The 56,761-nt window shown below is 38.5% G+C and carries 62 protein-coding genes, 1 pseudogene and 1 other annotated feature (2 of these 64 only partly in view); of the genes and pseudogenes, 21 read left to right on the forward strand and 42 right to left on the reverse strand.

Annotation, left to right across the window (positions count from 1 at the left end; genetic code table 11):
* From AC3WR0_RS11525 to shc, 4 genes are all read right to left on the reverse strand, one after another.
* On the reverse strand, positions 1-103 hold the 5' portion of the coding sequence (locus AC3WR0_RS11525) for a long-chain-fatty-acid--CoA ligase (RefSeq protein WP_492552453.1). The gene continues 1,511 nt to the left of window position 1, outside the view; only the first 103 of its 1,614 coding nucleotides appear in the window; the start codon lies at positions 101-103; its stop codon lies off the left edge, out of view.
* A 22-nt stretch (positions 104-125) separates the two neighbouring features.
* On the reverse strand, positions 126-878 hold the full coding sequence (locus AC3WR0_RS11530; RefSeq protein WP_492552454.1) for an SDR family NAD(P)-dependent oxidoreductase: 753 nt from the start codon (positions 876-878) through the stop codon (positions 126-128).
* 295 nt (positions 879-1,173) lie between these two features.
* Complete coding sequence (locus AC3WR0_RS11535; protein ID WP_492552455.1) at positions 1,174-1,668, reverse strand: GNAT family N-acetyltransferase; 495 nt, start codon at positions 1,666-1,668, stop codon at positions 1,174-1,176.
* 36 nt (positions 1,669-1,704) lie between these two features.
* On the reverse strand, positions 1,705-3,588 hold the full coding sequence (gene shc / locus AC3WR0_RS11540) for a squalene--hopene cyclase (protein WP_492552456.1): 1,884 nt from the start codon (positions 3,586-3,588) through the stop codon (positions 1,705-1,707).
* Positions 3,589-3,712: 124 nt separating this feature from the next.
* On the opposite strand from shc, the gene AC3WR0_RS11545 reads away from it, so the two are divergent.
* Complete coding sequence (locus AC3WR0_RS11545) at positions 3,713-3,895, forward strand: H-type small acid-soluble spore protein (RefSeq protein ID WP_492552457.1); 183 nt, start codon at positions 3,713-3,715, stop codon at positions 3,893-3,895.
* 194 nt (positions 3,896-4,089) lie between these two features.
* On the opposite strand, the gene AC3WR0_RS11550 is transcribed toward AC3WR0_RS11545, so the two are convergent.
* The 7 genes from AC3WR0_RS11550 to desA all read right to left on the reverse strand — a co-directional run bounded on the left by AC3WR0_RS11550 (position 4,090) and on the right by desA (position 10,569).
* Entirely contained in the window at positions 4,090-4,611 is a 522-nt protein-coding gene (locus AC3WR0_RS11550; RefSeq protein WP_492552458.1) for an SH3 domain-containing protein, read from the reverse strand.
* A 542-nt stretch (positions 4,612-5,153) separates the two neighbouring features.
* Positions 5,154-5,876: a 7-carboxy-7-deazaguanine synthase QueE gene (queE, locus tag AC3WR0_RS11555; protein WP_492552459.1), complete on the reverse strand. Its 723-nt coding sequence runs from the start codon at positions 5,874-5,876 to the stop codon at positions 5,154-5,156.
* The gene (gene queD, locus AC3WR0_RS11560; protein ID WP_027321371.1) at positions 5,869-6,345 is read right to left on the reverse strand and encodes a 6-carboxytetrahydropterin synthase QueD; all 477 of its coding nucleotides are present in this window, start codon (positions 6,343-6,345) and stop codon (positions 5,869-5,871) included. Before queD ends, queE begins: the two co-directional genes overlap by 8 nt.
* A 2-nt stretch (positions 6,346-6,347) precedes the next feature.
* On the reverse strand, positions 6,348-7,010 hold the full coding sequence (gene queC / locus AC3WR0_RS11565; protein WP_492552460.1) for a 7-cyano-7-deazaguanine synthase QueC: 663 nt from the start codon (positions 7,008-7,010) through the stop codon (positions 6,348-6,350).
* A gap of 670 nt (positions 7,011-7,680) precedes the next feature.
* On the reverse strand, positions 7,681-8,280 hold the full coding sequence (locus tag AC3WR0_RS11570) for a response regulator (protein WP_492552461.1): 600 nt from the start codon (positions 8,278-8,280) through the stop codon (positions 7,681-7,683).
* A complete protein-coding gene (locus AC3WR0_RS11575) occupies positions 8,277-9,410 on the reverse strand; it encodes a sensor histidine kinase (protein ID WP_492552462.1) in 1,134 nt (377 codons plus the stop codon). The genes AC3WR0_RS11570 and AC3WR0_RS11575 overlap by 4 nt, the downstream gene beginning before the upstream one ends.
* A 127-nt stretch (positions 9,411-9,537) precedes the next feature.
* Positions 9,538-10,569: a Delta(5) desaturase DesA gene (desA, locus tag AC3WR0_RS11580; protein WP_492552463.1), complete on the reverse strand. Its 1,032-nt coding sequence runs from the start codon at positions 10,567-10,569 to the stop codon at positions 9,538-9,540.
* A 244-nt stretch (positions 10,570-10,813) separates the two neighbouring features.
* On the opposite strand from desA, the gene AC3WR0_RS11585 reads away from it, so the two are divergent.
* Complete coding sequence (locus AC3WR0_RS11585; protein ID WP_492552464.1) at positions 10,814-11,086, forward strand: DUF2243 domain-containing protein; 273 nt, start codon at positions 10,814-10,816, stop codon at positions 11,084-11,086.
* A gap of 291 nt (positions 11,087-11,377) precedes the next feature.
* Positions 11,378-12,298: a DMT family transporter gene (locus AC3WR0_RS11590; protein ID WP_492552465.1), complete on the forward strand. Its 921-nt coding sequence runs from the start codon at positions 11,378-11,380 to the stop codon at positions 12,296-12,298.
* Between the two features lie 189 nt (positions 12,299-12,487).
* Here AC3WR0_RS11590 and AC3WR0_RS11595 read toward each other — a convergent pair whose 3' ends face one another.
* The 4 genes from AC3WR0_RS11595 to AC3WR0_RS11610 all read right to left on the reverse strand — a co-directional run bounded on the left by AC3WR0_RS11595 (position 12,488) and on the right by AC3WR0_RS11610 (position 15,091).
* The gene (locus tag AC3WR0_RS11595; RefSeq protein WP_492552466.1) at positions 12,488-12,880 is read right to left on the reverse strand and encodes a DoxX family protein; all 393 of its coding nucleotides are present in this window, start codon (positions 12,878-12,880) and stop codon (positions 12,488-12,490) included.
* A 152-nt stretch (positions 12,881-13,032) separates the two neighbouring features.
* Positions 13,033-13,524, reverse strand: coding sequence for a DUF421 domain-containing protein (locus AC3WR0_RS11600; RefSeq protein WP_492552467.1), 492 nt, complete (start codon positions 13,522-13,524; stop codon positions 13,033-13,035).
* A 165-nt stretch (positions 13,525-13,689) separates the two neighbouring features.
* A complete protein-coding gene (locus AC3WR0_RS11605) occupies positions 13,690-14,259 on the reverse strand; it encodes a GNAT family N-acetyltransferase (protein ID WP_492552468.1) in 570 nt (189 codons plus the stop codon).
* 334 nt (positions 14,260-14,593) lie between these two features.
* On the reverse strand, positions 14,594-15,091 hold the full coding sequence (locus tag AC3WR0_RS11610) for a GNAT family N-acetyltransferase (protein ID WP_492552469.1): 498 nt from the start codon (positions 15,089-15,091) through the stop codon (positions 14,594-14,596).
* 249 nt (positions 15,092-15,340) lie between these two features.
* Between AC3WR0_RS11610 and AC3WR0_RS11615 the strand changes: the two genes are divergently transcribed.
* Positions 15,341-15,577 (forward strand): hypothetical protein, encoded by a 237-nt coding sequence (locus AC3WR0_RS11615; RefSeq protein WP_492552470.1) that lies wholly within the window; start codon positions 15,341-15,343, stop codon positions 15,575-15,577.
* 79 nt (positions 15,578-15,656) lie between these two features.
* Here AC3WR0_RS11615 and AC3WR0_RS11620 read toward each other — a convergent pair whose 3' ends face one another.
* Positions 15,657-16,907 (reverse strand): Nramp family divalent metal transporter, encoded by a 1,251-nt coding sequence (locus AC3WR0_RS11620; protein WP_492552471.1) that lies wholly within the window; start codon positions 16,905-16,907, stop codon positions 15,657-15,659.
* A 647-nt stretch (positions 16,908-17,554) separates the two neighbouring features.
* On the opposite strand from AC3WR0_RS11620, the gene AC3WR0_RS11625 reads away from it, so the two are divergent.
* The gene (locus tag AC3WR0_RS11625) at positions 17,555-17,755 is read left to right on the forward strand and encodes a ChaB family protein (RefSeq protein WP_027321359.1); all 201 of its coding nucleotides are present in this window, start codon (positions 17,555-17,557) and stop codon (positions 17,753-17,755) included.
* Positions 17,756-17,776: 21 nt separating this feature from the next.
* Here AC3WR0_RS11625 and AC3WR0_RS11630 read toward each other — a convergent pair whose 3' ends face one another.
* Positions 17,777-18,148: a VOC family protein gene (locus AC3WR0_RS11630; RefSeq protein WP_492552472.1), complete on the reverse strand. Its 372-nt coding sequence runs from the start codon at positions 18,146-18,148 to the stop codon at positions 17,777-17,779.
* Positions 18,149-18,306: 158 nt separating this feature from the next.
* Between AC3WR0_RS11630 and AC3WR0_RS11635 the strand changes: the two genes are divergently transcribed.
* Positions 18,307-19,698 (forward strand): cadherin-like beta sandwich domain-containing protein, encoded by a 1,392-nt coding sequence (locus AC3WR0_RS11635; RefSeq protein WP_492552473.1) that lies wholly within the window; start codon positions 18,307-18,309, stop codon positions 19,696-19,698.
* A 220-nt stretch (positions 19,699-19,918) separates the two neighbouring features.
* On the opposite strand, the gene AC3WR0_RS11640 is transcribed toward AC3WR0_RS11635, so the two are convergent.
* Both AC3WR0_RS11640 and AC3WR0_RS11645 read right to left on the reverse strand, forming a co-directional pair.
* Complete coding sequence (locus AC3WR0_RS11640; protein WP_492552474.1) at positions 19,919-20,539, reverse strand: histidine phosphatase family protein; 621 nt, start codon at positions 20,537-20,539, stop codon at positions 19,919-19,921.
* 558 nt (positions 20,540-21,097) lie between these two features.
* Positions 21,098-21,976 carry an SMP-30/gluconolactonase/LRE family protein gene (locus AC3WR0_RS11645; protein WP_492552475.1) on the reverse strand — a complete coding sequence of 293 codons (879 nt, stop codon included), beginning with the start codon at positions 21,974-21,976 and terminating at the stop codon, positions 21,098-21,100.
* Between the two features lie 153 nt (positions 21,977-22,129).
* Between AC3WR0_RS11645 and AC3WR0_RS11650 the strand changes: the two genes are divergently transcribed.
* Positions 22,130-22,951, forward strand: coding sequence for a GDSL-type esterase/lipase family protein (locus AC3WR0_RS11650; RefSeq protein ID WP_492552476.1), 822 nt, complete (start codon positions 22,130-22,132; stop codon positions 22,949-22,951).
* Between the two features lie 947 nt (positions 22,952-23,898).
* On the opposite strand, the gene AC3WR0_RS11655 is transcribed toward AC3WR0_RS11650, so the two are convergent.
* Together AC3WR0_RS11655 and AC3WR0_RS11660 are read right to left on the reverse strand one after the other, a co-directional pair.
* The gene (locus AC3WR0_RS11655) at positions 23,899-24,387 is read right to left on the reverse strand and encodes a DinB family protein (protein ID WP_492552477.1); all 489 of its coding nucleotides are present in this window, start codon (positions 24,385-24,387) and stop codon (positions 23,899-23,901) included.
* 223 nt (positions 24,388-24,610) lie between these two features.
* Positions 24,611-25,366, reverse strand: a complete 756-nt coding sequence (locus tag AC3WR0_RS11660; protein ID WP_492552478.1) for an AAA family ATPase — start codon at positions 25,364-25,366, stop codon at positions 24,611-24,613.
* A gap of 88 nt (positions 25,367-25,454) precedes the next feature.
* On the opposite strand from AC3WR0_RS11660, the gene AC3WR0_RS11665 reads away from it, so the two are divergent.
* The 3 genes from AC3WR0_RS11665 to AC3WR0_RS11675 are packed head-to-tail and all read left to right on the forward strand — an operon-like array spanning position 25,455 to position 26,198.
* The gene (locus AC3WR0_RS11665; RefSeq protein ID WP_492552479.1) at positions 25,455-25,685 is read left to right on the forward strand and encodes a hypothetical protein; all 231 of its coding nucleotides are present in this window, start codon (positions 25,455-25,457) and stop codon (positions 25,683-25,685) included.
* A 27-nt stretch (positions 25,686-25,712) separates the two neighbouring features.
* Positions 25,713-25,949 carry a hypothetical protein gene (locus tag AC3WR0_RS11670; protein ID WP_051270671.1) on the forward strand — a complete coding sequence of 79 codons (237 nt, stop codon included), beginning with the start codon at positions 25,713-25,715 and terminating at the stop codon, positions 25,947-25,949.
* 12 nt (positions 25,950-25,961) lie between these two features.
* Complete coding sequence (locus AC3WR0_RS11675) at positions 25,962-26,198, forward strand: hypothetical protein (protein WP_492552480.1); 237 nt, start codon at positions 25,962-25,964, stop codon at positions 26,196-26,198.
* 109 nt (positions 26,199-26,307) lie between these two features.
* Here the strand turns inward: AC3WR0_RS11675 and AC3WR0_RS11680 are convergent, their stop codons facing one another.
* The gene (locus AC3WR0_RS11680; RefSeq protein ID WP_492552481.1) at positions 26,308-27,537 is read right to left on the reverse strand and encodes an ATP-binding protein; all 1,230 of its coding nucleotides are present in this window, start codon (positions 27,535-27,537) and stop codon (positions 26,308-26,310) included.
* A 172-nt stretch (positions 27,538-27,709) separates the two neighbouring features.
* On the opposite strand from AC3WR0_RS11680, the gene AC3WR0_RS11685 reads away from it, so the two are divergent.
* Positions 27,710-28,414 carry a class I SAM-dependent methyltransferase gene (locus tag AC3WR0_RS11685; RefSeq protein WP_492552482.1) on the forward strand — a complete coding sequence of 235 codons (705 nt, stop codon included), beginning with the start codon at positions 27,710-27,712 and terminating at the stop codon, positions 28,412-28,414.
* Between the two features lie 53 nt (positions 28,415-28,467).
* On the opposite strand, the gene AC3WR0_RS11690 is transcribed toward AC3WR0_RS11685, so the two are convergent.
* The 5 genes and pseudogenes from AC3WR0_RS11690 to AC3WR0_RS11710 form a co-directional block, all read right to left on the reverse strand.
* A complete protein-coding gene (locus AC3WR0_RS11690; protein ID WP_492552483.1) occupies positions 28,468-29,034 on the reverse strand; it encodes a DUF421 domain-containing protein in 567 nt (188 codons plus the stop codon).
* A 197-nt stretch (positions 29,035-29,231) separates the two neighbouring features.
* Entirely contained in the window at positions 29,232-29,621 is a 390-nt protein-coding gene (locus tag AC3WR0_RS11695) for a hypothetical protein (protein WP_492552484.1), read from the reverse strand.
* Positions 29,621-30,663 (reverse strand): annotated as a pseudogene (locus AC3WR0_RS11700) (molybdopterin oxidoreductase family protein). The gene AC3WR0_RS11695 and the pseudogene AC3WR0_RS11700 overlap by 1 nt, the downstream one beginning before the upstream one ends.
* Positions 30,664-30,671: 8 nt before the next feature.
* Entirely contained in the window at positions 30,672-31,661 is a 990-nt protein-coding gene (locus tag AC3WR0_RS11705; RefSeq protein ID WP_492552485.1) for a molybdopterin-dependent oxidoreductase, read from the reverse strand.
* A 39-nt stretch (positions 31,662-31,700) separates the two neighbouring features.
* A complete protein-coding gene (locus AC3WR0_RS11710) occupies positions 31,701-31,799 on the reverse strand; it encodes a hypothetical protein (protein WP_492552520.1) in 99 nt (32 codons plus the stop codon).
* Between the two features lie 487 nt (positions 31,800-32,286).
* On the opposite strand from AC3WR0_RS11710, the gene AC3WR0_RS11715 reads away from it, so the two are divergent.
* Positions 32,287-32,550, forward strand: coding sequence for a hypothetical protein (locus AC3WR0_RS11715; protein ID WP_492552486.1), 264 nt, complete (start codon positions 32,287-32,289; stop codon positions 32,548-32,550).
* A 214-nt stretch (positions 32,551-32,764) separates the two neighbouring features.
* Here the strand turns inward: AC3WR0_RS11715 and AC3WR0_RS11720 are convergent, their stop codons facing one another.
* From AC3WR0_RS11720 to AC3WR0_RS11755, 8 genes are all read right to left on the reverse strand, one after another.
* Complete coding sequence (locus tag AC3WR0_RS11720) at positions 32,765-33,859, reverse strand: Ger(x)C family spore germination protein (protein ID WP_492552487.1); 1,095 nt, start codon at positions 33,857-33,859, stop codon at positions 32,765-32,767.
* 31 nt (positions 33,860-33,890) lie between these two features.
* Complete coding sequence (locus AC3WR0_RS11725; protein WP_492552488.1) at positions 33,891-34,097, reverse strand: hypothetical protein; 207 nt, start codon at positions 34,095-34,097, stop codon at positions 33,891-33,893.
* Between the two features lie 15 nt (positions 34,098-34,112).
* Positions 34,113-35,018, reverse strand: coding sequence for a GerAB/ArcD/ProY family transporter (locus AC3WR0_RS11730; RefSeq protein WP_492552489.1), 906 nt, complete (start codon positions 35,016-35,018; stop codon positions 34,113-34,115).
* Positions 35,019-36,383 carry a spore germination protein gene (locus tag AC3WR0_RS11735; protein WP_492552490.1) on the reverse strand — a complete coding sequence of 455 codons (1,365 nt, stop codon included), beginning with the start codon at positions 36,381-36,383 and terminating at the stop codon, positions 35,019-35,021. It abuts the gene before it with no gap.
* Positions 36,384-36,586: 203 nt separating this feature from the next.
* Positions 36,587-37,333: an MBL fold metallo-hydrolase gene (locus AC3WR0_RS11740; RefSeq protein WP_492552491.1), complete on the reverse strand. Its 747-nt coding sequence runs from the start codon at positions 37,331-37,333 to the stop codon at positions 36,587-36,589.
* A gap of 50 nt (positions 37,334-37,383) precedes the next feature.
* Positions 37,384-37,530, reverse strand: coding sequence for a hypothetical protein (locus AC3WR0_RS11745; RefSeq protein ID WP_492552492.1), 147 nt, complete (start codon positions 37,528-37,530; stop codon positions 37,384-37,386).
* Between the two features lie 52 nt (positions 37,531-37,582).
* The gene (locus tag AC3WR0_RS11750; protein ID WP_492552493.1) at positions 37,583-37,759 is read right to left on the reverse strand and encodes a hypothetical protein; all 177 of its coding nucleotides are present in this window, start codon (positions 37,757-37,759) and stop codon (positions 37,583-37,585) included.
* 116 nt (positions 37,760-37,875) lie between these two features.
* Positions 37,876-38,475 carry a class I SAM-dependent methyltransferase gene (locus AC3WR0_RS11755; RefSeq protein WP_492552494.1) on the reverse strand — a complete coding sequence of 200 codons (600 nt, stop codon included), beginning with the start codon at positions 38,473-38,475 and terminating at the stop codon, positions 37,876-37,878.
* 790 nt (positions 38,476-39,265) lie between these two features.
* On the opposite strand from AC3WR0_RS11755, the gene AC3WR0_RS11760 reads away from it, so the two are divergent.
* The 3 genes from AC3WR0_RS11760 to AC3WR0_RS11770 all read left to right on the forward strand — a co-directional run bounded on the left by AC3WR0_RS11760 (position 39,266) and on the right by AC3WR0_RS11770 (position 42,671).
* A complete protein-coding gene (locus AC3WR0_RS11760) occupies positions 39,266-41,341 on the forward strand; it encodes a carbon starvation CstA family protein (RefSeq protein ID WP_492552495.1) in 2,076 nt (691 codons plus the stop codon).
* Positions 41,334-41,537 (forward strand): YbdD/YjiX family protein, encoded by a 204-nt coding sequence (locus tag AC3WR0_RS11765; RefSeq protein WP_492552496.1) that lies wholly within the window; start codon positions 41,334-41,336, stop codon positions 41,535-41,537. The genes AC3WR0_RS11760 and AC3WR0_RS11765 overlap by 8 nt, the downstream gene beginning before the upstream one ends.
* A 288-nt stretch (positions 41,538-41,825) precedes the next feature.
* Positions 41,826-42,671 carry a phosphotransferase gene (locus AC3WR0_RS11770; protein ID WP_492552497.1) on the forward strand — a complete coding sequence of 282 codons (846 nt, stop codon included), beginning with the start codon at positions 41,826-41,828 and terminating at the stop codon, positions 42,669-42,671.
* A 345-nt stretch (positions 42,672-43,016) separates the two neighbouring features.
* Here the strand turns inward: AC3WR0_RS11770 and AC3WR0_RS11775 are convergent, their stop codons facing one another.
* Together AC3WR0_RS11775 and AC3WR0_RS11780 are read right to left on the reverse strand one after the other, a co-directional pair.
* Positions 43,017-43,514: a YbaK/EbsC family protein gene (locus tag AC3WR0_RS11775; protein WP_492552498.1), complete on the reverse strand. Its 498-nt coding sequence runs from the start codon at positions 43,512-43,514 to the stop codon at positions 43,017-43,019.
* Between the two features lie 341 nt (positions 43,515-43,855).
* Positions 43,856-43,939: a putative holin-like toxin gene (locus AC3WR0_RS11780; RefSeq protein WP_420800284.1), complete on the reverse strand. Its 84-nt coding sequence runs from the start codon at positions 43,937-43,939 to the stop codon at positions 43,856-43,858.
* Between the two features lie 295 nt (positions 43,940-44,234).
* Here AC3WR0_RS11780 and AC3WR0_RS11785 point away from each other — a divergent pair, with 295 nt between their 5' ends.
* Both AC3WR0_RS11785 and AC3WR0_RS11790 read left to right on the forward strand, forming a co-directional pair.
* A complete protein-coding gene (locus AC3WR0_RS11785) occupies positions 44,235-45,551 on the forward strand; it encodes an alkaline phosphatase family protein (protein WP_492552499.1) in 1,317 nt (438 codons plus the stop codon).
* A 13-nt stretch (positions 45,552-45,564) separates the two neighbouring features.
* Entirely contained in the window at positions 45,565-46,839 is a 1,275-nt protein-coding gene (locus AC3WR0_RS11790) for an MFS transporter (protein WP_492552500.1), read from the forward strand.
* Positions 46,840-47,022: 183 nt separating this feature from the next.
* Here AC3WR0_RS11790 and AC3WR0_RS11795 read toward each other — a convergent pair whose 3' ends face one another.
* Positions 47,023-47,793: a class I SAM-dependent methyltransferase gene (locus tag AC3WR0_RS11795; RefSeq protein ID WP_492552501.1), complete on the reverse strand. Its 771-nt coding sequence runs from the start codon at positions 47,791-47,793 to the stop codon at positions 47,023-47,025.
* A gap of 276 nt (positions 47,794-48,069) precedes the next feature.
* Here AC3WR0_RS11795 and AC3WR0_RS11800 point away from each other — a divergent pair, with 276 nt between their 5' ends.
* Positions 48,070-49,239 (forward strand): glucose-1-phosphate adenylyltransferase, encoded by a 1,170-nt coding sequence (locus AC3WR0_RS11800; protein ID WP_492552502.1) that lies wholly within the window; start codon positions 48,070-48,072, stop codon positions 49,237-49,239.
* Positions 49,240-49,278: 39 nt separating this feature from the next.
* On the opposite strand, the gene AC3WR0_RS11805 is transcribed toward AC3WR0_RS11800, so the two are convergent.
* Positions 49,279-50,526: an NAD(P)/FAD-dependent oxidoreductase gene (locus AC3WR0_RS11805; protein ID WP_492552503.1), complete on the reverse strand. Its 1,248-nt coding sequence runs from the start codon at positions 50,524-50,526 to the stop codon at positions 49,279-49,281.
* 349 nt (positions 50,527-50,875) lie between these two features.
* On the opposite strand from AC3WR0_RS11805, the gene AC3WR0_RS11810 reads away from it, so the two are divergent.
* The 3 genes from AC3WR0_RS11810 to serA all read left to right on the forward strand — a co-directional run bounded on the left by AC3WR0_RS11810 (position 50,876) and on the right by serA (position 54,262).
* Complete coding sequence (locus AC3WR0_RS11810) at positions 50,876-51,124, forward strand: transcriptional regulator SplA domain-containing protein (protein WP_492552504.1); 249 nt, start codon at positions 50,876-50,878, stop codon at positions 51,122-51,124.
* A 104-nt stretch (positions 51,125-51,228) separates the two neighbouring features.
* Positions 51,229-51,433: a binding site (T-box leader), on the forward strand.
* A 68-nt stretch (positions 51,434-51,501) separates the two neighbouring features.
* The gene (locus AC3WR0_RS11815) at positions 51,502-52,659 is read left to right on the forward strand and encodes a pyridoxal-phosphate-dependent aminotransferase family protein (protein ID WP_492552505.1); all 1,158 of its coding nucleotides are present in this window, start codon (positions 51,502-51,504) and stop codon (positions 52,657-52,659) included.
* Positions 52,652-54,262 carry a phosphoglycerate dehydrogenase gene (gene serA / locus AC3WR0_RS11820; RefSeq protein WP_492552506.1) on the forward strand — a complete coding sequence of 537 codons (1,611 nt, stop codon included), beginning with the start codon at positions 52,652-52,654 and terminating at the stop codon, positions 54,260-54,262. Before AC3WR0_RS11815 ends, serA begins: the two co-directional genes overlap by 8 nt.
* Before the next feature lie 86 nt (positions 54,263-54,348).
* Here serA and AC3WR0_RS11825 read toward each other — a convergent pair whose 3' ends face one another.
* The 3 genes from AC3WR0_RS11825 to ssuC form a co-directional block, all read right to left on the reverse strand.
* On the reverse strand, positions 54,349-55,158 hold the full coding sequence (locus tag AC3WR0_RS11825) for an Fpg/Nei family DNA glycosylase (RefSeq protein WP_492552507.1): 810 nt from the start codon (positions 55,156-55,158) through the stop codon (positions 54,349-54,351).
* Positions 55,159-55,271: 113 nt separating this feature from the next.
* Complete coding sequence (locus AC3WR0_RS11830) at positions 55,272-56,042, reverse strand: ATP-binding cassette domain-containing protein (RefSeq protein WP_492552508.1); 771 nt, start codon at positions 56,040-56,042, stop codon at positions 55,272-55,274.
* A 19-nt stretch (positions 56,043-56,061) separates the two neighbouring features.
* On the reverse strand, positions 56,062-56,761 hold the 3' portion of the coding sequence (ssuC, locus tag AC3WR0_RS11835; protein ID WP_492552509.1) for an aliphatic sulfonate ABC transporter permease SsuC. Its footprint extends 65 nt past the window's final position; 700 of the gene's 765 nt are visible here — the last part of the coding sequence; its start codon lies off the right edge, out of view; the stop codon is at positions 56,062-56,064.

Below are 56,761 nucleotides of genomic sequence, written 5' to 3' on the forward strand. Positions count from 1 at the left end.
TAGCTGTTTCTAATAGAATTTGTGGTAATGATTTTTCTGGAATGGTAATGGTCGATTCAATGGAGTCAGGATATTGGGCCAGCCAGTTTTTTTTCTCACTCATAGAAATTCCTCCAGCTTATTTTTTAAAAAGTAAGTCCGCCTCCATCGACAGAAAGGGTAGCTCCTGTTATAAAGGATGCTTCATCCGAGGCCAGGAATAATACTGCGTTTGCTACTTCCTCTGGGGTCCCAATTCTTGCAAGGGCGTTAGCACGTGAAATGATTGGCCATTTCCGCTCATCGTTTTTCCATCCATCGATGATTTTCGTATCAATTACTCCAGGGGCAATCGCATTTACGCGAATATTATGCTTTCCGTATTCAACCGCGGCATTTTTGGTTAAAAGAATAACTCCTGCCTTTGAAGCATTATACGCAGCCAAATACTTCTGACCTTTTATTCCTAGCAAGCTAGAAGTATTGACGATGGCTCCGCCGCCGGCTTTAGCCAGATGCGGTATAGCATATTTGATTCCAAGATAAACGCTTTTTAAGTTGATGTTTATTACCCGGTCCCAATCCTCTTCTTCAAGTTCAGTACTCTTGACGGCGGGATGTCCAATTCCAGCATTATTAAAAAGAATATTAAGTTCCCCAAAGTTTTCAACTGCTGTTTCTATCATCTGTTGGATCTCATCGGCTTTGGAAACATCTGTTTTAACAAATAATGCTGTTCCTCCATTCTGGGATACCAGCTTTACTGTTTCTTCCCCGCCCTCCTGATTAACATCTGCCACAACCACATTGGCACCTTCACTGGCAAATCGTAATGCTGCCGCGCGTCCAATGCCGCTTGATCCTCCAGTAACAATAGCTGTCTTTTCTGAAAGTCTCATCCTTCCCCTCCTCAATGTGAATTCCCTCTACTAACCGGTTGGTATGTATTTAATTTTAATTATACAATCTTTAAAAGATAATTCAACTTTTATTCAAAATATTCTAAATTTACAACAAAATCATTCACTTAATCTTAAAAAAGATAGACATGGCTGGACCTAGTAATAATCTTGAATCCGTGAATAAGAATTGTATATACCGATAGGAAATCACAATATAAATCAAAAAAGGGGGTTCAGAATAAAGCATCCGAACCTCCTTTTGTCGACAAGTAAGAATGCCCTTAGACACTCTCTATAAAAGCTTATATAAATAGTACTCGTTAACAGGTTCCCCGTTAATGATTAATGAATTCACTTTTTCGCCTTCCAAAACAAATCCCATGTTTCGATATAAATTGAATGCTTTAAAATTGTGTTTTATTACGGTTAATTCGAGTCGGGAAATTTCCGTTTCCTTCGCCCATTTAAACAACTCCTCAAATAGCTGGGTGCCTATTCCCTTTCCTCGATATTGCTCCACTACACCCAGTGCTAAATGGGCAGAATGCCTTATCCGCTTAATATTGCTTCCCATTGCCTGCAAATAACCAATAAGCGTGTTTTCTTCTTCCGCTACAAGGATAGTGGACTTTTTATCTGGTATAATTCTTTCAATAATTCTTCTCTGTTCATCCACTGTTCTTGTTTTTTCACCTGGCTCAAAAAGCATAAAACCTGAATCTTCTACTCTTTTCCCCAGCTCAAGAAAGGTTTCTGCATCTCTTACTTCTATTGGTCTAATAATCATTTCTCTCACCCCTGCCAACATATTACCATATATTTCTTATTCCACATTAAATTTATTACGGTAATGTGCAAGAGCAAGTAATGGAAAAATATATCTGTAGCTGTGATAGTGGATATACAGTCCGCCAGCCATTCCCTGACCCTTAGGATAATCGGTAGTCCAGTCCTTTTTATTTAAATTAACTATCAGGAACTCCACTGCTTTCTTCATTTTGGCTGAGGGCCTATCGGCAACTGATATGAGTGCATCCAATGCCCACGCTGTATGGGTTAACGTACTGGTTCCAAGTGGGACATAGGTCTTAGCGATATCACTTCGGCAGGATTCCCCCCATCCGCCGTCCTCATTTTGGATGGCGTGCAGCCATGCTGTCGCTTTTTTTATCGATAGATGGCTGGAATCTGCTCCTGTCGCTTTCAGACCTGTCAGCGCACCCCAGGTGCCATAAATATAACAAATTCCCCATCTGCCATACCAGGAGCCGTTTTTTTCCTGTTGCTTGAATATCCATTGCATTCCCGACCAAACAGATGAAGAGTTTTTAGATAGATTCGTATAGGATCCAAGAAATTGTAGTGTCCTGCCCGTCAAATCTACAGAGCTTGGATCGGCCAGTAAATACTCTCCCTTTTCTATTGGAAGAAGCTGCAAAAGCTTGCTATTTGTATTTTTTTCAAAAGCCGGCCAGCCACCATCATTGTTTTGCATGGAAAAAAGCCAATGTATTCCCCTTTCCCAGGCCTGAAGATAGCGTGTACTATTTGGCACTCTTACTGCAATAGATCGAAGGCTTGCCGTAGTGTCATCTACATCAGGATTAATGGTATTTACATCAGAGAATCCCCATCCGCCGGGCAAGGTGTTTGGATTATGGACAGCCCAGTCTCCATATTTAAATTGCTGCCGTTTGAGTAAATATTGATTAGCTTTTTTAATCATAGAATCGGAAGAAGAGACCCCAGCCTCCTGTAAGGCCGTCCCGATTAAGGATGTATTCCAGACATTTGCTGTGGTATATTGCATATGAGCAAAACCATTGATTTCACATTTCATTAACATTAGTCCTCTGACAGCACGAAGGATGAGCGGATCACTTTTTTGATGCCCAAGAGATAAGAGTGCAAAAATCATGAGAAACGTGCAGCTAAAATAGCTATAAAAAGTGCCATCTGGTTCAATTCTTTCAAGCATGTATTGTTTTGCCCTCTCAACAGCCTTCTTATGGAGGTTTTCAGGCATTCCTGCAAGACTCTTTATTCCCTGTTCCAATATGGAAAAAAGTGAGCGCCATTCCTCCATGCGAAAAGAAAATCTTTGCTGAGCATTATTATCTATAAACAAATCACTTAGATCAGGGCTTTTTGCTGTTTTTATTCGAAACCTTCGTTCGGCCAATATCATAATGGGAGTCAGATTGGCTCTGCCAAATACCGAAAAACTATAAAAATTAACCGGGAACGAAATTGGCAGCAGGATAATCTCAATTGGAATAGGAAATAACGCTGGCCATTTCATTTGTCCTGTTAAAGTCAGAAGAACTTGTGTAAACATCCCTGTTTTTTCTAAGCCGCCTTTTGATAAAATGAAATTTTTAGCGGCCATTAGCCTGGTATCGCTTTTTTTATAAAGACCGGCATACAAAAGTGCATAGTAAGCTTCAAGGGTAGCCGAAACATTTCCATCTTCTTCATCATGAAAAAGCTTCCATGCCCCGTTTTCTTCCTGTTTGCTTAATAGCCTTTCACTAAGTTCCTGAATGAGGACTTCATCATTTATTTCTAAAGTACGCAATAAGATAATCATATAGGCATCCGTAGCAATCCCTGTTTCAAAGGGATAGCTCCATGATCCATCGGGAGACTGATCCTTGCGTAATTTTTCAATCAGAATGTCAATACTGTTTGCTATTTGACTTCCCAATGCACTCTCTCCCTTGAAAAAGTCTTTATAAATACTTATTCAGGAGGATTAAAGAGAATACATAAATGAAGAATCTTATAAAAGACAGCTATACGGGGAAGCTACTACTGGAGGTGCAGCAGAAATGGAACTAAACCGCGTCAAAGAAATTATCAATTCAATTGATGAAATCAATGTGCACTATCACGGCATTCCTGTGTGGATCGAAAACATTGATGGTACCTCGAGTATGGCAATGGTTTCTGAGCGGGGAAGCCACGATGAACGGCGTATGGTTTCTATTGATGAGCTTCAGGAGAAGCAGTAAAAAGAGCTAAAGGACCACTGTTGGTCCTTTCAGACTGTAGACAAATTCGATGAAAATCTCGCTTGCCTACAGTCTTTTTATTATTGCAGAAGGGCCTGTTGATTTCCGTTCCAGACACTCGCTTTCCTTTAAAAATCGCAAATGAAAGTAGCATAGAAAAATCCCGGACAATTAGGTCCGGGATTTTCGATGTTTTATTTTACAGGCTGAAGGAGATTGGTTGGTAAATATCCTTCTTCACCTGATTCTTTCACTTTTACTTTGGTACGGCGAATGTCTCTTTCAAGAACCTCTACTTCACTATCCTTTTTTATTTCCTTTACTTTACTTTCTTTTTCGATATTTTTTATGCCATCGAAATCGTTTACTTTAATCAGCTGATATAATTCATCATATGCCTCTGGAGTTTGAGCCAGATAAGCATCCTTCTCGATTTTTGCCTTATCGCCTTTTTGAAGAGTGTTATCCTTAACCTCTTTTTCCCCTTTTTTATAAGTATCCTTCATGTTTTGAACTATTCCAGGAGTTTCTTTCTTTACTTCTGCGGCGGCTTCTTTAGATTTTTCCTTTATCTTGCTCGCAGCTTCTTTTGTTTGCTGTTCTGTTTTTTTCATGCCCTCTTCCGTTTTACTGGACGCTTCTTCATTGCTGCAACCTGTAAAAATCATCAAGCTTAAGGCTAGGGGCACAGATAGTAATTTTATTTTATTAGCCATCGGGTCATCCTCCTTTTAATATACGATACCCGCGCTATCCTATATAAAACTTATAAGTATTTTTTAGCTAAAAAATCTTTCATTTTGGACATAACAAAAACCACCATTCTGTTTCAACAGTGGTTTTAAATTTATATCCAATAGTATCGGCTCCACCTACGCCCAATACCGTGATAGCCACACATGCTATCCCCGCTGAAGTATATTACCATGGTTGTTATATATTATATGTACCCGGTTTAGAGAGGGTTAAACATCCTAAGTATCCATGTTTCTATTGAGTACTTTTACATATACTTTGAAGTATTTCTCTTCATAATAAAACACTTTATCTACAATCTTTACATACAGAATGATTTCTCCTCACACTTTTGGGGCTTCTCTTCATATATTTTTTCTCTACGCAGCGTTTTGTCTGCAAAACAGGTTTTTTTCACTACATACTGGAAGTTTTCGATACAAATTTTGGATTTGATGCTTGAATTTAACCCAAGTAAAAAGCTTGCAGAAATACTCCTTTCGGACAATTTCTGCAAGCTTATTTATACCCCTCGCTTATTGCCCCATACAAACGTATGCAGCTGGGGAAGAACCTTTACATCGTTGAGATTGGTGTCTTCACAAACTTTATTGATTAGCCAGTCATATTTACCGAGCAAATTTTGAAAAAGAAGATTGTTATCAGCTGTTATGATATCATCATTTCCGACCTGAAGATAAAATGGAACCCCTGGGTACCTTTTATATAGTTTTTTCGCATAATCAAAGTCAGCGTCATCAAAAATGACCACTTTTAAACTAAAGTTTCGGTCTGATTCTCTCAGCTTGAAAACTATAGTATCTAAAATTTCATAATTAGTGACCATTTTAGAGCTCGGGGGTTTTGGAGAAAGCGTCAGTTCATCAATATCCAAAAACCAATCCTGCCAGCGGCTTCCCTGTGTTTCAAGGCAAGTCTTAATATCATTTTCCTTTAGGATAGCAATTAAACTGTCCAGATTTTTTAAAAGAGCTGGATTGCCCCCGGAAATCGTTACATAGGAAAAGCGATCTCCGCCAATAGCTTTTAAATCTTCCCAAATTTCCCTTGCTTCCATTTGCCTAATTAATTCTTTCCCTGTACCATCCCAGGTAAAAGAAGAATCACACCAGGCACAGGAGTAATCACAGCCAGCAGTACGGACAAACATAGTCTTTTGGCCGATTACCATGCCCTCCCCCTGTATGGTTGGCCCAAAAATTTCCATTACGGGGATTTTACTCAACTTCCATCCACTCCCGTCTTGCCTCAGCATAGCTTGTTGGTGTTTCAAACAGGCGGACAAATTCCACGCGTGCGCCGTCATATTGTTCTTCTCTATTTTTTATTGCATCTGCCATCTTTTCATAAATCCACACAACCATATTTTCAGCCGTTGTATTCATTGGGGGCAGCGTTTCATTTAAATATTTATGATCAAGGAAAATCTCAATCTCGGATTTCCAAATTTCTTTAATCTCGCCAAAATCAATCATTAGGCCGCGTTCGTCCACAAAACCGCTTAAACCAAAGATAACCTTATAAGTGTGGCCGTGGAGGTTTTTACATTTCCCTTCATATGCATGTAAATGATGGGCAGAATCAAAAGTAAATTCCTTACTGACAAGCACCCTTTTATAATGATATTTTAATTGGCTGCGCTGGATGTCTTCATCTATTTTTTGCAGTTTATCAACAATACGGAAACCATACATGCCTACAGCCCCTTCCGCTCTTCCAGATAATCATCCAAACCTTTTTTCCTCAGTTTGCAGGCCGGACATTCGCCGCATCCGTCGGCCACAATTCCGTTATAGCAGGTAAGTGTTTTTTCCCGAACAAAATCAAAGGCGCCAAGCCTGTCAGCAAGCTTCCACGTTTCAGCCTTATTGAGCCACATTAAAGGTGTGTGGATTATAAACTGTTCATCCATGGATAGGTTTAATGTTACATTCAGAGATTTAACAAATACGTCTCTGCAGTCGGGATAACCGCTGAAATCCGTTTCGCAAACTCCTGTAACAATATGCTTGGCGCCAATCTGGCTTGCCAGAACTCCGGCAAAAGACATAAACAGGAGATTGCGTCCAGGTACAAAGGTAGATGGAAGCTCTCCATTTTCCCCGTCCTTTACGGCTATATCATCTCGTGTAAGGGCATTAGGAGCCAGCTGATTTAATAGGCTCATATCAAGAATATGGTGTTCAATTCCGAGTACCTTTGTTATATTTTTTGCACATTCAATTTCGGTGATATGTCTTTGGTTATAATCAAAAGTAACAGCCACAACTTCAGAAAACTGCTGCTTTGCCCAAAAAAGGCAAGTCGTGCTGTCCTGGCCACCGCTGAATACGACAACTGCTTTTTCATCTTTTAACATATAGAATTCTCCTTTAATGAAAAAACAGCACTACTAAGAAAGCAGTACTGTTTTCCCTAGTTTTTTCGAGAGGGTAGCTAGAACCTCTTCCGTCCTTACGGATACTATTTTATTCACGAAATCTATTCTACCATAATATTAATCTTTATAGGGAAACTTTTTCACCATACATAGCAGCTGTTTAAGTGAGACAGAGAATTATATGAACGATGAAACACGGTTATTCATTTAAGGCTATGAAGAACAAATTTTGATAAAGCAGCAGAAAGAGCTTCTTCACAAAGTATACTGCAGATTCCAGTTAGGCTGTGTTCGGTTACGGCGGAATTGTTAGCGATTTTGGCGGAATCGTTCTTCCTGGGCGACGACGGCACTAACTCTTCCTGTGTGTCAAAGGACCTGACGATGAAGTTGTTCTTTTTCTTCAAAGTCAGGTCAGAAGCGACCTCGAGGGGCTAGGGCTGAAGTTGGACTGACTTGCGGATTCTCGAGGAAAGCGGGTTTGTTTTTACCTTTTAAACAACAAACTTTACAAAAAGAACTTAGAAAAACTTGGCATTCGCCAAGTCCTTTTTGGCGGATGCCTTAGTTTTGCTTATGCGTTCAGAATTTATGGATATAAATTCTGATTAGCTAAGAAAAAGAGCTGCTTCCACAGCTCTTTCTAAAATTATTTAAACCAGCCTTTTTCTTTTGAATGGGTTATGGCTTCTATTCGGTTTGTGACCTGGAGTTTGTCCAAAATTGTGGAGATGTAGTTTCGAACTGTTCCAGTTGTAAGACTTAGCTTAGAAGCTATTTCTTTAGTATTTCGTCCGTCTGCGACCAGTTCAAGAACTTCCATTTCACGTTCAGTCAGAGGGTTTTCTTCACTGTACAAATCATCCATTAACTCCGGTGCATAAATTCTCTTTCCAGCCATAACATTACGGATTGAGTTTGCCAATTCCTCACTTGGACTGTCTTTCAATAAGTAGCCGCGCACTCCTGCCTTAACTGCTCTCTGGAAATATCCTGATCTTGCAAAAGTAGTTAATATGATCACCTTGCAGTTTGTTACCTTCAATTCTTCTGCTGCTTCCAGGCCATTTTTTCCAGGCATTTCAATATCCATGATACATACATCAGGCTTTAGCTCCTGGACAAGTCTGATTGCTTCTCCGCCATCGCTTGCCTGGCCAACAACCTTCATATCATCTTCCAAATTGAGCAGGGAACCCAAGGCCCCAAGAAGCATCCTCTGATCTTCTGCAATGACGATGCGAATCATACACTTTCCTCTCCTTTGAAAAGCCTGACCATGTTTGGAACTTTTATAAAAAGAGTTGTTCCTTGATCTACATTAATACCCAAGCTTCCGTTTACAAACTCCAATCGTTCCCGCATACCCGCCAATCCGCTGCCTTTATTAAAGTTAATTCCATTTCCCGATTGGCCGTTATCATGAACACTCATAACTGTTTTGCTGTCTGTTTGTTCAAAGGTTACAGTACAAACAGTAGCCCCACTATGCTTCACCACGTTGGTAACAGCTTCTTTTAAACACATACTTAGAATATTTTCAGTCAGCAGTGACACATTAGACAAAGAAAATTCTTCATCTATTACAAACTCAATTTGTGCTGCTTTAAGAATTTGTTTTACCAGTTCTATTTCATCATTGAGCCGAATACCCCTCATTTCAGAAACCATTTTTCGAACTTCATTTAGAGCAGTTCTGGCGGTTTGCTGGACGTCTGCCAATTCCTCACGTGCTTTTTCAGGGTCTTTATAAACCAGCCTTCGGGCAAGATCGCTTTTCAAGCCAATTAATGAGAGCTTTTGACCCAGCGTATCGTGAAGATCCCGTGCAATACGCTGCCTTTCTTCCTGTTTTACCAATTCGGAAATTCTTTTATTCGCATCCTCCAGCTTCTCCTCAAGCTTTCCTCTTTCCTTGTGGTATCTCAAAGTAAACGGGAGAAGAATGATACTTATCCAAACAATAATCACAAATGGAACCTGCTTGATAAAAAGCTCCTGTCTGAGGGCGAATTGAAAATTAATAACGGCTGACATACCTACCAGATGGATAATATACAGCGTTAGAAAAGGAATTTTACTTTTAATATTACCGATAAAATAAGCAAGAAAAAATGCAAAGTAGATGTAGCTGAACAAAGCAGTCAGTGTAATGCTTATTGCTATAAGCAGGATGGTCCACAAATAAACCGGCCAGCCCTTCGATATATAGGCAAAACGGTAGAAGACAAAGAATAAAAGTGTTAAGAATATCCCTATTACACTTTCCATAGTTGATGGCGACTGAAAAATAAAATAAAAAGGAAGAATCCCAAGGATTGTCCATATGTAAGGAGAAATTCCCGTACTTTTGAGTAACACCCAATATCGTTTAAACATAAATAATACCCCGTCCATTTTTTCTATCCTTATTTTACCACAAAAAAGGGACACAAACGCCTTATTAAACAGTATAAATAAATCAATTAAATTGAAAGACTCCCCTATTAAGGGGAGCCATATTTGTTTAAACTTCAGGTTTCACATTTACCGAAAGGCTTTTTTTAGCAGCCTTTTTTACATCGCGGAAGGTAATGAAATTTTTCTTTTTCTCATCCCAAAGGCGGAATTTTATTGAAGTAAGGCTTGTTGCCAATGTAATTGTTGGAACATTCTGCAGTGGAACTGTATTGTTATGTGCTTCTTCTAGCTTGTAATTAGGGACTCTTGGACTTAAGTGGTGAACATGGTGGTAACCGATATTCCCAGTTAGCCATTGCAATAATTTTGGCAGCTTATAATAAGAGCTTCCTTCGACAGCAGCTTTAACATATTCCCATTCACGGTCAGGCTCAAAATAACCATCTTCAAAAGTATGCTGTACATAAAACAACCAAATACCAGCAGAGCCAGATATCCAAAATATTGGAAGCTGAACAAGCACGAAATTTTGCCAGCCGATTGCCCATGAGAGAAGTGCAGCTGATCCAACAATAAGTACATTAGTAAGATACAGATTCATACGTTCCTTTTTCCTCGCCCCTTTACGGTTAAAGCGATTTTTCAAAAGAAAAACGTAAATGGGACCTATCCCAAACATAACGATTGGATTACGATAAAAGCGGTATGCCATTTTTAAAGTAAGTGGTGCAGCCAGATATTCTTCAACCGTCAAGGTCCAGATATCACCTGTTCCTCTCTTGTCCAAATTGCTGCTTGTTGCATGGTGGACAGAGTGTTCATGAGCCCACTGATCATAAGGGAAAAGAGTTAAAACCCCTGTTATCGTTCCCATTATCCGATTAGCGGTACGGTTTTTGAAAAATGAGTGATGGCAGCAGTCATGGAAAATAATGAAAATCCTTACTAGAAAACCCGATGCAACAATAGAAATGCCCAATGTTAACAAATAAGAAATGGAAAGGCTTTTATATGCCAAATACCATAGGGCTATAAATGGCGCCAACGTATTAAACAACTGAATGATGCTATCTCTTGTCAATGATTTTTCATAAGGGGCGACCTGTTTTTTTAAACTTTTCGTATTCTGTTCCAACATTTTTATATTATTCCCCTTTCGTTTCTTTCTTAACTTAAGTATAGGAAAAAGATTATATCCTTACTAGTAGCAGGTATCATATCCTGTATATGATAAATGTCATATGCAGTGCCCTACAAATCATTTTTTAAATTCCTTTTAAAATTTCCCATTTTTCCTTGCTAATAAACTTACTATTTTTTCCTAAAATCATTTCCTTTGTTGCCGTTTATTTTAAAACACAGGCTGAAATGGAATAAAATCCGTGAAGTTGAAAAGAGAAATAGGAGGAATACCGCTACTTCCCGCTGTTTTACCTATCTCGTCAGAAATTTTATTTGGTATTGGAATTGCTGCCTTCATGGATAAAAATATTTTTCACCAGCTGCTACATTGGCATCATTTTAACGATAAATCGATTACCGCTGTCGGATTTGTATCTGTCAGCCTATTTCATGCATTTAGCCAGTTTGAAACCATTGCAGCGCTGATATTCTTTCTAAATGTATATACCATTCGCCAAAGGGAATTGGCCTAAATAAAGCGAATTGAGGTGCAATGCTTATGTATTATGGAGGGATGCGGTGGAACTTATCTTTATATTTTTTATGTTTTCAATGGTTTAAGGCGGAAAAACACCCACGTGAAGCTTATTTTTTTTTAAATAACAAAAGGCACTGACTTGCTATCCATTGCCATTAGGCTGTCCTTTTCACGAGGGACAGCCTTTTCTCTGTTTATAAAAAATTGTATTTTGCAAAAATATTCCTCCTTTATTTGGCTGTCATGATAAAATAAGTTTAGTTTTTCTCAATAAAGGAGGGTTGTTATGAGTTCACATGGAGCTGTTATGCCTTTTCCGCGCTCGAAAGGCATCATTCTTGTTTTAATTGCTGCAATCTTTTGGGGAATTTCAGGTACTTTTGCTCAGTATCTTTTACAGGTAAAAGCCTTTACTGCCAGCTGGCTTGTAGTAAACCGCTTGCTGTTATCAGGTTTAATTCTTCTCTTTTATTCCCATGCAGTAAAAAAACAAAATATCTTCACCATTTGGAAATCCCGTAAGGATAGAGTGAAACTTCTGGTATTTGGTATTTTGGGGATGCTTGGAGTCCAATATACGTATTTTTTGGCTATTCAGCATGGCAATGCGGCAACTGCTACCGTTCTCCAGTATTTAGCACCTGTTCTTATTGCATGCTATGTATTTGTAAAATTAAACAAACTGCCAGCTAAATATGAATTAGCTGCTATTATCCTGGCTCTAGTGGGAACTTTCCTGCTTGTAACAAACGGAAATGTTCACAGCATGTCCATATCGGGAAACGCGTTTTTCTGGGGAATTCTTTCAGCATTTGCCCTCGCATTCTATACACTTTTTCCAGGAGAGCTTCTTAATAAATGGGGATCTTACATAATTGTAGGGTGGGGAATGTTTATTGGAGGAATTTGTTTTTCCTTTATCAGTCCTCCGTGGGTTTTTAAGGGAAGTTGGTCGTTTTCTTCCTTTATGGCTGTGGTAGCCGTAATAATGCTCGGAACCGTTATAGCCTTTTTTTGTTATATGGAAAGCCTTAAATATTTAAGTGCTTCTGAAACTAGCCTCCTTGCCTGTGCGGAACCACTTTCAGCTGCATTTCTTTCAGTTGCCTGGCTGCATGTTCCTTTCGGTACTGCAGAGTGGATTGGAACTTTCTGTATAATCGCCACCATCGTTATTTTTTCAACAGTAAAAAAACAAAAAACATAATCAAGCCGCCAAAACTATCTGGCGGCTTTTATTGCTTATCGATAAATGACGAACAGGACAAGGAGAGTTTGGTCAGCTTTGCCTCTCTAAAAGAAAAATCATAGCTCTAATGAGGATGTACCGTTGAGCGTGATAAGCGCAACTATGGTTCTTTTCTAACCTAAAAGCTCTGCATTCACCGGGTTTTCTTTACCATCCACCTAATGAATAATGCCCGGGGCCAATTAAGGCCATGGCTACCGCAACAACGATTAAAAAGAGATTGTATTCAAATCCTCCCGCTGTAACGGAAAATCCTTTCGGGCCGTGCACCTTAACAATAGAACCAATCATGACAATGACAATAAGCAATGCTCCAAGCGGCAGATATATTCCTAAGACGAATAAAATTCCTGACAATAACTCTGCTATACCGCTGAAGGCAGCAATTGCTTTTCCAGGCTTTATCCCTATGGATTCAAACCAGCCTCCTGTGCCCTGAATTCCGTGTCCTCCAAACCAGCCAAATAGTTTCTGTGAGCCATAATAGACAAATACAAATCCAACCATCAGTCGTATAAGAAGTAAACCTAAATCTTCCATTCCATCAGCCTCCAAAATAATGTTGAACTATTTTTGTAATTCCCTAAAAAAAGATATTAATACATTTTCTGGGGTAACTTCAGAATAATAACCTGTTTGAAAGCAGATATAGAAAAAGGCCGCCCTCAGGCAGACCGATAAATTCGCATATGTTATGCTTTTATATTTAAATCCTTACGGGTAACCGGCTGATATTCCGGGAATTTTTTTACGGAAATGGAACCGTCTCTTTCAAGGTAAACTTTATCCACTTCGTTTATGGAAAATATACTTTGCTTTCTAAGAGATTCCTTTAACTGCTGAAGGTCCACTTCGGTCTTTTGCATTGCATGATGATCAATAATTCCATTATCTATTAACATTACCTTATTACCGGTTAAAAATATTTCTGTCCTATCTGAACGATACATGAGTTTATCAAGGATAATTTTCAGAGCAACCCATAAAAGAAGTGTTGCAAGGATATAGTACCATTTTACCTTGCTATCATAGAGACCGTTTCCAACCATCTCTGAAAGCATAATGGTCCATATAAAATCTATTGTAGTAAGATTTCCTAGGCTCTTTGTCCCTGCAATTTTTAAACAAAAAAGAAGTGCTATAAAACCTATTATGACTTTCGAAAGGACAACCACTAGTTCCATTTCTCTCACCTGCTTTCAAGTATTTAAATACCTGAAAATTCTCCTTAAATAATTTTTACCCCGGAGATTTTGACGATAAACAAAGCTGCCAGGTTATTATTAATGGAGAAAAGGATAAAAGCCTACAGTTTTTCCTTTATTTTCAAATATATCTTTAGCAGTCTATTAAACAGTTTCTCTTTTTCGGTTACTGCTATTTAAGTTTTGTTCCCATTCTTCCCTTAACAATCCCATTCTGATGGAGTCATAGTAATTTCCATTATAGAAACGAACCTTTCGAATCCTTGCCTCCAGAGTCATCCCCATTTTTTCCCCAAGGTTCATCATTCTCTTATTTCCTGACCATGTTGTAAATCCAACCCTAACCAAAGGCATAGTGCCGAATAAATGAGCTATCCACATTTTAAATGCTCTGGTTCCATATCCGCCATTCCAGAATTCAGATTTATAAATGACAATCCCCATTTCAAGCCATTTTGAAGGCTTATGTTCCCAGTAATAATTAACCGTTCCGATAATATTCCCTTCAACGACAATTACCCAGCGGTGATCCTGGTTTATCCAATAATTCTTCTCATGAATAAATTGCTCATATGTTAAGGCCTTGTGTTCATAGTAAGGAGCGTCCCATTTTTTCCATTCTGGAGATGATTCTTTAAAAGCAAGCTCCCAGATAGCTCGCAGATCTTCCTCTATGATTGGCCTGATGGTCAGTTCATTATCTTTATATTTCATGTTATAACCCCTTAGTTTCTGTTTTTCAGCAAATATCAATACATTTCCTTATTTTTTGAGCCCTATAACTTGATTATTCTTTATAAGGCTTTGCAACACTTCCCTATTGATTTCCGATCCCGGGGGCCGCTTTCGGTGGGAAGTTTTGTAGCCTCATCGGCTTGGGCCCTGCCAGCCCGTTTTTCCGGAAGAGTGTCGCGTAATTTAGCTTATTAACGATAGTGATACAATCAACATTAAATTTAATAGCTTTATATAAATGGGAAATGTCGATATTGATTGCTTAAACCGATTAATAAAAAGTGGCCCCGGTGGAAACCAGGACCAAAATCTCTTATAAGAACTTTGTCATAAAAATATCATCTGCATATTGGTTTTCACCCAGCTTGGCATGGCGTCCCTCCTCTACAAACCCCATTTTCTTATATAAGTGTATGGCACGAGGGTTGTTGGAAAATACCTCAAGGGAGATCTTCTCGTATTTTTCTTGCTTTTTAGCCCATTCCAATAATGTCGTGATTAGCTTCCTTCCAATTCCCTTATTCGTATAGGCCTCTTGTATACTCATTCCAAACATTCCCTGATGGCTGAACTTTTTTCGGGGAGAAGGACTAAAATTGAGCATGCCAAAAATCACGCCGTCTGTTTCCGCCACAATCAGCAAGCCATCTTTTTCCTGCTTCATTATCCACTCTCTTTCCAGTTCGACGGTTGTTGTTATCTCCTCTAGACTAGTGGCAAAAAATTGAGGATTTTCTCCCAAAACCTTTTTGGTGTGCGAAATAAGTTGTTCTGCATCTTTTACTGTGCCATTCCGGATGATTGCCTCCATATAAGCCCCTCTTCCCTAACATCTAAATATTTACTTAAGAATTACGTGCGGCAAGTAAATTCTCCTTCTTTTTAGATAAGTTTTATCCGCCAGCTAATTAAGTATCTGTAAAAAACAGGAAAAATTAAAGTATCTTATTCTTGAAAAATATGTTATCCTTAATTGATTGACAAAAAGAAATGTTATATAGGGTCGTTATAGACTTTTCTGAGTCGACTCCCCCTATAATGGGAAGGAGAGTAATGAATTATGTCGACCGACCACACGAGAAGCATGTTAGAAACGATGAAGTTTTATCATCAATCCCAAATAGTTCAGACCTATTCACAGGACCAAACTCAAATTCTTTCCGTCCGTTATATCCCAGAAACCAATAGTTTTGAGGTTACTTTTTTTAAGATAAATGTCACCCAAACATATCCAGATATTATATCCACGATGAAGGCAATAGATAGTGCCATGAGAAATGAGTATCCTCTAATATAAGTAGAGGGTATTTTTTTTGTTATTTTGTTAAATTAGGGTTGAATAAAATTGGATCGCATTGCGTTGACGGTACATTTCACTAAAATATTAATCTGTACAACAGAAGAAGATTTAATCCTACAACCAGAATGGCAATCATCCAGGCTAGGATTTTTGTTATAGTTTGATTGACTAGTTCGCCCATTAATTCTTTTTTGCTGGTGAAAATAATTAAAGGTACAATTGCAAAGGCAATTCCGAAGGATAAAACTACCTGACTCATAACAAGGGCGTCTGATGCATTTACACCAAAGCCTATAATACATAACGGCGGAATCATGGTGATTACCCGGCGCAGATATATAGGAATACTTTTTTGAACAAAACCCTTCATAACTACATCACCAGACAAGGTACCTACCGAAGAACTGGACAAACCCGCAATCAAAAGTCCAGCCCCAAAGAAAATGGCTGAATTTGGACCGATTAGTTTATAAAATTGATGATAGGCGACTTGCAAATCATCCACATGTAGCCCTTTGCTGTGAAACAGTGCCGCAGCAACAACCAGCATACACATATTGATAATGCCAGCAATCAGCATGGCTATTAATATATCAAGAAACTCATATTTAAAAATTTGTTTTAATTCTTTTTGGGTATCTCCCACAATCCGTGATTGTGTTAGGGAGGAATGAAGAAAAATGGCGTGAGGCATAACTGTTGCGCCAATAATACCTGCTGCAAGCAAAATGCTATCTAATCCGTCGAGGCTCGGCTTAAATAATCCTTTTACTACCTGATTTGGATCAGGCTGAGTAAAGAAAATTTGGACGGCAAACGCTAAGACAACAAGACTTACAAGCGATGCAATAGCAATTTCAAGCCACCGAAATCCCCTTCGTTGCAGCTCCAGTATCCCAAATGAAACAATTGCTGTAACCATGGCAGCCCCGAAAAGAGGTATCCCGAAAATAAGATTAAGTCCCAATGCAGCCCCTATAAATTCTGCTAGGTCTGTCGCAACTATGACAATCTCACCCTGTATCCACAAAAAATAGTTAACTGGTTTCGCAAAGTGCTCTCTGGCGATTTCCGGTAGATTTTTCCCGGTAGCAATGCCTAATTTTGCTGACATCGATTGTATTAGTAAAGCCATTAGGTTTGAAAGTAAAATGACCCACAGCAGCATATAGCCATACTTAGAACCAGCAGTAATATTCGTTGCAAAGTTACCAGGATCGATATACGCAACCGAAGCAATAAAGGCTGGCCCCAGAAAAGGGAGGATTTTCTTCCACCCTGATTTTTCCTCATTTATTTCTTCGATGTGAATTGCTTTTTCTTCCACTAAACTCCCCCGCCCTGTTTTTGGATTCTCAATAGCTTAATCTTTCTTTACCCTAAAACAGTTAGGAGAAACAACCCAATAATCCTTTAATATTCCTACTCTCTTTTATTTTAATATCTTATATGGTCAGCAACAGCTGGAGTTTGATTTTTCCTTTCGTAATCTTGTAATACCGTTTTGGACAAGGAGAATGGAGGACTATTTAAAATCGTTGGATGACAAAGGAAAAAGAGGAGGCTCACACTCCTCTTTTGTCATTTGCGATTGAATTTTCCAAGCTGGTTTCCAGAGTTCAAATCTATGAATCCATTGATTCCTTAATAGATTTATTATTGTTAATCCTCAAGTGCTTTTTTAATAGATCCCTAAAATTCTTAGTATTCATTTATCTTGAGTCATCCAAGTTTCCATTTCGAATCTCTCGTAGGCATTGTAAACCAGTCTTGTTTATTACCCATTCCAGAGTTACTCCTGCCTTCATGTTTTTTATTCCCATGAAAAAACAGCCCAGAAAATAAAGAAGATTACTCCTCTGTTAAATCAGCTATTATAATTCTTGACCTCTTTTTGCGAATAAATCAAAAAGTTTACGACTACACGATAGAGGAAATAAGTATGAAAACAGTATTTATTTAGGAGGAGTGTTTATGCCTTACAAATCCACAGAGAATTTGCCTGAATCTGTCAGAGAACATTTGCCAGACCATGCGCAGGAAATTTTCAAGGAAGCTTTTAACGCAGCGACCGAAGAATATCATGATGAAGAAACTGCCTTTAAAGTGGCATGGAGCGCGGTTAAAAAGAAATATAAAAAAGGTGAAGATGGCGAATGGGCAGAGGCGGAATAACAGCTCCGCCCTTTTTTTATTTTAACAATTACAGATCATAACAACATTCCCATCTGGATCCTTTACATTAAACCAGGCAGTGTCCCCCACCCATTCTATCTCTCTGACAATCTCAATACTTCTTTCTTTAATATATTGATATGCCTGTTCAATATCAGGAGCAAAGAAATTAAAAATAGGACTATTGCTAATACTTTGTTTGAATTGTGGATCAAAGCTGTGATCATCGAGAGTTAAGGAAGTGGTGCCGGATACTGGGATATTGTATACCGGTGAATGCACTTCCTCTAAATCAATCTCCAATCCCAGTAAGTCGGTATACCATTTCACTGCTTCTTTTATGTTCGTCACATGTACAAATACACCATTCATTTGATTTTTAATAGGAATCATTTTGTACCTCCTTTTTTTATAAGTATATCGTTATTTAAAGGAGATTGTTTGGTAAATGAAAATCGGCTTCCTTTTGAAAAAGTTAAGAAAAAATTAAGTATTCCATGCTATAGTCTTCCTAATTAAATTGCAAGAATTCTTTTTAAGGAGGACTATGAATGCCTAATGGTAAAAGTTTTAAGAAACTAGCAGCAGTATCTGCGCTTGGACTGGGTCTCTCCGCTGCTATTCCATCCGCCTTTGCTGCAACGGATCTAACCGAGAGTGCTATCGTCAATAATCAAGATGAGGAGCAAGTAAATAATCTCCTATCCAAGTTAGAAATAGAAGGAACAAAAATCGAACAAAATTTTTCATCTGATGTATTTCAATATTCAGCTAGCGTAGGTAATGACGTTAAAGATATGACTCTTAATTTGGAAAGTCAGAATAGTGCTGCGGTTATCTCTGTTAACGATCACCCTTTGAAAAATGTTAATTCGGATACATATTCGCTAATGACTGGAGAAAACAAATTTTTAATAACAGTCAATGATGGCACTCATCCGCTAATTACATATTCCTTAACCGTGACAAGGAAGCAAAACAGGGACACTAGACTCAAATATATTACTCTATCAAGGGGGGAACTTTCTCCGAAATTCGATCCAGGAGTCACAGATTACAGTGTTAAGGTTACCAATGAAAACGAAGAATTGAATTTATCAGCTGAAACTGCTGAAAGTACTTCTTCAATCAAAGTAAACAACACATTAATCAAGGAAGCTGGCGTGACCATAAAGCTGCCAGTAGGAAAAACAGATATCACTCTTTTAGTTATGGCGGAAAATGGTGATGAAAAATCATATACTCTTCATGTAACCAGGGCAGCAAAGCCAGATGGTGACTCTCCAAACTTGCCAGGCAAGCAGGCTCAAAGTCCTCCAGCCAAAGGAACAAATAATACTGGAACTGGTAAAAAAGGGAACAGTGGTTCCGGCTTACCAGGTACTTCCCGGAGTGCTGGTGGTTCCGGTCTTCAGGGTTCCTATCCGAATAGTCAGGGTTCAAGCATACAGGGCTCTACTCAACAAACAGGGGCAGCAGTTGAAAAAGTAAGTACAGCTACTCTATCGTCACTAAATGTTTCTAATGGTATATGGAATACCCCTTTTTCAAGTGATGAATATACTTACCATATTTCAGTTCCAGAAGATGTCTCTTCGATTACTCTTGATCCTGCAGCTAAATATAGCAGTGCTTCTTTTTTAATTGAAGGAAAAACAGATAAAACCATTATGCTAACAGGTGCTAAGACTGTCATAAGTGTTGTGGTCACAAGAGGAGAAGACCGAAAAACCTACACACTTGTTTTTGATAGACCTGCAGCGGAAACTACAACTGTTACTAACACTACTACTGATATTGCTAATCAAACTGGAGCTGCAGTTTCAAGCACAGAAGCTGCAACTTCGAAGGTTTTATCCGCCAGTAATGTAACAGGGCGTGATAATAAACAACCTCTTTCCTTTTGGGGAAGAATAATAGATTTTTTTAAAAATCTTTTTTGATTTTTTATTTTTCGGGGGCTTGCATGAACTGTACCAGTTTCTTTTGAGTCAGAATTTATAACCATAAATTCAATCCTATTAGCGTTAATTACGGCTCTGCTGACACCAAAAGGCTCTGCAATATTCGATTTTTCTTTAAAGACTGCTGGAAGTTCAAAAAAAAATTATCCCGCCATTTTTTAAAAGCCACAGGTTTCCAATTTGTGGCTTTTTCATCTGATTATTTCGTCATTAGGTTTCGATGGGAAGTGTCACCTTCAAGCAGGATTAAAAAACCATCATTGCTTACCTCCACAATGGATAAACTTGTATCATGTATAAATGGCGGATCCCAGAGTGATTCAACCGGTGTGTTTTTAAAAATTAAATATAAACATTTAATGGCTACAGAGTGAGTTACGATAAGGATATTACCAGAAAGGTGCTCTCTCTTGATTTGTTCCAAAAAGATTAGCAGTCTCTCTTTAACCTTTTCAAACGTTTCACCTGACGCAGGAGTATAAAGATGTGGTTGGTTCCAAAAATGGCCATACAATTCTGCATCCACGTCCTTAATTAATGTTTGGGTTTTCCCTTCCCATTCTCCGAGATTAACTTCACGTAAATTTACATCATAGAAAATTGGAATTTCTCTTTCTCCGTTAATAAGGCTTGCAGTCTCTTTGGTCCTCCCGCTTGGACTGGAATACAATGCCTTGAAAGGGATGTGTGTCAGTCTTTCACCGAGACTAAAAGCATTTTGTCTTCCTGTTTCCGTAAGAGGTGAATCCTTCCATCCCTGCATTCTTTTCTGAGTGTTCCACACCGTTTCACCGTGCCTTGTTAGGTATAAAGTCAGCATGGTATGATCTCCTATTCTTTAATCTATTAGCTAAGAAAAGCGCAAGCGCCCGTTCAGCGACGTATGGCCATTTGAAGAAAGGCTAAGTTCGCCACGTCCTCGAAAAAGCTGCGCTTTTCCTTCGTGCGATGATAAAGCTGACGAAGCTTTCCTTGTCCTGTGGCAACGCCTTTCTGACCCGCGTCCTGCGCGCCTCCACTCCGACTGAGATAAAGGATAATGAAATGCTGAAGTGTCTTGACTAGGGGCGACAAGCATAAAAACGAGCCGGCGAGAAGGTTGTTCTTTAACCTTCAGACGGATTGGCTTATGACCTCGAGCCCCTAGACACTGAAGCTGGACAACACGAAATGCAAGCATTTCGCTGTTGACTTATCGTAGGGAGAAGCGGGATGGACACTAACTGCACCAAGTATCACCTAAAGGTAATACTTGATGCAAGATACTCAAAGAAGCTTTACAGAGATGAAAACTCGCTGGGCGCTGGAGCTAGACAATTTAAAAGGTAAAACTTTATACTTTCCTATCCAGTAAAAAAGGAGCAAAGAATGCTCCTTTCTAACCTTTAAATGTGTACGTAGGTGCGCCATGAATTCCTACTTTTACCCGGAAAACTCCACCTGAAAGTGGGAATTTCTCTAACTCTTCCTCAGTCATACCTTTCCTGGCAGTAGTAATGTATAGTTCAGATAAATCCTCCCCTCCAAAGGTACAGGAAGTAACATTTAGTGCAGGAATATTAATTGATAAAATCTGTTCCCCTGTTTCTGGATTCCATCTTGAAACTCTGTTTCCGCTCCAGTGGGCGATCCACAGCATTCCCTCTCCATCTATGGTCATTCCGTCCGGGTAGCCTTCACTTTCAGGAAAATGAATGACAGGCTCCGGATTTTTTATTTCCCCCGTGTGCAGGTTATATTCATAACGAACAATTTTCATTGTTGGTGTATCTGTGAAATAGAAATACTGGTTGTCTGGTGACCAGGCTAACCCGTTTGAAATCGTAGTTCCATCTATCTTTTTTATTGTCTGTAAATCTGTATCCAGAACATAAAGGGAACCCTCCCCTTCCAGTTCCTCCAGATGCATGCTGCCAGCCCAAAACCGGCCCTTCGGATCACACTTTCCATCATTAAAACGATTTAATGGCAGATGGCTTTCCGGGTCAGTTATTGGGGTTAATTCCTCTGTATTTGTATCTAAAAAATAAAAACCGTTTTCCATGCTTAGCACCAAGCCACCAGATTCTCTTGGCACAACAGCACTGGCCATTTGTTCTAAATGTATCTCTCGGTTTTCTTCTGTCTTTGGGTTAAATATACAAACTTTTTTGGATAATATATCAACCCAATATAAAAGTTGATTTTTACCGTCCCATGATGGTCCTTCACCAAGCTCTGCCTGCGCATCAAAAACTAATTCCACTTTCTCTTCCAATGTCAAAACCCTCTTTCTAAATACTTCTTCTTGCTATCTATTTACCCAAATTGTGATAGAATATGTTTTTTATAAAAACGGATGATAAATGGAAATCAGTCCCTAATTATTTCTTTTATTTTCCTTGATATAATAGATTCAGGAGTGAAAAATATGAGAATACTTAAATATCTTGCTATCTGTCTAATTATCAGTGGTCTCGGGATTTCGGCGTGGATTTATTATCCACAATATCAAATAAACAGAATGAAGCATCAGGCAGTACAGGTTAGTAAAGACCCAGTAAAAGTTTCTTATATAAAATATTTTCAGGAATCGAAGAAAACTCAGATCTATCACCTTGCAATTGGTGATTCGATTATTCGAGGGGTGGGTGCCCAACAGGATTCGAACCTTGTGTACCAATTCTCGAATAAGCTTGGGGAGCAAATTCATAAGCAAATTGAGTTTAAAAATGAGGGAATCAGCGGAATTACTAGCAGTGAACTAAATTCCCTCGTTCAAAAAGGAACTTTTGATGAGGAAATCAAAAAAGCCAATATTGTAACTATAAATGTGGGCGGAAATGATATATTACATCTAGCGAGGAGACAAAATAATTTCCACAATGTTCTTCAGTCTATTGATCAAGTACAAACTGCTTTTTCTAATAACCTGCAAGACATTTCAAGAAGAATTCATACTCTTAACCCAAATACAACGATCATCTTTCTTGAATTGTATAACCCACTGCCTCCATCCACACAGATTTATCCTTTAGCAGATAAATTGCTGCCAAAATGGAATTTAAAAATATATGAAGTAGCCAACCAATACCCATCTTCTGTTGTAGTTGAGACAACTAAGGTGATCAACGGCAAGAGACTTGATAATCTCTCACCTGATGGAGTGCATCCTAATTCTGCCGGATATACAGCTATTTCTGAACAAATGATCTTACAGCTAAAGCATCAATATAGAAAGCAAGCAGTATAAAAGCCAGGCAGAAGCCCGGCTTTTTTATATTCTTTGGTATAGCTTATAACGTAAAACAAGTACCTCGATTATTGCATAAATAATGGTTATGAAAAATAAAAACCAATATCTTTTGGTATCTGATTTAATGGGAGAGCGGATTTTATCTGGAAGTATTAACTCTCCAAACTGGTCAAAGATCCTTATATATACCCAATACAAAGAATATGAAGTCCAATAATCCCACCCATTACGAAACACAATAAATCCCCAGACATTTTTTAAAAGTACTTCTATAGTAAAAATCCAGGTTGTAACCATAAAGAAGAATGGAAATGTTTTTTTAGCAGGTCTGTACTTTATCGAAAAAAGAGCGAGACAGGTAAAACTTATGGCAACACCCGGAAGTACCACGAGAACAGGCAGTGCAAATCGATAGAAGCCTAGCCAATAAAAAGCTAAACATAAGATAGAGGATAATAAAAGACTGGCAAGCAGTATTATTCCATATTTATAGAAGTTTTTTTTATTAAAATTAAACAACCAATCCCATTAATTATTATAGAGGCAAATAGTATGATAAAATGTGTGGCTCTCTGATCCATAATGTACTCCTGTATTCAGCCGTCTCCTTAGTGTTTTCAAAAAAAAGTACTTTTATGTTAATCAATCAAATAGCCGCCTGTTTGAGGTCTTATTTGCTTTGATTTATCTGCAGCTGGTAACTGGTATGGTCACTCATTTGCTCATTTTTATATACCTTTAATCATAATCATCTTTGTCAAGAATCGGTAACCCCGTAAACCAGTAAAGTGTCTTTAGGACAAAAATCGGTAGCAGCCGCAGCAAAATTTATACGAAAAAATTCGGTTTCCGGTACCATATCAGTCTGTGCCCATAAATAAACGCCCTTGAGTAAACTCATGGACGAAATACCAGCATTAGATCTTAAGAATTAATCAACTATTTCAGATTAATAAAGCTTTAATTTCCTTTATCTGCTCAATATGGCGCTGTTCATGCAGATAGATTAGTTCCACCCACTGATGCAAGGGCAGCTCTCCAAAAACTGGGTGTTTCACAGATTTAAAAGTTAGTATCTCCGGGTCTATTTTATCTAAGATATCCAATAAGCTATCGCGTGATTCTTCTAACATCGAAACAACACTACTAACTTCAAATTGGCGGGAATCAGGCTGGACAACTTTAGGCGCATCAACCTTTATGCTTCTATCTAAAATTAAATCAATTTTTTTCGCCGCCGCCAGACTGTTATCTTCTTTTTTTAATGCATGTGCAATAGAACGTGAAGTGACCATTTCTGTCAGTACTAAATGTTGGGCAGCCTGCCCGATACTCCATGTATCAGGTCGAGGAGTTCGATTAAATTCCTTGAATGATAAACCGGAAATCTCCTCTAACAATCTTTTTCTTGTTTCCACTAATTGCTTTTTCATCTTCATCTCCCCCAGTTATTTACATTCTTATGTATAGCAGCAGGTTATATGACATTATGAACAACAACTGCTGTGCAAAGTGAAGTTCGTTTTTAACCAGATAGCCGAATTCGCAGACAATAAGGAAAACTGTAATTTACTAAATATCCATTTTGGCAAGATCGTTCCCTACACAAACCATAACTGGAATAGATAGCAATAAACAGCTGCAGCTTACCCTCAATCATTGAAACAGATGGTGGAGAACTCTGTCTTTATTCTCAAAAAATTGTTTCATCAATAAGTAATGGTCCGTTTCCTCAAGTTTTGTTTCTTTCATCCCTGATTCCGTCAGCTGGATCAATTTGGATTCGGGATACGCCATTAAAATTGGCGAGTGAGTAGAAATGATAAATTGCGAGCCTGCAAGTACAAGCTCATGGATTCGAGCCAGCATTGACATTTGCCTTAATGGAGAGAGAGCGGCTTCTGGTTCATCAAGTATATATAATCCGTTCCCTTGAAAACGATCCATAAAGGCTGCAAAAAACGCTTCGCCATGGGATTGTTTGTGGAGAGATTTACCTCCAAAAGAATCGATTATTTTTCTCCCGAGTCCCGGTTCACTGTCAAGCTCTTCAATATTGGAAGCAAGGTTGTAAAAGGTCTCAGCCCTGAAAAAGAAGGAATCCCTTGCTTTATTTGCTCCTCTGGCAACCCTTATATATTCGTCAAGTTCTGAGTGTGAATCGAAACTGGAAAAATTAAAATTAAGGGTGCCTCCTTCCGGATTAAACCCCAGGGAAATGGAAATCGCTTCGAGAAATGTGGATTTGCCCATTCCATTTTCCCCAACTATATATGTAACATTTGGGTGAAACTTTAATTCTTTAAAACTTCTTATTACAGGCAAATTAAAGGGAAAATCAGAAAAGGAAGGGATCTGTTCCCCTTTTAAGGTTACGCTTTTAATATATTGATCAAATTCCGTTAATTTCATATCTCACCTCTCGAATTTTTGAATTACTTCTAATAATCAACAAAGTCTTAGCATAAAATCTAAAAAATAACTGAAAGGAAAATGATGTATGTATTTTATTCCTACAAAGATAAACCTCGGAGGGTTAAAGATTAATAATACAGACCAATCCAGCTCTATTTCATTCGGTAATAATTTTAAGGTCGGCAGGAATGTGGTGGCAAAGAAAAATCAAGGATTTGGTCAGCAAAATGCTGACTTGACTGTCCAGTTTGCTCCATTTGGCCAGACAAATGATAACCAAGAGGCAGATATGATTACCATTAAAATAGTGGAATAGAAAAGGCAGACAATAGGAGCGAGTATGATGGCAAACTTTGCGCCGGTGTATATTAATCTTGGTGTTTTCAAACTAAATTCAATAGATAATGCCTCTGTTGTTAACATGGGTAACAGCAAACATATTGACATTGTTGTATCCTATAAGCGGAACCAGGGCCTCGGTGAACAAAATGGTGACATATCCCCCATCCTATTTCCAATTACCTCCGTATTGGACTCTGACCTAATTGATACGCCAACCATAAAGAACAGCATTATTTAAGGAGGAATTTATATGGTTCAATTTTCACCACTGGTCCTTAATTTGTTAGCCTTTAAGGTGAACTCTATGGATAACTCTTCGGTTGTAAATGCCGGAGCTTACCTTATGATTGACCAGGTTGTTTCTTATAAACGAAATCAAAATGTTGCTGAAATTAACGGAGATTTGTCTCCTGTGTATATTCCCATTTCCTCAATTATTGATCCAGATGGAAGTGACTCTAATACAATTAAAAATAGTGTACTATAAAATAAAGGGTTCTCAAAAAGAGAGCCCTTTTTCCCATCCCAAAATGCAGGGGATCCGCAAGTTTAGGTGAATGGTACCCAGAATCCGCACGTAAGCCCATTACCCAGTTTTAGTTAATTTTCAATAAAGGCTGAGTAATAGTAGGTAAAAGAACCTCAATCGAAGTTCCCTCGTTTACTTTACTGTTTATCAGTATTTCTCCCTGATGGCTTTCGATTATCTTGTAACAGGTCATTAGGCCAAGTCCAGTTCCTTTTTCTTTGGTAGTATAAAAAGGCTCTCCCAGTGTAGAAATTCTTTCCTCAGGAATACCAATTCCGTTATCTATAATTTTCACAGAAATCTTACCATCCTCATTCTCCTGTATCTTCACAAAAATATTACCGCCTTCAGGCATGGCTTCAATCGCGTTTTTAAGAAGATTGATAAACACTTGTTTTAATTGATTTTCTTCGCAGCTTACCATTGGTAAATCTGGCTCGTAATCAACAAATATTTGAACATTATTAAGAGAAGACTCGGAATTGATTAAGGTAATAATATCGAGAATTAATACATTTATATCCTTTTCAGAAAAAACAGCTGCTGATGGTTTTGCCAAAACTAAAAACTCTCCAACAATATTATTGATCCTTTCTAGCTCGCCCAATACAATATCGTAGTATTCCTGCTGATCGCTGTCTGATTTAAAAAGCTGAATAAAACCTTTTATTGAGGTAAGCGGATTACGGATTTCATGAGCTAGTCCCGCAGCCATCTGGCCAATAAGAGCCAGCTTCTCGGACTTTTGTATATACCGCTCCGTCTTTTCCTTCCTTTCCGTAATATCTTTTCCCATGGTTAGAACTGCCTCTTTGCCTCCAAAATGAATATGTAAAGCGGAAGATTCAAAGAAAAAAGCTGAACCATCCAGCCGCTTCAATTTATATTCAATATTCATCAAAGGCTGTTTTTCCTTTTTCGCCTGCTTCATCCTTTCTAGATATCTGCCCTGATATTCAGGAGAAATGAAATCTTTTGCATTTAGGCCCAGGACTTGTTGTTTACTTTTTGCTCCAAATAAATGGACGGCAGCATGATTAGCATAAACAGTTTTAGAATCTGCGTGGATAATAATAGCTTCTGGCAAGGAATCAAGCAGCTGTTTATAACTATCTTCGCTTGCACGGGCACTTTTGGCATAATTACGAACTGAGTCATACTGCCATCCAACTACCCAGGCAATGATCGTAAAAATGAAAAAATCTAACGTAAAAAAAGGATGGCCAGATACAATCTTTTGGTAAGCTGTAAAAAGGATTGATACCACAACCAAACTAACTTGTCCCCAAATTTTCATTAATCTTGCCCTCTTGTCATGTCGTTTTTTTATTTATATATCTTACCATAAAGGAATTGAAGATATTAATAATTAAATAGATTGCAAATTTTTTAGGCTCTTTTTTATACTGCTTCGAACCTCTTTTCTTATTTACTCATATGATGGAAAAAATACGATTAAGGTGGTAAAAATGAGCACTTATTTAGATTTTGTATCCAAATTTGGAATAGGTGGAGCGCATCCAGGCGGAATTCCTTTAACGAAAGCGATTATGAATGACGAACAGATTGGCAGTCAATCATGTCTATTAGATGCTGGCTGTGGTACTGGGCAAACTGCCGCTTTTTTATCAAAGAATTATGGAGCAAATGTGACGGGACTGGAAATTAATCAGGATATGGTGGAAAAGGCACGTGAAAGAATGAAGTCCAATCAACTGCCTGTCTCCATTATTCAGGCATCGGTGGAAGAGATCCCGTTAACTGACAGTACCTTTGATTTTGTTCTTTCTGAATCGGTCCTGGCATTTGTTAATAAACCAAAGGCTCTAAAAGAGTTTAACCGTATTTTGAAAACCGGTGGGCGTTTAATTGCCAATGAAATGACAATCAATCAAAAACTAAAACCTCAGGAAGAAGAGGAAATTAAACAATTCTATGGAATCGACTCCCTTTTAACTGAACAGGAGTGGAGCTCACATTTAAAAGAAGCAGGATTCAAGGAAACTAAAATTTACCAGGAGGATCAGTCAGTATTTCAAAAAAACCCAATGACTGAATTTAACTTCTCACAAAATGCAGGAATCGAATTGTTTGAAATTATGAACCAGCATGCAAATATTATCATTAAATATCAGGGAATTCTAAGTCACCGTATTATTAAATGTACTAAATAATGGACTTAAAAAATGAACCTCATAATTGGGATGAGGTTCATTTTTACTGTTTATTAATGAAGCGGTTTAGGTACATTATGATCTGTCCCTTCCATCACTTCGTTGAAAATAGTATCTTGCTCCTTGCTTTTATAATTGCCATTTAGTAGTTTTTCTAAGTCTCCAATGGTAACTGGTCTTGCATATGGCATTAATTCATATCCGAACTGCCCGTTTGCTTCAATTGTCCCCGTTTTAATATCTTCAATTTTTGATATTCCTGCTATTCTTAATCTTTTTTCTAGATCATCGACTGACATACGAAGCTTACTTAAATTATTGACTAGAAGCTCTCCATTTGAAATAACAGGAATAGAGAAGCCCTTCATTAATTTTTCTGCGGAATTTGATTTTAGTGTAACCCATTCAGAGAGAGTTAAAAATCCCACGAAGGTTGCTGCTGCTAAAATGGACTCCGTTAATCCTTTACCAGAAACATTAGAACCGAGAATGGTCCCGATACTAAGAAGGATCGCAAATTGAGGTATAGTCATTTGGGATATTGACTTTCTCCCGCCCAGCCTTAAAATCACCGTACCAACAAGTGCAAGTATGATTGATTCAAAAAAAATCTTAAGCAAAAACAACACTCCCTCTTTATGAAAGACTCTTTTAAAGTCTCTCCAAAAAAGGTGCAGCTAAACCTGTAACCATTAAAGGAAAGGGTTTTATAATCAATGTGTCGCGTTTCTATTCACTAATTTCATCTCTATTTTTTCTGAAATCTATTAAAATTCAGAAGGAAAAAGCCAGGTCCTTTTGCACACTGACTTTTCACTTACCATAACTTTTCCAGCTCCTGAAATTTAGGGGTGATGATATAAAGAGATTCTCTTTTACCAAAATTACTAACAACCTGATCTGTGAAAAATACTAATACCTGTTTAATATAATCTACCTCAGTGCGAATAAATACTGGGGTTGTATTATGAAGCATCGTATTCATTTCGTCTAGTACATCTCCAGCCCGATATAATACACTCCAATGATATTTTTGCTGTAATAAAGAAAGCTGGTGAGAGTTTAGTGCTTGACCATGGGTTTGAATCTCTGTGACTATAATACTGATTCGTCCAAGTAAAGGATTTACCACCTCTGTCCCTTTTTCTCTCACCTTCATTAAAATTTGGCTGCAGGTTTCGTTTATTTCCTCTGTATACAAAGCCATCACCATTCTTTGCCTGACATTATTTTTTCGATTTTGCAGGCCCCGTTTTTAAAATGAGGCTGTTTTGATACTTGATCCCAAGTTTCAAGTGTAAGGACATTCGCAGCTTGTGTTTCAGTTAAGGTTCCATAATGAAAAGGTACAAAAATTGCTCCTTCTCTCACAGCGTCAGTTATCCTTGCTGGAATTTGAATAGAGCCTCGTTTGGTTGTACTCTTACCATATCTCCCATCTCCAGTTCAAGCCTTTCTGCATCTCTTGGATTCACTTCAATGTATGCTTCCAGAGAAGCAAGATGAAGCATCGGGGCCCTTCCTGTTTTCGTTCTTTTATGCCACTGATAAACCAGGCGTCCGGTATTTAATTCAAAAGGATATTCCTCACTTGGCATTTCCAGCGGCGGTGCCCATTCAAAACCATATAGGCTAGCACGGCCATTTGCCTGAAAAGCTTCAAACTCTTCTTTTGTTCTTGCCCGTCCGGTAAGAAGGTCCCTGCCGTAGCTTTCTGCTTCACTAGATACGGTATGAAAAACACCATCCGTATATAAACGTTCTTTACCGTTTGGATACTGCTCATTACATGGCCACTGGATTCCTCCGAGCTTTTCCATTTTGTCGTAGGTCATTCCGGACATATCGCATGGCCTTCCTTTTGAAACAATCCTCCATTCATTAAAGGCTTCCTTAGGAGTTTTGTATTTTATAAGGGGTTGTCCGTCCCTATCCTTAAATCCCATTCTTCTTGCAAACTCCAAAAGGATTTCAAAATCCGATGGCAGTCCAAAGGGAGGGTTGACAGCCTTTCTTAAAACATTTACCCGCCTTTCGAGATTAGTCATGGTTCCTTCCATTTCACCCCACATGGCAGTTGGTAATACAAGGTCTGCCAGTTCCGATGTTTCACTTAAAAAAGGATCCTGGACGACAAGAAAAGTCCTTTTCATCCGTTCAATCATGGCATTTCGGTTTGGCAATGAAACTGCAGGATTGGTGAACATCACCCAAAAAAGTTCTACTTGCCCCTGGTCAATTAACTGCATTATCTCCGTTATATACTTATCTCCGTTATATACGTTTGTGGACCAACTGGAAGAATATTAGGATCAACATTCCATAATTTTGCGATTTCCTGAATATGATCAGGGTTGCTGTTATTTCTATATCCCGGGTAAAATCCTGCCCCGCCAACCTCACGATTACACATAGCGCTTGGCTGCCCAGCGTACTGAAACGGCCCTGAACCAGGTTTCCCGATTTTCCCCATTATTAACTGCATAGAATTTACAAGTGTGGCAGCGGCTGTTGCGTCCATACTCTGATAGACGCCCTGAAGAAGCATGGTAAGAGTCGATTTTGAACTTCCAATCCATTCCGCTGCTTTTAAAAGCTTGTTTTTTGGTACATTGGTTATTTGTTCAACAAGTTCCGGGGTATATTTAGCTGCTATTCTTTCTAGCTCACTAAAACCAACTGTATGATTTTCGATATATTGACGGTCAACCCAGTTATTTTTTATTAGCAAATGAATAATCCTATTTAATATTGCTATATTTGTACCGCTTCTTGGCTGAAGAGAAAGATCCGCCATCTTGTCACTTACATCGTTTCGAGCGTCAATTTCAATGATTTTTGTGCCGTTTCTTCTGCGCGCCTCCAAAGCCCGTTCCCAAAAGACTGTATTGGTTTCATTGGAATTTCTCCCGATAAACACCGCTACTTCGGTTATATCTAAATCTTCCTGGCAAGAGGGAGGCCCATCGGAACCAAAAGTTTCAATTAAAGACCATTCGGCTGTTGCTGTACATAATCTGGTATTAGCATCCACGTGATGCAATCGCAGGCCAGCCCTGGTAATTTTGGAAATCGTATAATATTCTTCTAAATAAGCCTGGCCTGTATGGTACATTGCAAGGCCACCCGGCCCTTTCCTTTTGTATATTTCTCTGGTTTTCTCTGTTAAAAGAGAATAAGCATCCTCCCAGGAGGCAGAAAGAAGCTTCCCATTATGGCGAATCAAAGGCGATGACAGCCGATCCACACTATTATTCGCCCACCATTGGTTTTCTCCTTTTGGTCCTTAGCGGCCGCGATTAACAGGATAATTTTCGTTTCCTATGATACCGACAATTTTGTCTTTCTTTACAGCAATATAGCAGCCGCAACCGTTTGAACATATGTTGCAGGTGAATACACAAATTTAACTATTTTTCCCTGAGAGTATATATTCATGTCAACTCTGGAAGAATCCCATCCCATTTCATTTCCCCCTATTCTTCCCGGTGTCTTAGAATTTCGATTTGCTGCTGAAGTGAAGGGTCTGTCGGAAATTTGCTCACACGCCTGTAAGGGAGAAATGGAGGAACAATTGGGTTTATAGTGGAATATAAAGGTATTTCATCAATTGGGATATCTGTTTCCATACGAAACGGTGGAACAAGGAGTTGCTTATACGGCAAGCTTGAGGAGTTTTTCACACAATCACCCTTTAAAATGAGATGGTTCATTTTATTCGATAAAACTTCTATTTATAACATATTTGGTTAAGCGGTATGTCATTAGAAAATTACTAAGAAACCCACACACTCTTCCTGAATATAGACTTTCGCCCATACCTCCTTCCTTTTTCGGAATAGGATAATATGAAAGAATAGGAGGGCTAATGCATGTCTAAAAAGAAAAAAGTTCTGCATGTTGATAATCTCATTATTCATGCAAACAATGTTGAAATCATTCAGGAAAATCAAGACAGAAACCACCAGGGTGAACCTCAAGGTGAGGTACAGACTGAGCAGGTTAGAAGACACCCATGGGATCTCTTCTGGGGAAGGGATATTCGAGGAGCTAGGGAAGAATCCTCAGACAAAATTCAAAATGAATCATCATCCTCAAAGAAGAGTCCAAGTGATCGTTCATCTAAGCAAAGCTAAATAAACTTGCTGTAACGGCTTCTCAGAAATGGCTGCATTCAGCTTTGCGATGAGCTGAATATAAGCTCTACGAGGAAGCTGTGAAGCACAAACACTTGAATTCAAATTCGACTTATCGTTGGGATAAGCGGGATATAACTTGATGGGCGCTGGAGCTCGACTTTTTACAAAGTTGAATTTAAAAAAAGGGCCGAAGATGGCCCTTTTTGCAGTACTAAAACATTGTACCCGTTCCCTTTATGGACATATCAACCTTTACTCGGAATTCAAGATTCTTAAAAATTTGTGTCCATGCTTCTTGTATATCTTTTGAAACACCATGTTTTGCCTGATATTTTAATTCCAAACCGTAAGGATCTACCCCGAGCTTCTGCAGGTGAATCAGAAATTTTACTGTTCTTTTTTCGAGTACCATTGAAGCGGTTTTTTCATAATCCTGCAGTTCCTTTTTACGGTTTAATTCTCTATCAGCTTCTTCAATAAAACCTTTTAATTTAATATTAACATTTACAAAAGGACGTTGATTGAGAGGTGTATAGACCTTCATTTTTGTATTAAAAGATTCAACATTAACAAAAAAACTCTCTTTTTTGTTACTTACACTTATCTGTCCCATTTTGGTGCGATTAAGCAATTCGTTTAGCATCCGTGTTTCTTCCCTGCCCAAATCAGCTGCAACTTTTTTATCTTTGATTACCGCTGCGGTATCTATTTTATACGTTTCTTTTCCTGGTTCGACTATCGGCAAAAAAGGATCAATACCATTTTCCATAATCCTCATAAAATAATCATTTAAAATTTCTGTTGTGATATAAGGGGATGTATTGGTTGTTTCATCGAATGCAAGAACGAGAGCATTGGCTGGAAGCCTTTCTGAAGCTGCTTTAATTTTGATTATCTTTTCTGCCGTTGGCTTACCAATTGCTACATAAGCTATTCCCTGGATATCCCTTCTTCTAAAAAACCAGTTAAACAAGACCTGATGTTTTTTCCTTAATAGTTTTTCATCAAAGATAAGGACCCTGCAATGACCAAAGTCAAATTTTTTATCCACTTCCGATTCCATTACTCTTATGGCTTCGGAGATGGAGTCGGCATCCTGGCTAATGATTTGGGAATTGGCTTTTCCAGGCTGTACCTCCGCTGTTGGAATACTAAGCTTTAATGAAACTTTGTATTTTTCATGCTCAACTTTACTTTTATCGATCCCCATTGCTACGACAAAAAAACGCTTATCAATATCCTGATAGCTGCATCCATTTAATATTAGCAAGGAAGAAATGGTTAGGATTAAGGTGAGCTTTTTCATATATATTCCTCCAAAGGGCTGAAAGGGGAAATTAACTGTTCACTGACTCTTCTTTCTTCTCTTTCCCTTTTTTCACAGATAAGGAAAAGACTGTTATTACAAGAAGTACTTCAGCAGGAAGTCTGAAATTAAACCAAAGCTTTACAATATAAAAAAAATCCCTTTGATTAAAAATCTCCTCGAGGATAACTGTTAATACTCCCATTATGACCAAAAAACCATAGGAATAGAGTTTCATTCTTTTTCCATCTAACTAAATCTTTTTGTTTTTATTCAAAATGGCCCCGCTGATAAGTTTTAAACCAATATGCCATGTCAGAATGGCAAAAATAAGTGTTAGCATTAAATAAAGCACTAAGAGAACATAAATCGTCCGTTCAATAAAACCGTACTGCATCCTTAGAGTATCTGCGACCATAAGCCACGGAAATACTATGTCCTTAATTCCATTAATCCCAAAAAAACCAATGGGGATAAAGAATGAGCTGGCAAGCATGCCAATGCCCACTAACGGAATCGTCCAGAAAAATTTAAGAGTTTTTTGTGTATATATTTGTCTATTAAAAACAGCAAGGTTGATGTAACCAATGAATATGTAAGTTGCCGCAGATAAGGATGAATAGTTAGGCATCTGCCAGGTAAAATGGATAATTCTCAACATATGAATTGGATAAAAGTTTTCTTCTGTAAAGGTTTTAAAGAGAATATAGAATACCAGCGGGAAGGCAGCGAGTGTGACAATTTCAATCAAATAAAGGATTGAGCGGCTTTTGCGAATAGCACCATAAATCGTTATGGTAAGCAAGAATCCAAGTATAGCCCTCATACTCATTTCCGGATTGAGATAAAGCTTAATGATGTAGCTGTAAGATATAAGGGCAAACCCGCCTGCCGAAGTCCACATTAAACCTAAGAAAATTAAATATGGTACGGCCACAAATTTAGGAAGCATTTCAAGGAAAATATCACTGAGGCTCTGTTGTTTAAATTTGCTAATTCCTTTAATAAAAAAATAAGATAATCCTGTACTTAGAGGAATACCGATTATCATCGACATAATACTGCCTTGGAAACGGTTTTGTAGGAGGATGCTTGGTACGTTTAGAATAATATTCAAAAACATGACCAATAAAACAAGGTAAAAAAAGTGGCGAATCATTTATCTCTGCTCCTCCTTAGGAGTCTCACTGATCACTCTGATCTCTTTGGATGAACCCCAGTAAATCGCTAAATAAGGTTTTCCAAAGCTTCTTATTTCTGTTAAATAACAGAGGACAAGCACTAAACCTGCAATAAGGCCAATAATTCCGAATAAGCTTGAAAGTATAATTAAGGGATACCTAAGACAGCGAACAGCAAAGCTCATGGCATTTATAGGGATCGTAAAATTGGATATTGCCACAAAGGCAGTAATGATAATCATTATGGCGCTTACTAGTTGTGCCTGCTGTGCAGCCTGACCGAGAATAAGCCCCCCTACTGTTGTAGCAGTTGGACCGATTACCGTGGGAAGGCGAATGCTTGCTTCGACGAGCATTTCTACTGCCAGCAGCATCAAGATAACCTCAAAAAAAGCCGGATAAGGAACTGCAGCACGGCTTCCGGCAATGGTAAGCGCCAGCTGCGAACGCAGTATTTCTGGATTAAATCCTGTAATAGCAATATAGATAGATGGCAAGGTAATTGTAATTAGTAATCCTGAATAACGTAAAAGGACCATAAGCTGTTTAACCCAAAAGGCGTGAAACAGATCATCCATAGATGAAATAAAGTCAAAAAAAACAGCAGGTAAAATGAGGCTGAAAGGTGTTCCATCCAATAAAATAACAATTTTACCCTGTGAAAGATTCAACGCAATTCTATCAGGTCTTTCCGTAATCATCATAGTCGGAAAAATGGTAAACTTTTCTGTTGTTAAAGCATTTTCGAGTTGTCCGGCAGCCTGAATCATATCGATGTTTATGTTGGAGAGACGCTCCTTTAAATCATCTAACACATCATGCTGCACATAATCCACATCATATAAAATAGCTATTTTAGTTTTTGACATTGTTCCGACTTCAGAGTTTTCTACTTTTAATTTATTGGTAGGGTATCTAAAACGGACAAGTGTAATATTATTATCCAGATTCTCGCTCAATGCTTTTTTGGGCCCTAATACTGACATCTCAACATTGGCTTCCTGAGGCTCTTTGTTATTAATTTTTGTTGCCTTATAAAAAATGATTTCATTATCCAGTAAAATCAGTACGTTACCTTCAAGCAGCAGCTTTGTAACATCATCATCTTTACTATAGGGCTTGCTTGCAGGCAGTGATAATAAATGCAGAACATATGTAGTTCTGCGTTCACATAACATTAACGGCTGTAGAATATTGTCTTTAATCTTCTTGTCATCACATAACGTCTGAAGAAAAACCAGTCTTATTTTGTCATGATAAAATTCAAATTCATGTACTGTCAGGTCTGCACTATCTTGGAATTGCTCCTTCAGTTTTTCAATAGGATCTTTTAATAAATCCAAAATTATATCTCTCCCTTTGCCTACCTGACGGTGATCATATTCCTTAGTTTGTACCTTTTTTAAAGATTTATGATAAGGATATACAGTTATTAGCTTAAGTCCTCCCTTGTGCATTTACATGCAAAAATCCTCTGACAGCAAAAAAGCAGCACCTTTTTGGGTGCTGCTCTAAATCTGCTAATTCAGTGAAATCACATTAATAATCAAGCTTGCTCTCCATTAATGATGGCCTGAAGCTGCTCCTTAATATTTTCGGTAACTAGACCGCCATGGTAGCAAATGACCTTCTCAATGTCATAATCAAGGAATTTTTTAAGAGATTCCTTTGCTGCTGTCATATCAGGAGTATTTTGTTCTACCGGTCCATGAAGCTTTCCTTCGGCTGAAACCATTGCGTCTGCGGTTACTAATGTTTTACTTTCTTTTAAGTACAAGCTAATATGGCCAGGAGTATGGCCTGGTGTATAAATGACCTTAACTCCCCCAAAGAACGACAACTCCTCTCCATCATCAAGAGTTTGGTCCACGTGTGCTTTAGGGAAATTCCGAAATAATTCCATAGCCTGTTCATACTGCTCCTTGGGCAGTGCTGCTAGCCTTTCAGCCATTCTTTCAGCATTAGTTTTAATCAAAGGAAGATCTCCCTCGATATATGGGCGGTCCTTTTCATGTGCCAGTACCTTTACCTCGCCGTTAAGTGCTTCGATAATTTGAGGTATGCTTCCAATATGATCAATATCCTGATGAGTCAAAATAACAGTTTTTAAATGATCTTTTGGAATTCCAAGCTCCTTTATTGCATCAAAAATTTGACCGGATTGTCCTGCCATTCCAGTATCAATCAGAAGAGCTTCATTCTCGTCCCATAACAAAGTTAGATTAAGTACCATCTTTCTCCCAAAAATAGATGCTTCGAGTTCAAGCATCTCCACACCTTTAGAAATTCTCATGTTAACTCCTCCTCTATGTTGGATAATTTACCACCCATAAAAATTTTTAGCTATTCTTTTGATTTGTTCATTTTCTCCCTTAGTGCCAAAGAACCTAAAAAGAGCGAGGCTTTCGCTCCGCTCACTTCTCTTTCATCGCTGGTCATTTCGATCTTCGGCAAAATGAGGGTGTTCAAACCAATCATTAAATCTTCCAAATCTCCCGCCCAATTTTTAAATCCCCTGAAATAGCTGACAAATACTTTGGCGTTAAATCTCTTCTTGCTGAGGATTCCCAACCAGTTCCATAATAAACCATGTTGAGAACACAAATCCTACAATAAGCATCAGCTTATCTGAATAAGGTGCTGCAGTGGTATCTGTAATTTCCGCATGGAAAATAGGTATCAACGGAAGACTTTCAGTGGTTAAAACTTCCCCAAACAATTGAATATGCCTTGCTTTTGTATATATGGCCTAGATAAAAGTTAAAGGTCTTTGTTCGGCGAAATTCAAGCGTATCCGTATCCTCCGAGATCACTTTTATTGAAACAATTTTATTCCTATCCTTTAGTATTCTGCCTTGCTTCTGCAGTAATAAACAGTCCTTTGAAATAGGAATCCACTTTTTCGATTACGAGGCCATTTCGTTTAAATGATTCAATAGTATTTCGGTCGAGGCAGCAGCCGTCACAAACCTTTTCCCAATAGGGAGTAAGCTTAACCTGAAGCTTCGCCAGCATAGGATTTTCCATTTTTACATGTTCAAAAAGAAGGATTTTGCCGTCGGGTTTGCAAACTCTCTTTATTTCCTTTATAGCTGCATTTACATCAGGAATGGTACAAAATACGAGTGTTGCAACAATGGTATCGAAACTGTCATTTTCAAATGGAAGTTTTTCTGCCCCCGCCTGAATAATTTGAATGGGTACATTTGCCTTCAAGAGCTTTGCTTTCGATTCTTCAATCATGTATTTACTTGGTTCAATGGCTGTTACTTTATCTGCCTTATTATATAGAGGAAAATTCACCCCCGTGCCAGCACCTATTTCTAAAACATTTCCAATTGCTTTACTCACGAGCTTGGTTCTAATTCCTTTGAATTTTGATTTTTCCAAAGGACTCATAAAAAAGTCATACCAGTCTGCGAATGCTCGTCCCATCTCTATCACCTTCTAATTCTCATTTAACCTAGTTTTCTTTCAATAAAATTGAAAGGGGACATCATAAGCCAATAGCTCGCGGCCCATACAACAAGCTTTGATATGTTGAATCTCATGGACAATAATAGGATTGATCACTCTCTAAAAGCAAATCACTTACACCAGGTTCAAGAACTAATAGCTGCTTTTACATTTCTGAGCCTATATACGAACGCTTTTATTCAGGATGCCTTCTTTCATGCATCTGACTGGCATCCTCCAAAAAGGTAAACTCATTATAATGCAAAATTCCAGCCTTATTTATCTATAAATTGGAATCCACTCATTTTCAAAATTGATAGAATGTACAAGTGTAAGAGGTTCACTATACCGCAGGTCCTCCGAGCCGATAATTGTCAGTTGAAAAGAGCCTAAAAACTCAAACCACTCATTTCTTATCTGCTTATTGTATTCAAAATGCTTTTTCGTTTAACCTCTATTATATATGTCTTTTTTTGCCTCAGTTAAGATTGACCGTTGATTTTCGCTCATGGCACTCCCTTTCAGCTTGAGTCTACTACATTTCGTTCCAATCAACATAGTAGAAAATCCAGATTATGCTTTATATGCTGCCTTTCGTTATATTCCTCATACATGCTTTAATACCTTTTAACAGGACTAAAGCAACATTTTATTAAATAGGAAGAGAAAATGTTACAAATTTTCTTAAAATTGTAATATATTATAGTTAGACTTGGTCCTAATAACTGGTTGTTAGGACTAGGAAAATACTCGAAAGGAGCGATTAGATTTGAAAGCGCTTAAGTCTATTATTATTTGGGGGCTCATTGCTGCAGTGGGTGCAGTTGGCTTTGCAGTAATGGCTCTAAACAGAGGAGAAAGCATAAACGCCGTCTGGCTGGTTACTGCAGCTGTCTGTATTTATGCTGTTGCCTACCGGTTCTATAGCCGTTTTATAGCCGCAAAGGTTTTCCAGCTCGATGATAGCCGCAAAACCCCTGCAGAAATCAATAATGATGGAAAAGACTATGTACCAACCAATAAGTGGGTGCTGTTCGGACATCATTTTGCAGCCATTGCCGGTGCAGGACCGCTTGTTGGACCTATTTTGGCAGCGCAAATGGGGTATTTACCGGGAACTATCTGGATTGTGGTTGGTGTTGTTCTTGCCGGTGCTGTCCAGGATTTTATTATTCTGTTTGGTTCCATGCGACGGAACGGAAAGTCATTGGGTGAAATGATTAAGGACGAAATGGGCAAATTCACAGGAATTATCGCCATGATTGGCATTTTGGGAATTATGATTATTTTATTGGCTGTTCTTGCCCTTGTCGTTGTTAAAGCACTTGCTGGAAGCCCATGGGGTATGTTTACGATTGCGGCGACTATTCCAATCGCAATCATTATGGGTGTTTATATGAGGTATATCAGGCCGGGCCGTGTGGGTGAAGCCTCCATTATCGGCATCGTACTCCTTCTTTTATCGCTTGCTGCGGGACAATATATCAGCAAGGATCCAGCTTTGGCCAGCATGTTCACTTTCAAGGGAGAAACAATTGCTTATATGATGATTGGCTATGGCTTTATCGCTTCGGTACTTCCAGTATGGTTCCTATTGGCACCACGCGATTATTTAAGTACCTTCTTAAAAGTCGGAACTATTGTCGGACTTGCTCTAGGAATTTTGATTGTTGCACCTGATCTTCAAATGCCTAGTGTTACAAAGTTTGTGGATGGAACAGGACCAATTTTTGCGGGTAACCTCTTCCCATTCCTGTTTATTACGATTGCGTGTGGATCGGTTTCAGGCTTCCATGCTTTGGTATCATCCGGAACAACTCCTAAAATGATCGAACGCGAATCACATGCTCCGATGATTGGGTATGGTGCCATGCTTACTGAATCTTTTGTTGCTGTAATGGCCATGATTGCTGCGTGCGTGCTTACACCAGGAATTTATTTTGCCATCAACAGTCCTCCTGCCGTTATTGGAACGGACGCTGTCCAGGCAGCAAAGGCAGTGACAGACATGGGCTTTACTGTAACTGCTGATGCTTTAACTTCTATCGCAAAAGACGTTGGTGAGCAATCTATTCTTTCCCGTACTGGAGGAGCTCCTACTCTTGCAATTGGAATGGCCGTTATTTTTTCAAAGGTCATTGGCGGGAAAACGTTGATGGCATTCTGGTACCACTTTGCCATCCTGTTTGAAGCTTTATTTATCCTCACAACAATTGATGCTGGTACACGTGTGGGCCGTTTTATGATTCAGGATTTAATCGGATCTGCTTACAAGCCGTTTGCAAAAACGGAGGCTTTCATTCCGAATATTATTGCGACAGCGTTATGCGTAATGATGTGGGGCTACTTCCTATACCAAGGGGTTATTGACCCACTAGGGGGAATTAATACGTTATGGCCGCTGTTTGGAATTGCGAACCAGATGCTTGCCGGAATCGCCCTGCTGCTTGGCACAACCATATTATATAAAATGGGTAAAAAAGCATATGTATGGGTTACACTCATTCCGACAACCTGGATCCTTCTCGTTACATTAACCGCGGGCTGGCAGAAAATCTTCTCCCCGATTCCTAAAATCGGATTCCTGGCGCATGCAAATGTATTTAAGACCAGCCTGGATAAAGGTGAAGTACTTGCTCCTGCTGCAAATGTTAAACAAATGAATCAGGTTCTATTCAATGATTATGTTGACGCAGCTCTTTGCGGATTTTTCATGTTGGTTGTACTGCTTGTCTTTATATCCGCCCTCGGAATTTGGTATAAGGTACTGACAAACAAGAAAACGACTTTGCATGAAACTCCGCATGTCCCTCGTGATGACGGAGGAATCGGACATTATGCTTAAAAAAATTCAAAACATCCTTGGCTTTCGCAGACAGTTCATCAGCCTTTTAGTTGGGGTTCCCAGCTATGAAACATATGTAGAGCACATGAAAACGCATCACCCTGGCGATCCGATGAAATCCAGAAAGGATTTCTTTTGTGAAGCACAGGAAGCCCGATATAATGCCAAAGGCGGCAAAGTATCAAGGTGCTGTTAACAAAAACCCCTGGTGATTTATATTGCCAGGGGTTTTTCATCTGCTCTTAGGCTGAAAAGAAGCAGCATTTAAATCAGGCGCCGATACGTTACCGGAATCTTCCATTGAATTTAAAAACAGTAATGAAAGAAGATGGTTCGGTACAAGATCTCTCCATCGAAAGAAAAATAGTCACAAAACGCCCAGCAGAATTAGCATCAAAGGAGCCTTTCCTCTACAATTTTAAAGGGATTTATTTCATTCAGTAGAATTAGTAATTGATGCTTTTTGGAGAGGATTGTTTTATCTATGAAAGATTTAATTGATAGAGGAATTGTGCCGGATGAAATTAGCAGTGAAAAGTTATTAAGCGGCGGAACGATGAGCAAGCTGGTCCTTTTGGAATTTCATGATGGCTCAAAAAAAGTAGTGAAATATAACCCCCCCGCTGTTACAAGATCCGAGGCTATGTTTCTAGAGAAATATCAATCCATAAAATTACTGCCACGGCTTTATTACGTAGATCCTTCATATGAATTTTTGATGTATTCATTTATAGAAGGCGCTGTAAGTTTCAGGGAGATAAATAAGGCCGAAGCTCTGAAGGATTTGGTCAATAAGCAAATCAACCACTATCAAAAAAATGAATCATTTGAAGGCTGGGGCTGGGCAGATGAACCTTCTTCTTCCTGGAATGAGTTTCTCATTAATGCAATTGAACAAGCAAGCGTTATTATTGGTGATAAACTCCCACTGGAAGATGCTGAAAGGACAAAAAAATTAGCCCTGGAACATAAAATCGGCGACACCCCTTTTCTGCTCCATGGCGATTGCGGTTTTCATAATTTTATTTTTAGAGATGGTAAGCTTTCAGGGGTTATCGATCCTATTCCTGTTTACGGTGAGCCAGTATATGATCTGATTTACGCCTTCTGCTCTACCCCCCACGATTTAACAAAAGATGTTATTAATTCTGCCGCCAGCCTCCTCATACATGGTAAAAGTGTTCATGGGCTGTATAAAGAGGTTGCAGTAGGTCTTTATTTGCGAATCGCAGCCTGCATTAAACATCATCCTGATGATCTGGAAAGATATCTGGATTCATGGAGTTACTGGAAAAAATTAATAGAGCAGAAAAAGGCTTCTTCGTCTTAGGAGAAGCCTTAATTCATACATTTATACCAAATAAGTGCTCTGCGCTCTCGATTTCCTTCATAAGTTCTTTTTTAGCTGGGCTATATTCATTAGTGTTTTCATACTTTTTGAGGTAACTCTTCTTCTAACTGGGATATACCTGGAAGATCCGTTAGAATGGAACTAAAAATAGTTCCGATTAATTAAATGTCTAGTAATCTGAAGGTTATCAAGTTGATAAAATGAATGTAGTGAGTTCTATTTTCCCCATTGGAAATGACTAAGTTTCCCTTGGTGGCTTTTCTTAATATATATTGGCCTAATGCGCAACAGTAATCAACATAATTATATTATGTAAACATGAGTTTATTCTGCCTTCGCTTCAATCAGTTCGTTTACTTCTGTTGATTGTGTATCAATGACAATCCCTCCGGTGATCTGCTGTAATTGCTCGAATGTGATTGGCAGCGCAGACTGTGCTGTCCCTGCTGCTGTAAAAACAATATCAAACCTTTTCATTGACTCATCTAAAAATATAGGAACCTGTTTATTTAAAGCAAAAGGACAGACACCGCCAACCTGGAAACCGGTTATTTCTACTACCTCTTCCGGTGATGCAAGCTTCGGTTTACCGGAGCCAAGAAGAAGTTTTACTTTTTTCTGGTTCATCCGGATATCACCAGCCATGACAAATAATCCAAATTTATCACCGGCCTTAAAAAGAATTGATTTAGCTATTTGAGCTTCTTCTACTCCTAAAACTTCGGCTGCTTCCTCTACCGTATTGGTATTGTCATTAAATTCAAGCGGTACAAGATCAGGATCATAATGCCTTACAAAATTGCTTACCTTTTCGAATAACATAATAATTTTCCTCTTATCTTAAATGTTTTTTCAAAGTTTAAGACAACGAGTTTCCTTTTTCAAGTAAAGTGCATCCAGAATGAATGGTTATGTTTTCTTTTTGAGACAAATCTGGTATAATTGACCCAAATAAACAAATATGATTAGAAACTTGGCGATTGCAGACCCTCGGGGCAGCCTTAGCCGTAGTTTATGCGTTCAGAACTTACCTATTTATTAAATCTGAATACAAAAAAAGCCGGACATGCGGGAACATGGGCGGCTTAGCAATAGACGGTTCCTTCAACGGGATCGGCTGTTAACCGGAGATAATCCACCTGAGCCGTCAACTCAAGGGTGGATTATTTTTTTTGGCTAAATGACAAAATCGAGATTACTAATGTTGCAAAGCCGATCATGGCCATTATAGATTCGAATACTGTCATACAGCACCACCCCCTTTCACAGGAAGTGAGCCGACCACCCTCAAGAAAACCTTTTCTATTGTTCTTATATTATATCATTTTCATGATAAAAATACGAACATATGTTTTATTAATATTTCTGTTAATAGAATTGATATCCAGCTGAACCCATCAAATATCTCTCTATTAAATAGCCAAAATAATAGTTCCTCTAAAAATGAAAAGCTTAAAACATTTAATTTTCAGTAAATTCTCCACCTTTTAATTTTATATATAGTACAATTAAGCTATAAACCAAGAGACTTTGGAGGATTTTATGAAGCCCCTTGCCAAACATCTAATTATTATTTCATTTGACTGCCTGTCTGGATTAGATTTCCCTTTATTGCAGCAACTGCCTCATTTTCAATCGATAATAAAACAAGGCTCATACTCTGATCGTGTCGAAAGTATTTATCCTTCGGTTACTTACCCATGCCACACTTCAATTGTGACGGGAAATTACCCAAAACGGCATGGAATCATAAACAATACACTGTTGCAGCCTGGAAGAACTTCACCAGACTGGAATTGGTACCGTCCAGCCATCAAAGGAACAACCCTCTATGATGAAGCCAAAAAGGCTGGTATGACAACAGCCTCACTATTATGGCCGGTAACTGGCAAAGCAAAAATTGATTACAATATGCCAGAGATTTTTGCAAATCGGCCGTGGAAGAATCAAGTTATGGTTTCACTTTTTAACGGCAGCCCGTTGTATCAATTGGATTTGGACAGACGTTTTGGCCATCTGCGAAATGGGCTGAACCAGCCTCAACTGGATGATTTTGTCTTAGCTTCTACGATATATACCATTAAAACGAAAAAACCAAATTTGCTGATGGTTCATTTTGTCGACCTTGATTCTCAGCGTCATTTTTACGGATTTTCCTCAAAAGAAGCAGAGGCAGCTATATACAGGCATCATCACCGGCTCGAAAAAATTATAGAGGCATTAAAGGACAGCCGGATTTATGATGAAACCTCAATTGTTATACTTGGAGACCATAGCGCCCTTGATGAAAAGAAAGCGCTTCATTTGAATGTTTTGCTGGCTGAAAAGAAGCTCATCAATGTAAGTGAAAATGGCAAGGTGATAAATTGGAAGGCATATTGCAAAAGCTGTGACGGCTCAGCATACATTTATTTAAAAGATAAAAATGATTCTAAATCATTTCATGATGTTAAACTGCTTCTTACTTCTTTGCTAGATACTCCTGATTATGGTATTGAGAGGATTCTTACCTCTGAAGAAGCTGATGAGAAAGGGGCTGATCCAAATTGTACTTTTATGGTTGAAGCAAGGAAAGGGTTTTATTTTTTAGAGGATTGTAAAGGCGATTATATAAAAGAGATTGATAGAGAGGACGTCAAGGCTGATAAAAAATATACTCTTGCCACTCATGGATATTCACCAGAGAAGGAAGACTATTCAACAGTGTTCATAGCAGCAGGAAATGGGATCCGAGAAAACTTCCCCATTCCCACAATGCGGCTTGTAGACGAAGGTCCGACTTTTGCGAGGATTTTGGGATTAGCACTTGATGATACAGATGGAAGAGTAATCGAGGAAATGCTGGAGTTTTCCAATTAAAGGGGGAAAATAAATGAATCGAATCACCCAACAAGAAAAAAGCTGGACCTTTTACGATTGGGCAAATTCTGCTTATTCATTAATCATAACAACTGCCATTTTTCCTTTATATTTTAAATCTGCTGCTTCTGAAGCAGGAATTGCTGCTTCCACTTCGACAGCATATTGGGGATACGCCAACTCCTTAATTACTTTGCTTGTCTCCCTATTTGCTCCCCTTTTAGGAACTATTGGTGATTATAAAGGGTTCAAGAAAAGATTCTTTACCTTTTTCTTTTCACTCGGTATTGTTTTTACAGCGCTATTATCTATAGTTCCGAATGAACACTGGCTTGTTCTCTTAATTTGTTATATGTGTACGGTTGCAGGATTTGCTGGTGCCAATATTTTTTATGATGCATTTTTGGTGGATGTAACAAGTGAAGATCGAATGAATCGAGTTTCCTCAAGAGGATTTGCTATGGGGTATATTGGAAGTACTATACCCTTCCTTATAAGTATCGCATTGATTATTTTTGCACAGCAAAAAGTTCTCCCTCTTTCAGTTACAGCAGCAAGCCAGGCAGCCTTTGCAATTACCGCCCTTTGGTGGGGGATATTTACCATCCCAATGCTAAAAAATGTTAATCAGGTCTATTATAAAGAAAGAGTTCCGAACCCTGTATCAAACAGTTTCAAAAGAATCCGCCAAACCTTTACGCATATCAAAGCATACCGTGCTTTGTTCTTGTTTTTAATTGCCTATTTCTTTTATATTGATGGTGTTGATACTATTATTACAATGTCTACCTCTTATGGTTCAGACCTTGGAATAACTTCAACAAACTTGCTAATTATTTTATTTGCAACTCAGGTGGTAGCGGCACCATTTGCCATCCTCTATGGCCGTCTTGCCGAAAAGTTCAGAGGAAAAACGATGCTTCTGGTAGGTATATTTGTTTATATTATCATTTGCATCTATGCTTACTTTTTGAAAACAACTTTAGACTTTTGGATTCTTGCTATGCTTGTAGCATCATCACAAGGGGGAATCCAGGCTTTAAGCCGTGCATACTTTGCAAGGCTGGTTCCTAAAGAGTCCGCTAATGAATTCTTTGGCTTTTATAACATCTTTTCAAAATTTGCAGCAATAATGGGCCCCTTTTTAGTTGGAGTTACTACTCAAATTACAGGAAATACAAATAGCGGCGTGTTTAGCCTGGTTATACTATTTTTGATAGGCGGGTTTATTTTAAGCAGAGTTCCAGTAAGTAAGAAAGTTTCTGTCTCCAAATCTATCCAAGGTTAACTAATAATAGAGCAGGAACGGTTTTTCGTTTCTGCTCTATTATTGCTTAAATATCGTTAATGCAGATTGGGAAACTTTCTTCCTAATTTTAAGCGGTGTGGCTTTTTAATCACCTTATTGTAAAATAAGCAAGGCTTTTTAATCGTAAAAAAAAGAAAAAAGCGCTATAATTAACGCAATAATCTAATATTTGATCGCTTTTAAGATGATTGATTCTCCCTGGAAGGAGGCTACTGCATTACCTGAAAACTGTATCCGGAATTTCTTTATTATCTCCTTGTCTGCTGCAAGTATAAATTGGTTCAATTCCATTTTATCCTCTTCTGAAAGTTTCATCCGTTCACACCACGAGTTGTACTGAAAGGTTTTTTCAAACCGGTGAACTTCTTTGATTTCAAACCCGGCTGATTCAAGCATTACCAGCCATTCGGACTTTTTCCAGGCCCTAAAATGGCTATAGTCCCTCTTTTTCTCAATAGTATTATAAAAGGAATCAAAACTGTCCTTTTCCGGGGCAACATTATCAACAAGCAGGAATTGTCCCTCTGGTTTAAGTACACGATACGTTTCTTCAATAAAACTTTTGATGTTGGGAAAATGATGGGGTGCAATTCGGCAAGTAACAGCATCATATAATTCCGGAGAGAATGGAAGATTTTCCGCGTCAGCTACAAGAAAATCAACATTGCTGTTTCCATTTCCTATTACAAAGGCTTCTGCTGCTCTTAGCATTTCAGGTGTCAAATCAATTGCAGTTACCTTGTCAGCAAAAGGTGCAAAGGCATTGGCAGTGTGCCCGCCTCCTGTAGCAATATCAAGTACTCTCTCATCCCCAATCAGGCTGGCGATCTGGACAAGCTTATATAAATCCTTGCCTTCTTTATGGATTTTGCTGTTAACATATGATTCTGCATTCCTGCCAAATTGCTCCTTTACATCTTTCTTTATATCCATGTACTCCCCTCCTGTTTTAATCGGCTAATTTAACTATACAACTTTAACCTTATAAATTAAAATACTACTTATTTATTAAAACGCATAAGTGTTCCTTATCAATCTCCACCAATTTGGACAAAAAAAGTATATTCTTTTAGAAACCCGCGTATATATCTTTGCACTGTATTTATGTCAGATTTTTAATCTATTAACCAAATTGAAACATCTCATTAACAAGAAATTCAAATAAAAATCTATATTGTTATGAGGATAGATTTGGCGGAGGTGTAAAAATTGGCTAAGCGTAAATGTATTGCTATGCTGCTGGCAGGAGGCAAAGGCAATCGAATGAAAACATTAACTAACAGTATTGCAAAACCTGCTGTTCCATTTGGAGGAAAATATCGAATCATTGATTTCGCTTTAAGCAATTGCAGAAATTCTAATATTGATACGGTGGGTGTGCTTACCCAATATCAGCCTCATGTTCTCCATAAATATATCGGCAACGGGCAAAACTGGCACTTAGACAGACCTGATGGAGGCCTTACACTTTTACCGCCATTTGAGTCACGGGATCAGATTCGCTGGTATGATGGTACGGCAGGTGCGGTCTATCAAAATATTCATTTTATCGAGCAATATAATCCCGACCATGTTCTTATCATTTCAGCTGACCATGTTTATAAAATGGATTACAGCCTCCTTCTTAAACAGCATATTCTTACTGGAGCGGATGTCACTATTTCTGCTGTAAATGTTCCTTGGGAAGAAGCAAACCGTTTTGGCATTCTTAAAACAAACAAGCAGGGTAGGATTATTGAATTTGAAGAAAAACCGAACCGACCTTCCTCCAAACTGGCTTCAATGGGAGTATATATTTTCAAAAAAGAAGTTTTAGTGAACTATTTGGAAGCCAAAGGAAACAATATTTTCCCTTCAAGTGATTTTGGAAAGGATATTATTCCAGCAATGCTCGCAGATAGGCTTTCCCTATATGCCTACCGCTTTGATGGTTATTGGCGGGATGTAGGAACCGTTGAAAGCTTCTGGCAGGCAAATATGGACCTTTTAAACGCTCACTCCAATATATTTTTAAATAACAGTGATTGGAGAGTTTATACTGAAGAACGGTGCCATCCCCCGCTCTATTTGGATTCTAAGGGGGTTATAATGAACTCTCTTGTCAGTGAGGGCTGTAAAATCTACGGAATTGTTAAGAACTCAGTCGTATGTACGGGAGCAAAAATCGGGAAGAATTCCGTAATTCGTGATTCAGTCATTCTCCCTGATGCAGAAATCGGCGACAATGTACTAATCCAAAATGCTATCATTGGATGTAATGTTTATGTAAACGACAGGATTGTAATTAAATCTTCTTATCCCGATAATGAGATTGCCCTTGTTGGTGATAATCATTTTTTCAGGGAAACAGCAGCCTATACGGCAACATTTTCTATGTAAAAAATCAAACAAAAAGAAGGATAGCAGGCGCTATCCTTCTTATATGTTAATTTGTTTTTTTTGAATAGTATCTTTGGAATGGTTCTTGAGTATTAACTGCTCCCTTTTGATCTCTTTAGCCAGCATACGGAGGCCCCCCAACATATAAAAATAGCGCATTTCAATTACATATTTTATAAAGGAAGCTAGTTTTCCGTTTATATGATTTCCATAAACCATTCCCGTTGCATTCCTTTTTCCGAGTGACATAACAGTTCCCCTGTAAATATAAGTGAAAGGCTTTACAGGCTGGCCATATACTTTTAAGGCTATATTTTTCCCACAATATTGTCCCTGCTGAAGCGCAATTTGAGCAGAAGGCGGATATGGCTCTCCTTCTGGAGAAAAACTTACGGATGCATCACCAAGTATATAAATTCCCTTGTGGCCCTCAACTTCCAAATACTCATTGACGATTACTCTCCCATCCAACATCGGAAATCCCAAATTTTCAACTATTGGATTGCCCTTAATTCCGCCAGCCCAGATCAATGTATTCGTTTTAACCGTATTTCCATCACTAAAGAGTACTTCTTTATTTGAACAGGAAGAAATGGCTAATCCACCTTGCACTTTACATTTTAATTGTTGCATTGATTTCCAGGCATCCTGTGCCATTCGGGGGTCATACCCATTTAATAATGTTGTTGCAGATTCTGCGCAGATTACTTTTACTTTTTCTTCTTCTATCCCATACTTTTTACACATTTCAGGTATTTGCTCCAGGAACTCAAAGAGAAATTCTATACCAGTAAAGCCTGCTCCACCTATGACGAATGTCAGCCTGCTTTCATCCTGGTCCGCATTATACTTAATAAATTGATTTTTGATATGGGTCCTTAGTCTTTCTGTTCCCTCAAAGTCAAATATGAAATGTCCATTTTCATTAAGACCTGGGATATTAAAGGTCCTCGGGGCCCCTCCCATTGCAGCCACTAAATAATCATATCTTTCGGAACAGTTTTTTAGAATAACTTCTTTTTTCACTAGATCTATTTTTATTACTTCGTCTTTTATTAGGTGAATTCTTTCAGTATCAATTAAATTTGATATTGGGAGGTGTATTAATTCCGGATTAAGCGCTCCAGCTGCAGATTCATGTATTTTTGTTGTTAAATAGTGATAATCATGTTTATTAATTAAAGTGATTTCTGCCCTTTTGGCATGGACCTTTTTTTGGAGAGTTACAGCTGTCAGTAATCCGGCGTATCCGCCTCCTAAAATAACGATCTTTACTTTCTCCGCCATTATCTTCACCCCTATGGAATTGACTTGAATCATTTGTGAAATAATTCACAATTCCTTTTTCTTCATTTTATTCCAGACCTTTTCTAAGGTAAACTTTAATTTCGGGAAATATTAATGACAATTTTGGTGGACAATTTGCGGTATGTAACCGGAAATCACTTAAACATCTTTAATATATTAGGAAAGTAATTACCTCTCGTAAAAGACTTCCTTTAAATGAGATAGGTGGCTGCTTTTTTTTGATTCTTCTTTGTCTCATAAGGTTTTCTTTTATATAAAAGAAAACCCCTTGAATTACTTTTATACACTTTGGGATAAGCTAAGAAAAAAACAGAAAGGCATGATGTCGATGGATATAATTGATCCGAAAGATGTTAAAGCTGGTGACGAGGTATTTGTGATTTATCATAATCCGCATACACCTTCCGTTGCTAATATTAAGGCAGCTGAAATTGTTCAGCACCCAAAAGACCCTGAAAAGTTAGCATTATTTTTGCATGAATCCTTTCACCTTATAGAAGAAGATGATGCCTTTTTTCCGACGGAACAGGCTGCAGAAAAAGCATACAATGAGCATTACGAGGATTATGATTTTTAGAAATTCACTTTACTTCAAATTTTAAAAAATTTAAGAATTTTCTCTTTTTCGCTTTACAATACTAAATTACCGATGTAGAATAATCCCTATATTATCTGAAATATTAAAATGTAATGATGAAGACGGCTTAAAGAAGTGCCTCAGAGAGTCGGTGGATGGTGCAAACCGATGCTATTCTTTAAAAAGCCCAGCCCTTCTGAACAGGTCTGCTGAAATTAGTAAGCCGGCCCGGCATATGCCGTTACCTTTTCAAGTTTACTGGTTCCCAGTAATAAATTAGGGTGGTACCGCGTTACTCACGCCCCTTATAACAGGATGAATATGCCTGTTATAAGGGGCGTTTTTATTTTTATATAACGAAAGGATGTGCATTTTCCATGCTTATGGATCAAAAATTTCTTTTAACGCCTGGACCCACACCAGTTCCTGAACGGGTTATACAGGCAATGAATGTGCCAATGATTGCCCACAGGGGAAAACAATTTCCAAAATTACTTGAAGAAACTGCCACTCGTCTGGCTCCTATTTTTGGTTCAACAAACCCCGTAATCCTTATTTCTGGCAGCGGAACCGCAGCATTGGAGACAGCTGCATCCAATATTGTAGAAGCAAATGATGAGATTGTAGTTGTTGTAACAGGAGCTTTTGGTGACCGTTTTGCTTCCATTTGCGAAACCTTTGGCGCTAATGTTCACAGATTGGAAGTAGAATGGGGAAAAGCTTGTCACCCTGACGAGCTAGAGGAATATGTTAAAACAATAGGAAAAAATGTAAAAGCTGTTTTTGCCACCTATTGTGAAACTTCCACTGGTGTATTAAATCCTATTCAGCAGCTGGGGGAAACAGTTAATCGAATCTCTGATGCCTTGTTTGTTGTGGATGGTGTTAGCTGTATCGGTGCTGTACCTGTTGATATGGAAAGCTGGCATATAGATATGCTTGTATCGGGTTCCCAAAAAGCGTTAATGCTTCCTCCTGGTCTCGCTTTTGTTGCCTTAAGCAATAGGGCCAAAGAGGCAGTAAAGAATTGCCGTACAAAGAGATTTTATTTAGATTTAAATAAGTATGTTACCTCATATGAAAAGGAATATTCAACGCCATTTACGCCAGCTGTATCATTGATTTATGGTGCCAGGGAAGTTTGCAGCATGATTGAGGAAGAAGGACTTGAAGAGGTAATTTCACGCCATATGCTTTTAAAGAAAATGCTTAGGGAAGGATTAAAGGCATTGGAGCTGCCTCTTCTGGCTTCCGATGATGATGCTTCTCCTACAGTTACAGCAGTTATAACAAATACAAGCGAATCAAAACAGATTAAAAGCGCTTTGGAAAACAATTACGGAATAATCCTTGCAGGCGGCCAGAAGAAATTAAAAGGTGAGATTTTCAGGATTGGCCATATGGGGTATTGCACCCCCTTTGACATGCTAAGAGTTTTAAATGCACTTGAAATGACGTTAAGCGAAACTGCAGGTAAAGGAATATTAGGAAAAGGGATTTCAAAAGCACAGGAGGCTTGGTTGGAATATGTATAAAGTTCTTGTAACAGATTCAATCAGTGATGAAGGCTTAGTAACTATTGCCGAGCATCCGAATTTTACAATTGAAAAACAGGTTGGACTTAATCCAGCCCAACTAATAGAAGTTATTGGACAATATGATGCATTAATCGTTCGCAGCCAAACACAAGTAACAGCAGAACTTATTGAACACGCCGGCAAACTTAAAGTTATTGCCCGTGCCGGAGTTGGAGTCGATAATATTGATGTGAATGCTGCTACGAAAAAAGGAATTATAGTCATTAATGCTCCTGGAGCTAATACTATTGCTGCTACTGAGCATACTCTGGCACTCATGCTTTCCCTTGTAAGAAGTATTCCGCAGGCACATAAAGTAACAGCAAGCGGTAAATGGGATCGAAATTCATTTAAAGGGATTGAACTATACAAAAAAACACTCGGAATAATTGGAATGGGGAAAATCGGGACTGAAGTTGCAAAGCGTGCAAAAAGCTTTGGAATGAACATATTAGGATTCGACCCTTATTTGACTGCAGAACGGGCTACTAAACTAGGAATTAAAAAAGCTACCGTTGATGAAATAGCCCAAGAGGCGGATATTATTACTCTTCATACCCCTCTTACAAACGATACACGAAATTTGGTTAATGAAGAACTTTTAGCAAAAACGAAAAAAGGTGTTCGTTTTATCAATTGTGCACGTGGCGGGATAATTGATGAAAGAGCCTTAATTAAAGCTTTAGAATCTGGGCAGGTGGCAGGAGCAGCATTGGATGTATTTGAAAAAGAACCTTATATTGACCCAGAATTACTTTCACATCCAAATGTCATTGTAACTCCCCACCTGGCAGCTTCCACAGTTGAAGCTCAGGAAAAAGTAGCCCTCGAAGTAAGTGGTGAAATTATTGATATTTTAGAAACACAAACAATTCGTAATGCCGTTAATATGCCGCCAATTACTGGAGAGGCCCAGAAAAAAATAAAATCCTTCTTCCTTCTAGGGGAACAGATGGGTCAATTGGCTGTACAGCTGTTAAAAGAGGCTCCGGATAAAATTGAAGTTACCTACTCTGGGGACCTGGCAGCAGAAGATACCGACCTATTGACAAGGACAATACTTAGAGGAATCCTTTCCTGGCATTTCTCTGACTCTGTAAATCTTATAAATGTTTTCCATCTTTTAAAGGAACAGGGTATTCCTTATCTTGTTCAAAATAATGATGCAAGCAAAGGCTTTGCCAGCTACCTGGAACTAACGCTGACCCGTGGAAAAGAAACTGCGCGTGTCGGAGCCACTGTACTGGAAGGGTATGGAGCAAGGATTGTTAAAATGAATGATTACCAGGTCGATGTTAGGCCCGAGGAACACCTTTTATATATCAAGCATACCGATATTCCGGGCATGATTGGAAAAGTAGGATCAGTCTTGGGTGAGCATCGCATTAATATTGCTACTATGCAGGTTGGCCGGGCCGAAATTGGCGGCGATGCAATCATGGTTTTAACGCTTGATAAAAAGGTGGATGATACTGCCAAACGTTCACTTGAATTAATTAATGGCCTAAATGAAGTGCAGGTATTGGACATCACAGCCATTGAAACGGCTGCTCCATTTTAAAATAGAATTAATCTAATCCTTTTTCAGCTATTATTTCTATAAAAAACAAAAAGGGGCTTTGCCCCTTTTTGAATGATTGAAAGAGACTAATGCTGACAAACTGGACAGTAAAACACTTTTCTTGAAGATATTATTTCTTTTTTAATAATGGAACCACACCTAAAGCATTTTTCACTTTCCCGATCATAGACCAAACACAAATTATTGTAGCCTCCTGTTTTGGTGTCCCCTTTAAAAAATGGCATTTCCATATAGCCACCATCGTTAATTGCCTTTCTTAAAATCCTTAATATAGAGGAATAAAGCCGGGAAATCTCTTCTTCCTTAAAGTCCTGGATGTTCTTAAACGGCAGGACACCTGCGTCAAAACATATTTCATCAGAATAACAATTCCCAATTCCAGAAATAAAGCTTTGATCCACCAATTTTGTTTTTAATCTGCCCCTCTTTTTTATCAAAAGTGTTTTAAAACTCTCCCGTGTAAAACCGCTTTCTAATGGCTCAGGGCCTAATGAAGACAAAAGTTCTTTTACTTCTTCTTCCATATATAAGTGTAAATATCCAAGCCTCAGACCAATAAAATTAAGGTGGTTAGCTCCAAAGGATATCTGCACCTGTATTGTCCTTTGAGGCTTTTCCTCTTCGGTACCATAAAACAAAATTCCTCCCAGCATAAGATGTAAAAGCAAAACTCTGCCGTTTTCCAAATGGAATAATAAATGTTTTGCTTTCCTTGTTACCTTTAAAACTCTTTGGCCATTGACACTTCTCACGAAAAGATCTGGTGTTACGTTTACCGACTTTACTCTGTTTACATTCACTGAAGTAATAATTTTCCCGCCTATTTTTTCATTAAGAAGTATTTTATAATTTTCCATTTCCGGTAATTCGGGCATTAGCTTACCCCCTGTTTGTTCTCTCCCTTCTATGATTTCCGAAGAAAGGGTCATTATGTAGAACCTGCCTCTCAAAAAGTAAAAGACGGCCCAGTATTTGGGCCGCCTTCCTTTTAAAGTCTTACTTTCTCTACCAAATGAATATCTGATCCTCCAGGTCTCATGATCCGCTTTAATATGGTATCCACATAAGATGTAAACCCTTTTTGAGATCGTTGTCTTGGCCTTGGAAGATCGATAATTTGGTCAAGGGAAATTTTTCCATCTTCAATCATTATAACCCTGTCTGCTACTGCTACCGCCTCTTCAACATCATGGGTGACGAGAATAGATGTATATTTTTTTTCAAGCCAAAGCTTTTCTATTAAATCCTGCATTTCAATTCTGGTTAAGGCATCCAGGGCACCAAGCGGTTCATCAAGCAAAAGGAGCTCAGGTTGATGAATAAGTGCTCTGGCAAGTGCAACCCTTTGTTTTTGTCCTCCTGATAATTTGGCAGGCCAATCATTGATACGGTCTTTAAGGCCCACCTTATCTAACGCTTCAATGGATTTCTGTTTCCAATCCCCTTGCAATCCAAGCCCTACATTATCAAGGATCTTTTTCCAAGGAAGAAGCCTCCCATCCTGAAACATAATCCGTGCCTGTTTATTGAATCCATTAAGCTCTTTCCCATTCATAAGAATTGATCCCGAATCACAGCTTTCAAGTCCGGAAATAAGGCGCAAAAGAGTGCTTTTTCCACAGCCGCTTTTTCCAACAATAGCAAGGAATTCACCTTTTTTGATGTCCAAACAGATATTATCCAATACCATTCTGTTTTCGTAACCTTTACCCACATTCCTAAGCTGGATACTGGTTTCATGAAAATGATTCTTAACCATTACATTACTCCCCTTACCATTAAGTATTCCATTTCAGCCATTTTCTTTCAAAAAACCTGGCAATAACATCAGAAAGCTTTCCAAGCATGGCATAAAGCAATATGCTCAGAACGATAATGTCCATTTGCAAAAATTCTCGGGCATTCATAGCCATATAACCTATACCAGAGTGAGCTGAGATAGTTTCGGCTACTATTAAAGTAAGCCACATAACACCGAGCGAAAACCTTACTCCTACTAGTATGGAAGAAAGAGCTCCCGGGAAAATAACAGCAAGGAACAGGGTGACACCTTTTAGTCCATAAGCCTTCCCCATCTCAATCAGGCGTTTATCGACAGAACGTATACCGTGATAAGTATTAATATACACGGGAAACAGAACTCCAAGAGCAACGAGGAATATTTTAGATGTCTCGCCAATTCCAAACCAGAGAATAACAAGAGGAATCAGTGCCAGGTGCGGTATATTCCGCAGCATCTGGATAGATGTATCCGTAAAAAGCTCCAGCCATTTAAATACCCCATTAAAAAGTCCAAGTAAAAACCCAATTAAGCCGCCAATCAAAAAACCTGTTAAGGCTCTTTCCAGACTGATGATAACATGGTCGAAAAGTTCCCCTGTCATTGCCAGAGTTAGAAAGGCTTTAAGTACTGCCAGAGGGGAAGGCAGTATTCGCGAAGAGATAATTCCATCAGAGGATAAAATCTGCCAAACTAGC

Source organism: Neobacillus sp. FW104-15D2, from assembly GCF_058790155.1.

Bases quoted from the DNA above. Each gene is read 5' to 3' on its own strand.
- AC3WR0_RS11530 (WP_492552454.1), bottom strand. From the start codon at position 878: ATGAGACTTTCAGAAAAGACAGCTATTGTTACTGGAGGATCAAGCGGC.
- AC3WR0_RS11535 (WP_492552455.1), bottom strand. From the start codon at position 1,668: ATGATTATTAGACCAATAGAAGTAAGAGATGCAGAAACCTTTCTTGAG.
- AC3WR0_RS11545 (WP_492552457.1), top strand. From the start codon at position 3,713: ATGGAACTAAACCGCGTCAAAGAAATTATCAATTCAATTGATGAAATC.
- AC3WR0_RS11550 (WP_492552458.1), bottom strand. From the start codon at position 4,611: ATGGCTAATAAAATAAAATTACTATCTGTGCCCCTAGCCTTAAGCTTG.
- queD (WP_027321371.1), bottom strand. From the start codon at position 6,345: ATGTATGGTTTCCGTATTGTTGATAAACTGCAAAAAATAGATGAAGAC.
- queC (WP_492552460.1), bottom strand. From the start codon at position 7,010: ATGTTAAAAGATGAAAAAGCAGTTGTCGTATTCAGCGGTGGCCAGGAC.
- AC3WR0_RS11570 (WP_492552461.1), bottom strand. From the start codon at position 8,280: ATGATTCGCATCGTCATTGCAGAAGATCAGAGGATGCTTCTTGGGGCC.
- AC3WR0_RS11575 (WP_492552462.1), bottom strand. From the start codon at position 9,410: ATGTTTAAACGATATTGGGTGTTACTCAAAAGTACGGGAATTTCTCCT.
- desA (WP_492552463.1), bottom strand. From the start codon at position 10,569: ATGTTGGAACAGAATACGAAAAGTTTAAAAAAACAGGTCGCCCCTTAT.
- AC3WR0_RS11590 (WP_492552465.1), top strand. From the start codon at position 11,378: ATGAGTTCACATGGAGCTGTTATGCCTTTTCCGCGCTCGAAAGGCATC.
- AC3WR0_RS11595 (WP_492552466.1), bottom strand. From the start codon at position 12,880: ATGGAAGATTTAGGTTTACTTCTTATACGACTGATGGTTGGATTTGTA.
- AC3WR0_RS11600 (WP_492552467.1), bottom strand. From the start codon at position 13,524: ATGGAACTAGTGGTTGTCCTTTCGAAAGTCATAATAGGTTTTATAGCA.
- AC3WR0_RS11605 (WP_492552468.1), bottom strand. From the start codon at position 14,259: ATGAAATATAAAGATAATGAACTGACCATCAGGCCAATCATAGAGGAA.
- AC3WR0_RS11610 (WP_492552469.1), bottom strand. From the start codon at position 15,091: ATGGAGGCAATCATCCGGAATGGCACAGTAAAAGATGCAGAACAACTT.
- AC3WR0_RS11615 (WP_492552470.1), top strand. From the start codon at position 15,341: ATGTCGACCGACCACACGAGAAGCATGTTAGAAACGATGAAGTTTTAT.
- AC3WR0_RS11625 (WP_027321359.1), top strand. From the start codon at position 17,555: ATGCCTTACAAATCCACAGAGAATTTGCCTGAATCTGTCAGAGAACAT.
- AC3WR0_RS11630 (WP_492552472.1), bottom strand. From the start codon at position 18,148: ATGATTCCTATTAAAAATCAAATGAATGGTGTATTTGTACATGTGACG.
- AC3WR0_RS11635 (WP_492552473.1), top strand. From the start codon at position 18,307: ATGCCTAATGGTAAAAGTTTTAAGAAACTAGCAGCAGTATCTGCGCTT.
- AC3WR0_RS11640 (WP_492552474.1), bottom strand. From the start codon at position 20,539: ATGCTGACTTTATACCTAACAAGGCACGGTGAAACGGTGTGGAACACT.
- AC3WR0_RS11650 (WP_492552476.1), top strand. From the start codon at position 22,130: ATGAGAATACTTAAATATCTTGCTATCTGTCTAATTATCAGTGGTCTC.
- AC3WR0_RS11655 (WP_492552477.1), bottom strand. From the start codon at position 24,387: ATGAAAAAGCAATTAGTGGAAACAAGAAAAAGATTGTTAGAGGAGATT.
- AC3WR0_RS11660 (WP_492552478.1), bottom strand. From the start codon at position 25,366: ATGAAATTAACGGAATTTGATCAATATATTAAAAGCGTAACCTTAAAA.
- AC3WR0_RS11665 (WP_492552479.1), top strand. From the start codon at position 25,455: ATGTATTTTATTCCTACAAAGATAAACCTCGGAGGGTTAAAGATTAAT.
- AC3WR0_RS11670 (WP_051270671.1), top strand. From the start codon at position 25,713: ATGGCAAACTTTGCGCCGGTGTATATTAATCTTGGTGTTTTCAAACTA.
- AC3WR0_RS11675 (WP_492552480.1), top strand. From the start codon at position 25,962: ATGGTTCAATTTTCACCACTGGTCCTTAATTTGTTAGCCTTTAAGGTG.
- AC3WR0_RS11680 (WP_492552481.1), bottom strand. From the start codon at position 27,537: ATGAAAATTTGGGGACAAGTTAGTTTGGTTGTGGTATCAATCCTTTTT.
- AC3WR0_RS11685 (WP_492552482.1), top strand. From the start codon at position 27,710: ATGAGCACTTATTTAGATTTTGTATCCAAATTTGGAATAGGTGGAGCG.
- AC3WR0_RS11695 (WP_492552484.1), bottom strand. From the start codon at position 29,621: ATGGCTTTGTATACAGAGGAAATAAACGAAACCTGCAGCCAAATTTTA.
- AC3WR0_RS11715 (WP_492552486.1), top strand. From the start codon at position 32,287: ATGTCTAAAAAGAAAAAAGTTCTGCATGTTGATAATCTCATTATTCAT.
- AC3WR0_RS11720 (WP_492552487.1), bottom strand. From the start codon at position 33,859: ATGAAAAAGCTCACCTTAATCCTAACCATTTCTTCCTTGCTAATATTA.
- AC3WR0_RS11725 (WP_492552488.1), bottom strand. From the start codon at position 34,097: ATGAAACTCTATTCCTATGGTTTTTTGGTCATAATGGGAGTATTAACA.
- AC3WR0_RS11730 (WP_492552489.1), bottom strand. From the start codon at position 35,018: ATGATTCGCCACTTTTTTTACCTTGTTTTATTGGTCATGTTTTTGAAT.
- AC3WR0_RS11740 (WP_492552491.1), bottom strand. From the start codon at position 37,333: ATGAGAATTTCTAAAGGTGTGGAGATGCTTGAACTCGAAGCATCTATT.
- AC3WR0_RS11755 (WP_492552494.1), bottom strand. From the start codon at position 38,475: ATGGGACGAGCATTCGCAGACTGGTATGACTTTTTTATGAGTCCTTTG.
- AC3WR0_RS11765 (WP_492552496.1), top strand. From the start codon at position 41,334: ATGCTTAAAAAAATTCAAAACATCCTTGGCTTTCGCAGACAGTTCATC.
- AC3WR0_RS11770 (WP_492552497.1), top strand. From the start codon at position 41,826: ATGAAAGATTTAATTGATAGAGGAATTGTGCCGGATGAAATTAGCAGT.
- AC3WR0_RS11775 (WP_492552498.1), bottom strand. From the start codon at position 43,514: ATGTTATTCGAAAAGGTAAGCAATTTTGTAAGGCATTATGATCCTGAT.
- AC3WR0_RS11780 (WP_420800284.1), bottom strand. From the start codon at position 43,939: ATGACAGTATTCGAATCTATAATGGCCATGATCGGCTTTGCAACATTA.
- AC3WR0_RS11785 (WP_492552499.1), top strand. From the start codon at position 44,235: ATGAAGCCCCTTGCCAAACATCTAATTATTATTTCATTTGACTGCCTG.
- AC3WR0_RS11790 (WP_492552500.1), top strand. From the start codon at position 45,565: ATGAATCGAATCACCCAACAAGAAAAAAGCTGGACCTTTTACGATTGG.
- AC3WR0_RS11795 (WP_492552501.1), bottom strand. From the start codon at position 47,793: ATGGATATAAAGAAAGATGTAAAGGAGCAATTTGGCAGGAATGCAGAA.
- AC3WR0_RS11805 (WP_492552503.1), bottom strand. From the start codon at position 50,526: ATGGCGGAGAAAGTAAAGATCGTTATTTTAGGAGGCGGATACGCCGGA.
- AC3WR0_RS11810 (WP_492552504.1), top strand. From the start codon at position 50,876: ATGGATATAATTGATCCGAAAGATGTTAAAGCTGGTGACGAGGTATTT.
- AC3WR0_RS11815 (WP_492552505.1), top strand. From the start codon at position 51,502: ATGCTTATGGATCAAAAATTTCTTTTAACGCCTGGACCCACACCAGTT.
- serA (WP_492552506.1), top strand. From the start codon at position 52,652: ATGTATAAAGTTCTTGTAACAGATTCAATCAGTGATGAAGGCTTAGTA.
- AC3WR0_RS11825 (WP_492552507.1), bottom strand. From the start codon at position 55,158: ATGCCCGAATTACCGGAAATGGAAAATTATAAAATACTTCTTAATGAA.
- AC3WR0_RS11830 (WP_492552508.1), bottom strand. From the start codon at position 56,042: ATGGTTAAGAATCATTTTCATGAAACCAGTATCCAGCTTAGGAATGTG.